Annotated in this window: 34 protein-coding genes (1 of these 34 running past the window's edge); 19 read left to right on the top strand and 15 right to left on the bottom strand. The window is 64.0% G+C overall.

Annotated elements, in window-relative coordinates:
- The 5 genes from CCC_RS08355 to CCC_RS08375 form a co-directional block, all read right to left on the bottom strand.
- Window positions 1–706: the 5' portion of a methyl-accepting chemotaxis protein gene (locus tag CCC_RS08355; RefSeq protein WP_041040733.1), read on the bottom strand. The gene continues 1,004 nt to the left of window position 1, outside the view; the window shows 706 of its 1,710 coding nt (coding positions 1–706); the start codon lies at window positions 704–706; the stop codon falls past the left edge of the window.
- A 66-nt stretch (window positions 707–772) separates the two neighbouring features.
- Window positions 773–1,078 carry an STAS domain-containing protein gene (locus CCC_RS08360; protein WP_009870639.1) on the bottom strand — a complete coding sequence of 102 codons (306 nt, stop codon included), beginning with the start codon at window positions 1,076–1,078 and terminating at the stop codon, window positions 773–775.
- 179 nt (window positions 1,079–1,257) lie between these two features.
- The gene (locus tag CCC_RS08365) at window positions 1,258–2,031 is read right to left on the bottom strand and encodes an ATP-binding protein (RefSeq protein WP_041040735.1); all 774 of its coding nucleotides are present in this window, start codon (window positions 2,029–2,031) and stop codon (window positions 1,258–1,260) included.
- Between the two features lie 2 nt (window positions 2,032–2,033).
- Complete coding sequence (locus CCC_RS08370; protein ID WP_236686341.1) at window positions 2,034–3,341, bottom strand: PP2C family protein-serine/threonine phosphatase; 1,308 nt, start codon at window positions 3,339–3,341, stop codon at window positions 2,034–2,036.
- Between the two features lie 139 nt (window positions 3,342–3,480).
- Complete coding sequence (locus CCC_RS08375) at window positions 3,481–3,897, bottom strand: hypothetical protein (RefSeq protein ID WP_041040737.1); 417 nt, start codon at window positions 3,895–3,897, stop codon at window positions 3,481–3,483.
- 180 nt (window positions 3,898–4,077) lie between these two features.
- Here CCC_RS08375 and CCC_RS08380 point away from each other — a divergent pair, with 180 nt between their 5' ends.
- The 3 genes from CCC_RS08380 to CCC_RS08390 all read left to right on the top strand — a co-directional run bounded on the left by CCC_RS08380 (window position 4,078) and on the right by CCC_RS08390 (window position 8,395).
- Window positions 4,078–5,778 carry a sensor histidine kinase gene (locus CCC_RS08380; protein ID WP_009870635.1) on the top strand — a complete coding sequence of 567 codons (1,701 nt, stop codon included), beginning with the start codon at window positions 4,078–4,080 and terminating at the stop codon, window positions 5,776–5,778.
- Between the two features lie 87 nt (window positions 5,779–5,865).
- Window positions 5,866–8,061 carry a SulP family inorganic anion transporter gene (locus CCC_RS08385; RefSeq protein WP_041040819.1) on the top strand — a complete coding sequence of 732 codons (2,196 nt, stop codon included), beginning with the start codon at window positions 5,866–5,868 and terminating at the stop codon, window positions 8,059–8,061.
- 55 nt (window positions 8,062–8,116) lie between these two features.
- Window positions 8,117–8,395, top strand: a complete 279-nt coding sequence (locus tag CCC_RS08390) for a hypothetical protein (RefSeq protein ID WP_009870633.1) — start codon at window positions 8,117–8,119, stop codon at window positions 8,393–8,395.
- Between the two features lie 107 nt (window positions 8,396–8,502).
- Here CCC_RS08390 and alaS read toward each other — a convergent pair whose 3' ends face one another.
- Window positions 8,503–11,127 (bottom strand): alanine--tRNA ligase, encoded by a 2,625-nt coding sequence (gene alaS, locus CCC_RS08395; RefSeq protein WP_041040739.1) that lies wholly within the window; start codon window positions 11,125–11,127, stop codon window positions 8,503–8,505.
- A 140-nt stretch (window positions 11,128–11,267) separates the two neighbouring features.
- Between alaS and CCC_RS08400 the strand changes: the two genes are divergently transcribed.
- Entirely contained in the window at window positions 11,268–11,825 is a 558-nt protein-coding gene (locus CCC_RS08400) for a thermonuclease family protein (protein WP_009870631.1), read from the top strand.
- On the opposite strand, the gene CCC_RS08405 is transcribed toward CCC_RS08400, so the two are convergent.
- From CCC_RS08405 to murI, 3 genes are all read right to left on the bottom strand, one after another.
- A complete protein-coding gene (locus CCC_RS08405) occupies window positions 11,822–12,328 on the bottom strand; it encodes a hypothetical protein (RefSeq protein WP_009870630.1) in 507 nt (168 codons plus the stop codon). The two genes, CCC_RS08400 and CCC_RS08405, sit on opposite strands and share 4 nt — an antisense overlap.
- Window positions 12,329–12,375: 47 nt before the next feature.
- Window positions 12,376–13,392, bottom strand: a complete 1,017-nt coding sequence (locus CCC_RS08410; RefSeq protein WP_009870629.1) for a glycosyltransferase family 4 protein — start codon at window positions 13,390–13,392, stop codon at window positions 12,376–12,378.
- Window positions 13,393–13,466: 74 nt separating this feature from the next.
- Window positions 13,467–14,258: a glutamate racemase gene (gene murI, locus CCC_RS08415; RefSeq protein WP_322097148.1), complete on the bottom strand. Its 792-nt coding sequence runs from the start codon at window positions 14,256–14,258 to the stop codon at window positions 13,467–13,469.
- A 291-nt stretch (window positions 14,259–14,549) separates the two neighbouring features.
- Between murI and CCC_RS08420 the strand changes: the two genes are divergently transcribed.
- The 13 genes from CCC_RS08420 to CCC_RS08485 all read left to right on the top strand — a co-directional run bounded on the left by CCC_RS08420 (window position 14,550) and on the right by CCC_RS08485 (window position 38,788).
- Window positions 14,550–15,347, top strand: coding sequence for a hypothetical protein (locus CCC_RS08420; protein WP_009870627.1), 798 nt, complete (start codon window positions 14,550–14,552; stop codon window positions 15,345–15,347).
- Between the two features lie 10 nt (window positions 15,348–15,357).
- On the top strand, window positions 15,358–17,451 hold the full coding sequence (locus CCC_RS08425) for an MFS transporter (protein ID WP_236686342.1): 2,094 nt from the start codon (window positions 15,358–15,360) through the stop codon (window positions 17,449–17,451).
- Window positions 17,448–18,470 carry an ABC transporter substrate-binding protein gene (locus CCC_RS08430; RefSeq protein ID WP_009870625.1) on the top strand — a complete coding sequence of 341 codons (1,023 nt, stop codon included), beginning with the start codon at window positions 17,448–17,450 and terminating at the stop codon, window positions 18,468–18,470. The genes CCC_RS08425 and CCC_RS08430 overlap by 4 nt, the downstream gene beginning before the upstream one ends.
- Window positions 18,467–19,366, top strand: coding sequence for a formyl transferase (locus tag CCC_RS08435; RefSeq protein WP_236686343.1), 900 nt, complete (start codon window positions 18,467–18,469; stop codon window positions 19,364–19,366). The genes CCC_RS08430 and CCC_RS08435 overlap by 4 nt, the downstream gene beginning before the upstream one ends.
- Window positions 19,345–22,032, top strand: a complete 2,688-nt coding sequence (locus CCC_RS08440) for a SpoIIE family protein phosphatase (RefSeq protein WP_009870623.1) — start codon at window positions 19,345–19,347, stop codon at window positions 22,030–22,032. The genes CCC_RS08435 and CCC_RS08440 overlap by 22 nt, the downstream gene beginning before the upstream one ends.
- 14 nt (window positions 22,033–22,046) lie before the next feature.
- Window positions 22,047–22,376 (top strand): STAS domain-containing protein, encoded by a 330-nt coding sequence (locus CCC_RS08445; RefSeq protein ID WP_009870622.1) that lies wholly within the window; start codon window positions 22,047–22,049, stop codon window positions 22,374–22,376.
- A 247-nt stretch (window positions 22,377–22,623) separates the two neighbouring features.
- Window positions 22,624–22,851, top strand: coding sequence for a hypothetical protein (locus CCC_RS08450; protein ID WP_009870621.1), 228 nt, complete (start codon window positions 22,624–22,626; stop codon window positions 22,849–22,851).
- Between the two features lie 252 nt (window positions 22,852–23,103).
- The gene (locus CCC_RS21705) at window positions 23,104–25,851 is read left to right on the top strand and encodes a PocR ligand-binding domain-containing protein (protein WP_009870620.1); all 2,748 of its coding nucleotides are present in this window, start codon (window positions 23,104–23,106) and stop codon (window positions 25,849–25,851) included.
- Window positions 25,848–30,689 (top strand): PAS domain S-box protein, encoded by a 4,842-nt coding sequence (locus CCC_RS21150; protein WP_052473017.1) that lies wholly within the window; start codon window positions 25,848–25,850, stop codon window positions 30,687–30,689. Before CCC_RS21705 ends, CCC_RS21150 begins: the two co-directional genes overlap by 4 nt.
- Complete coding sequence (locus CCC_RS08470) at window positions 30,686–32,182, top strand: CheR family methyltransferase (RefSeq protein ID WP_052473019.1); 1,497 nt, start codon at window positions 30,686–30,688, stop codon at window positions 32,180–32,182. The genes CCC_RS21150 and CCC_RS08470 overlap by 4 nt, the downstream gene beginning before the upstream one ends.
- Window positions 32,183–32,214: 32 nt before the next feature.
- Window positions 32,215–37,245, top strand: coding sequence for a response regulator (locus CCC_RS08475; RefSeq protein WP_052473021.1), 5,031 nt, complete (start codon window positions 32,215–32,217; stop codon window positions 37,243–37,245).
- Window positions 37,242–37,652 carry a response regulator gene (locus CCC_RS08480; protein ID WP_009870615.1) on the top strand — a complete coding sequence of 137 codons (411 nt, stop codon included), beginning with the start codon at window positions 37,242–37,244 and terminating at the stop codon, window positions 37,650–37,652. The genes CCC_RS08475 and CCC_RS08480 overlap by 4 nt, the downstream gene beginning before the upstream one ends.
- The gene (locus CCC_RS08485; protein ID WP_009870614.1) at window positions 37,649–38,788 is read left to right on the top strand and encodes a response regulator; all 1,140 of its coding nucleotides are present in this window, start codon (window positions 37,649–37,651) and stop codon (window positions 38,786–38,788) included. The genes CCC_RS08480 and CCC_RS08485 overlap by 4 nt, the downstream gene beginning before the upstream one ends.
- Window positions 38,789–38,800: 12 nt before the next feature.
- On the opposite strand, the gene CCC_RS08490 is transcribed toward CCC_RS08485, so the two are convergent.
- From CCC_RS08490 to kdpF, 5 genes are read right to left on the bottom strand one after another with little or no spacing between them, the layout of a single operon-like run.
- Window positions 38,801–41,503, bottom strand: a complete 2,703-nt coding sequence (locus tag CCC_RS08490) for a sensor histidine kinase (protein ID WP_041040741.1) — start codon at window positions 41,501–41,503, stop codon at window positions 38,801–38,803.
- A 10-nt stretch (window positions 41,504–41,513) separates the two neighbouring features.
- On the bottom strand, window positions 41,514–42,128 hold the full coding sequence (gene kdpC / locus CCC_RS08495; protein WP_009870612.1) for a potassium-transporting ATPase subunit KdpC: 615 nt from the start codon (window positions 42,126–42,128) through the stop codon (window positions 41,514–41,516).
- Window positions 42,129–42,142: 14 nt separating this feature from the next.
- The gene (kdpB, locus tag CCC_RS08500; RefSeq protein WP_009870611.1) at window positions 42,143–44,179 is read right to left on the bottom strand and encodes a potassium-transporting ATPase subunit KdpB; all 2,037 of its coding nucleotides are present in this window, start codon (window positions 44,177–44,179) and stop codon (window positions 42,143–42,145) included.
- 11 nt (window positions 44,180–44,190) lie between these two features.
- A complete protein-coding gene (kdpA, locus tag CCC_RS08505; RefSeq protein ID WP_041040743.1) occupies window positions 44,191–45,861 on the bottom strand; it encodes a potassium-transporting ATPase subunit KdpA in 1,671 nt (556 codons plus the stop codon).
- Window positions 45,862–45,873: 12 nt separating this feature from the next.
- Window positions 45,874–45,975 carry a K(+)-transporting ATPase subunit F gene (gene kdpF, locus CCC_RS21710; protein WP_082036551.1) on the bottom strand — a complete coding sequence of 34 codons (102 nt, stop codon included), beginning with the start codon at window positions 45,973–45,975 and terminating at the stop codon, window positions 45,874–45,876.
- Between the two features lie 344 nt (window positions 45,976–46,319).
- On the opposite strand from kdpF, the gene CCC_RS08510 reads away from it, so the two are divergent.
- Window positions 46,320–47,624, top strand: coding sequence for a magnesium and cobalt transport protein CorA (locus CCC_RS08510; RefSeq protein WP_009867681.1), 1,305 nt, complete (start codon window positions 46,320–46,322; stop codon window positions 47,622–47,624).
- A 10-nt stretch (window positions 47,625–47,634) separates the two neighbouring features.
- Here CCC_RS08510 and CCC_RS08515 read toward each other — a convergent pair whose 3' ends face one another.
- Entirely contained in the window at window positions 47,635–49,131 is a 1,497-nt protein-coding gene (locus CCC_RS08515; RefSeq protein WP_052473041.1) for an ATP-binding protein, read from the bottom strand.
- 710 nt (window positions 49,132–49,841) lie between these two features.
- Between CCC_RS08515 and CCC_RS08520 the strand changes: the two genes are divergently transcribed.
- A partial coding sequence (locus tag CCC_RS08520) for a DEAD/DEAH box helicase family protein (RefSeq protein ID WP_201773295.1) occupies window positions 49,842–50,817 on the top strand: 976 nt, incomplete at its 3' end.

Here is a 50,817-nt window from a genome sequence, read left to right on the forward strand (position 1 = left end):
GGCGGCCCATCAGGGTAGTCATGCGGCCGATGGGGCGCGTGATGACACGGGTCAGGATCGATTTGACGCCCAGCACCGAGAACAGGGTGGCACCGATGCCAAAGGCCAACAGTCCCAGCAAGATGTGGTTGAACTCGGCCTTTTCCGCGGCGGTGGACAGCGACGAGGACAGGACGGCGATGACTTCGCCATCGGTCAGTCCCATGCCGCCGTGACAGGAATGGCAGACCTCGTCCTTGGCGCCATCGGTGACGCCCAGAACGATGGGCATGGAATAGCGGTAGGAGTCACCGACCAGGCGGCCGACCGGCTTGGCCGTCGCCAGGGCTTCGCGGTCGATGTCGTCCTGGGCGGCCTTGGGCGCGCGGTCCGGTTCCACGTCCTTCATATAGGCGGCGACCTTGGGGCTCCACACGCTCCAAACCTTGCCCGTATAGTGGACGTTGCGGGAATCGAACCACTTATTAAAGACCTTGATGCCGATATTGTCGCCGTCCTCGGGACGGGTGGCCATGACATTGACGATCAGCGCGTGGAGCGAGGTCATCTCGTTGACGCTGAGCTCGTGGAGCTTGCGCTCCATGGCCTGTTCCTCGAACCGGGCGATGAAGACCACGATCAGCGTCGCCATGACGATGACGCCCAGCCCGACCACGATCATGAATCGCCGGCGCAAGCTTAAATTCTGCCAGACCCCTGCGGACATGCGAATTCCCCTGGGTGTTTCCACCCCTATGGCCTGTGGCAGCCGTTCTTCCCCCGAAGCGGCTGGTCAGCGCGTGATTTCGAAGGTCTTGTGGGCTTCCGTCAGTTCCAGCATGCGCAACACGTTGTCGCGCGGATGGGCCAGATTGATGGACGAGCCATTTTCAGCCAAATCTTCACGGGCGATGTAGAGCAGGCCCAAACCCACCGAGTCAATATGACTGAGGCCAGACATCTCAAAGGTGACCTTACGCCCCTTCAGTCCGCCAAGCTGGGAGAGCAGGGATTGGAAGTCCTCGTTGGCGGCGAAATTCAGCTGCCCATCAAGGGACACATGGACGCTGGTACCTTCGTCCTTTACGCGAAACTGCATGCTACCATCCTCCTCGTCTCGACGCCCGATTCCGCCCGCCGCCGTCCACTTCTCCCACGGCCCCGAAAGCCCCCAGGATCATCGAGTTCAGGCTGACAGCCTTACCTCCGGGACGAGGGCAATTGCAAGAGGCGAGTGTCGCGATCTGGCGAAAAAAGTCTTTTTGTAACACCATCGCTTTATCTGGCGAATGTCATTGCCAGGGTCCGTCCACCGTCTTCTCCGTGCAATGAGTGGGTTGCCTTGCGAATCAGGGGAAGGCCCCGGCCGTTCTTGGCCATGGCATGGGTGACCGCTGACAGCTTGTCCGCCAGATCGAATCCGCCTCCCTGGTCGCTGACCGCGACGCAAACGCTGTCGGCCCGCCGGGCCTGAACGTTGATTTCGATGCGGCGGCCCGCCAGGGACGGATCGGCCATGCGCCCCTGCATGATCTTCTGGAACTCCACGAAGCCTTCGGCTGTGGTGCGCAGGTGATTGGGGATGCCGAGATTGCCGTGGATGACGGCGTTGGACAGGGCTTCGGCCAGGGAAATCTCGATCAGTTCGATCGTGTCTTGGGCCAAATCGTGGAAATTGGCGCGGATAGCCTCGGCCACCAGTTCCAGCGTTTCGAGGCGATAGACGGTGGCGGTCTGCAGCGACAGGGTCATGCCGCCGCCGCGCACCGTCTCGAAACACCGCAGTCCGATGCCCAGCACGCCCTCTGCGCCCAGTTCCAGGAAGCCGCAATAGGGGGCAGAAAGACCGGCGCGGACATTTTCGGTGGTGCCGGGGCCCGCCAGGATCGAGGCCGGAGGTATCTCGGCGCCGCTACCGGCTTCGTGCAGCAAGATGCCAAGCGCCCGGCATTGGGCGGCCAGATCCTCGGAAACCGGGGCGGATACCACCAGACAGGGGCTGCGCTCGGCGGCAAGGCAGGTGGAGGTCGGAGGGATGGTGATCGTGGGCATGCTCACTCTTCCCCTTTCAAGCGCCGGATACAGACGGCCGTCAGGTCGTCTTCGAAGGGAGTCTGAACCTGACGGCAAACCTCGTCGAGCAGGTTGTCCACCCGTAATTCGCCATTGGTGCGCAGCAATCCCTGGATGGCGTTGCCCAGTCCGGTCTCACCATACAAGGCATCCCCCTCGTGCGGAGAATCGGTGATGGCGTCGGAATACATGAACAAGGCGGCGCCCGGCGGGAACGGTTCGCAATGCTCGCGGTATTCGGGTGATTTCGACAGGCCCAGCGGAATGCCGCTGGCGGCCAGAAAGCGGTATTCCTGCCCCTGCATGATCACCGGGGCGGGGGCGCCAGCCGAGGCCCATTCGATCTCCCCGGCGTCCACGTCGATGGTGCACAGGAACATGGTGGCGAATTGGCCTCGGCCCAGCAGGCCTTTCAGCGCGGTGCCCAGGGTGGCCAGCATTTCTCCCGGCTGTCGCCTGGGGTCCCAATGGTCGGAGATCAGGGCGTGCAGGCGAAAGACGTTGAGCGCCGCGCCGATTCCATGCCCGGTGAAGTCGAAGCAGTAAAAGCTCATGCGCGGGCCGCCGCAATCCAGGCAACCCCAGAGGTCACCGCCGATTCCCGATGACGGTTCGAAGAAGGATTCCACCTCGATGCCCAGTTTTGCCAGACGGCCGTCCAGACGTTCGGGCCGGGGCAGCAGGTCGAATTGCATGGCGCGGGCGGCGTTGACCTCTTCCACCAGATGGCGCTGCTGCTCGGCGATCCGCTCAAGCAGGGCCTGGCGTTCGAGTTGTCCCGCCATGCGGGTGATGGCATAGCGGATGGCGCGGCCCACGGTGCGTTCGGGGTCGTCGCTCTTGATCAGATAATCCTGGGCCCCGGCCTCGAGGGCATAGGAGGCAAAGCGCGGATCATCCATGCCGGTCATGATGACGATGGGCGTGCGTGACGCAGCCTCCTGCATGCGCGACACGGTGGCGATTCCGGTGGAATCGGGCAGGCTGAGGTCCAAAAGGACCACGTCCACCGGCTCGCCGCTCTCGATATGGGCGATGGCGGCGGCCAGGGTGCCCACGTGCCGGACCACAAAGACGGGGGCGCTCGACATGCGAAGCGCATATTCAACCAGACGGGCGTCTCCCGGCTCGTCTTCGACCAGCAGGACGTGAAGGGTATCCCTGATCACCCGTGCGCCCACGAGCCCCGCCAGCCCGGCCGCATCACCGGCTTCGGGGTCGGTTCTCCAACCGCTGGTGCGGCTGGGCAGGCGGATGAGCCGTCCGCCCCTCTCGGCCAAATTCATCATCCCGCTCCCGCTTCGGCCTGAAAGCCGTTCCCACGCTAATGGATAGGTGTGTCGTCAATTCACTTGCCATGTCAACAAGGAGTGAATGGCAAGGCAGGAAACCGTAACATATCGGCGTGATTCTGTTTCGGGAATTTGGTCAGTTCGCTCCGCTGTCTCTGCTGGAAACCGGGGCGCCGTCGGTCAGATGCAGGTCGCGTTCGCTGACCAGACAGGCCTTCGCTCCCATGCCGCGTCCTCCCAGGGGTTCGACGACAGACTGGACCATGCAGTTCTGGGTGCAGACTTCGGCGCAGATCACAGGCAGATTGCTCCAGGTCTCGCCAGCCCCCAGCTTGACATAACCTTCCATGGCGGCGACGTCCTTCTCCGAATAGCGCTCGCCCAGGGCTTTGCGGTACTCGGCGATCATCTTGTCGGTGCTGATGTCGGAGCATCCGCAATTGGCGATCAGTCCCATGAAGCGGCCCATGCGGGAGAAATGGGCTGGCTGATCGGGAGGAGCGACGCAGGCGGCCACGAGACAGACTAAAACCATGGCGGCGATTCGTTTCATGGGCACTCTCCCGGCGGCCGGAGATGGTCTGGAAACATATTGTGTCACCTATCTGATCTCCAGTGCCATGCCTTGGCAAGTTGGCTATCATGCTTTTTATCGTGGGAGGCTGAGGGTGAAGAGGGGGGGGCGAGGAATTTTTCGGAGACAGACAATGACCGGCTCTTTTCCTCGCCAGCCATGAGTGAGCGTGCGCGGATTCTTGGTCTGATCGCCGTGATCCAGGCCGTGGGGCTGGCGGTTGTACTGCTCCTGCCGGGCAGCCCGATCTCTTTGGGGCTGGCCCTTCTGGGCGCGGTGGCAAGCGTGGTCCTGGCCGCGCGCTGCGGCCGGGCGGAAGGGGCGGCCCTTGACACGCTGCGGGCCGAGATGACCGCACTGCGCAAGGAACGCGACCGCCTCAGCCTGCTGGCCGACGTGGTGAAGGAAAGCTCGGAGCGGTACCGCGAATATTCCGAGGCTGCCGCGGACTGGTTCTGGGAAAGCGATGCGGATCAGCGCTTCACCTTCTTTTCGTCGTCTTTCGAGACGGTGATGAACATCACCTCCGATGATCTCCTGGGCAAGCGGTCCTGGGACATCGTCAGCGAGCGCATGGAGATCGATTCCGACCAGTGGCAGGCCCATATCGCCGACCTGACCGCTCAGCGTCCGTTCCGCGACTTCAAGTATTGGCTGGAGGATGGCGCGGGACGGGCGCGGTGGATCAAGGTCAACGGCCTGCCCCGTTTCGACGAGGATGGGGTGTTCATCGGCTATCGCGGCACTGGCAGCGACATCACCGCCGCCGTGGAGAACGCGCACCGCATGCACATGCTCAACCGCGCGGTGGAGCAAAGCCCGGTGTCCATCGTCATCACCGATCTCAATGCGGATATTCAATACGTCAACAGCGCGTTCCTGCGGGTCACCGGCTATTCCATGGACGAGGTGATCGGCCACAATCCCCGCTTTCTCAAATCCGACCTGACCCCGCCTGCCGTTTTCGAGGCCATGTGGGCCGCGCTGACGGTGGGCGATAAGTGGGAGGGCGAACTGGTCAACAGGCGCAAGACCGGCGAGCTTTACTGGGAGATGGCCTCCATCCAGCCCATTTCGAACATCGAGGGCAACGTCACCAATTATCTGGCCATCAAGAGCGACATCACCGAGCAGAAGAGCGCCGCCGCCAAGCTGGCGGAATTGGTGGAGGAACTGCGCCGCTCCAACGAGGAACTGGAGCAGTTCGCCTATGTGGCTTCCCACGATCTGCGTCAGCCATTGCGCATGATCAGCGCCTATCTCGGCCTGCTGGAGAGGAAGCTTTCCGCCAGTTTCGACCAGGATGCCCGCGACTTCTTCGGCTTTGCCGTGGACGGCGCGCGGCGTCTCGACCGCATGATCGTCGATCTGCTGGAATATTCCCGCATCGGCCGGATTACCACTCCCATGGCGCCCGTTCCCCTGGGCGAGGCGGTGAGCAACGCGCTGCGCTATCTGGAAGTGGCGATAGCCGAGAGCAAGGCCCAGGTCCTGGTGCCCGATATCCTGCCGACCATTTCCGGCGATGGGGGCGAACTGGTCCGTCTGTTCCAGAACCTGATCGGCAACGCCCTCAAATACATGCCCGAGGGGCGCAGGCCTCGGATCGAAGTGTTCTGCCGTGATGGGGACGGTGAATGGGTGGTGGGCGTCAAGGATAACGGCATCGGTATCGCCGCCGACGACCTGAAGCGGGTGTTCGGCATCTTCCAGCGTCTGGTCGCCCGCGAACAGTACGAGGGGACCGGCATCGGACTGGCGGTCTGCCGCAAGATCGCCGAACACCATGGCGGCCGCATCTGGGTCGAGTCCGAATGCGGCCTGGGCAGCACCTTCCTGATCGCCTTTCCCAAGGTCTGACTGCCCGTTCCCATATCGCTCCGATATCGCTTAACAGCCTGAAGGGATCGGACTACCATTCCCTTTCAGGTTGATAGGGGGATGGCGATGTCGATCCGCAGGGAAGAATTGCCCGCCGCGCTGGTGGCCGGGGCCGTCACGGGATTGGTTGTGGTGATCCTGTCCTTGTCCTTCGCCGTCCTTATCTTCTCGGGCGAGTTGTCCGGGCATGTGGGCACCGCCATCGGCATGGCGCTGTTCACCGCCGTGGTGGTGGGCGCGCTGGTGGCGCTGTTTAGCTCGTATCCCGGCACCATCGCCTTTCCCCAGGACAAGATCGCTCCCATCCTGGCTCTGATGGCCTCGCTGATCGTGGCCGACACGCCGCCCGGCACCGACCCCGAGCAGCTTTTCGCCACAGTGGCCACCGCCCTGATGCTGGCCACGGCCCTGACCGGCGCCCTGCTTTTCGCCCTGGGCTATTTCCGCTTAGGGGGATTTATCCGTTTCATTCCCTATCCGGTGATCGGCGGCTTTCTGGCAGGGACTGGCTGGCTGCTGGTCAAGGGCGCCATCAAGGTGATGACCGGCCATGCGCCCACCCTGGAGGGGCTTGCGCATCTGTTTGCCGCCGCCGAGGCCGTCAAATGGGTGCCGGGTCTGTTGTTCGCCCTGGTCCTGATCTTCGGCATGCGGCGCTGGAAGCATGTGGCGACCCTGCCGCTGCTGTTGACCGGCGGCATCCTTGGCTATCATCTGGTGGCCCGGCTGCTGGGTATGAGTTTGGAAGGGCTGGAGCAGGGGGGCTATCTGCTGGGCCATCTGCCCGCCGCCGGGGGCTGGCGTCCCGATGCGGTGATCCGCGCCCTGTCGGCCGACTGGCTGATGATCGCCGATCAGGCCGGATCGGTCTCAACCATCCTCCTGATCAGCGCCATCGGCGTTCTGCTCAATTCCAGCGGCATCGAGGTGGCGGCCAACGAGGACATGGACCTCAACCGCGAACTCAAGATCGCCGGTATCGCCAATATGGTGTCGGGGGCGGGCGGCGGCATCATCGGTTTCCACACGCTGGGCCTGTCCTCCATGGTGCTGAAGATGGGGGTGCGCTCGCGCCTCGTGGGGCTGATCTCGGCCCTGGTCTGCCTGTCCATGCTGGTCATCGGCACCGAGCCTTTGGCCCTGTTTCCCAAGGCGGTACTGGGCGGCCTGTTGATGTTCATCGGCCTGGGCTTTTTGGAGGAATGGCTGGTGGAGGGCCGCCACCACATGCCGCCCGCCGATTACGCCATCATCCTCATGATCGTCGGCGTGGTGGGGACCTTCGGCTATCTGCAGGGCGCGGCGGTGGGCATCGTCGCCTGCGTGGTGCTGTTCGTGGTCAATTACTCCCGCGTGGCGGTGGCCAAGCACGAACTGACCGCCGCCGAGGTGTCGTCCAATGTGGACCGGCCGCGCGAAGAGGTGGCTCTGCTCAAGGCCCATGGCGGGCGCATCCTGGTCTACAGCCTGCAAGGCTTCATGTTCTTCGGCACCGCCAACAAGCTGCTGACCCGAGTGATCGGGCGTTGCGGCGATTTGGGAGCCGAGACCGTGGAGGTGGTGGTTTTCGACTTCCGACGGGTGGCCGGTATCGATACCTCGGCGGCCATGAGCTTCGTGAAGCTGCGCCAGTTCGCCGAGAAGCGGGGCCTGTCGCTGGTTTTCGCCCAGCAGAATGATGACGTGGGCATGGTGCTGGAACGCGCGGGCTTTGTGGGGGCCGAGGGCGCCACCTGGCGCTCGGCTCCCGATCTGGACCATGCGCTGGAATGGTCCGAGAACCGCCTGCTGGCCAAGCTGGAAGTGGAAGCCCGCACCAAGCCGCGCTCGCTGATGGCCGATCTGGCCGAGGATCTGGGCGAACCCGTCCAGGTGGCCCGCATGATGTCCTTCGTGGAGACCTTGAACGTGCCCGCCGGAACCGTGGTGCTGGAACAGGGCAGCGCCGCCCATGATCTGTTCATCCTGGATTCAGGGCAGGTGACGGTGCGGCTGCTGAACGACAACGGCACCTCCATCCGCCTGCGCACCATGCATGCGGGTACGGTGGTGGGCGAAATGGGGCTTTATCTCAACGAGGAGCGTTCGGCCTCGGTGGTGGCCGATGCCGATTGCGTCATCCATCGCCTGACGGCGCGCAACCTGATCCGCATGGAAGAAGAGGCCCCTTCGGTGGCCGCCGCCTTCCATCGCCTGATGGCGCGCCAACTGGCCGAACGGCTGCGCAATACCGACCACATGATCCGGGCATTGACTGATTGACCACCGGCGCGGCTTGGCCCACCATCCGGCCAGTCAATTGGAAAGGGAAGAATCCATGGTTTCCGAGATTTTCGCCGACGGCGTCGGCCGGGTCGATTTCGTCAGCGGCGTGGTCCGCATCGAACTGGTGTCGCTGGAGCCCACCGAATCCGGTCAGGGCAAGATGGAAGTGCGCCAGCGCATCGCCATGCCGGTGGACGGTTTCCTGCATTCGCTCAACACCATGGGGGATCTGGTCAACAAGCTGGTGGAAGCCGGCGTCTTGAAGCGCAACGAGCAGACTCCCGGCGCCGTGGCGGCCCCGGCTGCCGCTCCCGCTCCCGTCAAGAAGTAGGTTTTCTGTATTCTGCCGCGTCACCCATGGTGATGATGGCCCTGGAAAAACCCCCCTCGTCCAATCTGGCCGAGGGGGTTTGCCTTAAAAGGACAGAAACGGCGGCCTTACCCGGCCAGGGCCTGTTCGATCTTGTCCACCGCCGCTTGAGCCGCGCTGGCGTCGGGGCCACCGGCCTGGGCCATGTCGGGACGGCCGCCGCCGCCCTTGCCGCCGAGCGCCTCCGAGCCGATGCGCACCAGATCCACGGCGCTGTACTTGGCCGTCAGGTCCTCGGTGACGCAGACCACGATGGAGGCCTTGCCGTCGGCGTCGGAGACCAGGACGATGACGCCCGAACCGATCTGCTTCTTGATCTCGTCGGCCATGCCCTTCAAGTCCTTAGGCGGAACGCCGTTCAGGACCTTACCGGCATAGGTGATGCCGTTGACCGTCTTGGTGGCGGCACCCTGGCCGCCGCCGGTGGCCAGTTGCTTTCTGACCTCGGCCAGTTCGCGTTCCAGCTTGCGCCGCTCATCCATCAGGCCCGCGATGCGGGCGGGAAGGTCGGTAGGAGCGGCCTTCAAGGTGTCGGCGGCACGCGCCAGCAGGTCTTCTTGCGCTTGCGCCCAGGCCAGGAAGGCCGGGCCGGTCACCGCCTCGATGCGGCGCACGCCCGACGCCACGGCGCTTTCCGCCACGATCTTGAAGCCGCCGATATCGCCGGTGCGCCGGGCATGGGTGCCGCCGCACAGTTCGGTGGACAGATCGCCCATGGAGACGACGCGCACTTCCTCGCCGTATTTCTCGCCGAACAGGGCCATGGCGCCCGCCTTGATGGCGTCGTCGGGAGTCATGACCGTGGTGGCCACCTCGGCATTGACGCGGATGCGGCGGTTGACCTCGGCCTCGACGGCACGGGATTCTTCGGGTGACAGGGCCTTGGTGTGGGCGAAGTCAAAGCGCAGACGGTCGGGGCCGACCTGGCTGCCCTTCTGGGTCACATGATCGCCCAGGATGCCGCGCAGCACGGCGTGCAGCAGATGGGTGGCCGAGTGGTGACCGCGGGTGGCATCGCGACGCGACGAATCGACGGCGAAATGGGCATCCTCGCCCACCGCCACCGGCCCGCCTTCGACAGTGCCGAAATGGACGACGAGGTCGCCCAGCTTCTTTTGGGTGTCGGTGACGGTGATGGTCGCCTTGCCGCCTGCCACCGTGATGATGCCGGTATCGCCCATCTGGCCGCCGGATTCGCCGTAGAACGGAGTCTGGTTGGCGATGACGGCGACCGAGTGGCCGGGATGGACGGCCTCGACCACCTTGCCGTTCTCCACCAGGGCGACGATCTTGCCCTCGGCCTGTTCGGCGTCATAGCCGAGGAATTCGGAAGCGCCCAGCTTTTCGCGCAGTTCGAACCACACGGTCTCGGTGGCGGTGTCGCCCGAACCGGCCCAGGCCTTGCGGGCCTCGGCGCGCTGGCGCTCCATGGCACTGGCGAAGCCGTCGGTGTCGACGCCGATGCCCTTGGCCTTCAGGGCGTCCTGGGTGAGGTCCAGCGGGAAGCCGTAGGTGTCATAGAGCTTGAACGCCACCTCGCCCGCCAGCTTACCAGCCGAACCGATGCGGGTGATCTCGTCGTCCAGCAGCTTCAGGCCCTTGTCCAGCGTCACCTTGAAGCGGGTCTCTTCCAGCTTCAGGGTCTCGGTGATCAGCGCATTGGCGCGCACCAGTTCGGGATAGGCCTCGCCCATCTGCCGCGTCAGGGCCGGGACCAGCTTCCAGAGCAGGGGCTCGCTACAGCCCATGAGATGGGCGTGGCGCATGGCGCGGCGCATGATGCGGCGCAGAACATAGCCGCGGCCTTCGTTCGACGGCAGCACGCCGTCGGCGATCAGGAAGGAGCTTGAGCGCAGATGGTCGGCCACCACGCGGTGACTGACCTTGTGCGGGCCGTCGGCATCGGTGTTGGAGCTTTCCGCCGAGGCTTCGATCAGGGCGCGCAGCAGGTCCACGTCGTAATTGTCGTGCTTGCCCTGCAGCAGGGCGGCCAGACGCTCGAGGCCCATGCCGGTGTCGATGCTGGGCTTGGGCAGGGGGACGCGGGTCTCTTTGTCCACCTGCTCGAACTGCATGAAGACGAGGTTCCAGATTTCGATGAAGCGGTCACCGTCCTGGTCGGGGCTGCCGGGCGGGCCGCCGGGGATGTGGTCGCCGTGGTCGTAGAAGATTTCCGAGCAGGGACCGCAAGGCCCCGTATCGCCCATGGCCCAGAAATTGTCCGAGGTGGGGATGCGGATGATGCGCGATTCGGGCAGGCCCGCGATCTTCTTCCAGGCATCGGCCGCCTGATCGTCGTCGTGATAGACGGTGACCAGCAGGCGGTTCTTGTCGATGCCGAAATCCTTGGTGATCAGGTTCCAGGCATGCTCGATGGCCTGGTCCTTGAAATAATCGCCGAACGAGAAATTGCCCAGCATCTCGAAGAAGGTGTGGTGGCGCGCGGTATAGCCCACATTGTCCAGATCGTTGTGCTTGCCCCCGGCGCGCACGCATTTCTGCGAGGTGGCGGCGCGCACATAGTCGCGCTTCTCGACGCCGGTGAAGACGTTCTTGAACTGCACCATGCCCGCATTGGTGAACATCAAGGTGGGGTCGTTGCGCGGCACCAGCGGGCTGGAATTCACGACGGTGTGGCCGTTCTTCTCGAAGAAGTCGAGGAAAGTGCGGCGAATCTCGTTGGCGGTCTGCATGGCATCCATCGTGGGCTAGAGGTGCGGCGTAACGGGCGGTTTTAACCCGCGGCGCGTTGGGCTGTCCAGCGGGGCTTGATGAGGCGCAGGGCTGTGGCTTCCTGGTCGACGTCGCGCAATAAGCGTTCTATTCTTCAGGGATGCATGCAATCGCACTTGGTCTGACCGCCCTGCTCCTGTCGGCTTCGGCTTTCGCCGCCGGGCCGCCCCCGGCTTCTGCCGCTCCGGCCCCCGCCGCTGCGCCGCTGCGCTGCGCCGAGGATGCCGAGGGCGGCGCCTGCGTCTGGGGCAGGGTGGAAGGCTTCGATGCCGGGGCGGTGCAGGTGCGCGGCCTGCATGTGGCTTTGGCGGGAATCACCGCGCCGGGGCGCAAGGATCTGTGCGGAGCCAAATCTTCCAAGGACGAATTCGACTGCGCCCGCCCGGCCAGGAAGCGCATGGGTGAACTGGTGGCCAAGGGCGTGGCCTGCGAGATTCTCGACGTGGCCTCGGGCCAGGTCTGGGGACGCTGCAAGGTGGCCGACGGCGATCTGGGCCGTCTCATGGTGAGCGCCGGACTAGCCCGCGCCGCCAAGGACGGCCCCTATGCCGAGGCGCAGAAACAGGCCGTCACCGCCAAGCGCGGCCTGTGGGCCGCCGACATGGTGCTGCCCCGCGACTGGGAGAATGCGCGGCGCAAGGCCGAGGACGAGGATTAATTCTTCTTCTTCGGCTTATTTTCGGCGCTGGCCTTTTTGGGCTCGGCGCAGGGGGTAATGTCCAGGGGCTTGCCGATGACCTCACCGGCCAGGGCGACAAGCTGTTGTGAATTGGATGCGATAGCCTTGTCGAACAGCGGCGCATTGATCTCGCAATAACCCTCGGTTTCGTGCACGCGCACGGATTCCTGGTTGGTGAGCACGGTATTGTAGCGGTCGAAGCCCGCCACTCCCTTGCCGGTGCGGGTGAAATAGCCGCGCATGACATTGGCGTTGACGCTCATGGTGCCGCCATGATGGTGGATATAGCTGCTCCACTTGCCCGGCAGCGAAGGGTCGTCGCCCCGGCAATTCAGGGCGGCGACCTGAAGCTGGTAATGGAATTGGCGCAGCTGAGCCGCCTTGACCTCCTCGGGCGTGCCGCAGCTTGACCCCAGGGCGGGCAGGGCGGCGAGAGACAAGCCAATGGCAATGGCGGCGGCGCGGATCGGCAAGGTGTCCATCCCGGTCAGGAAAAGGGGCGCCAGTGTGGTTCCCCTCCTGCCAAAGATCAACCGGCCTGTGCGCGCCGGGTGAACGGCCGCAGATGGCTGAGGAATTCCGCCGTCACACGCGACCATGAAAAGCGCTGGGCGTGGCGGCGGCAATCCGCAGGGGGAATGGTCAGCGCGCGAAGGGCGGCGGCGCGCAGATCCTCGTCCAGCACGCCGACGGGTGCGCCGCCGATCACGTCCAGGGGGCCGGTGACCGGGAAGGCGGCCACCGGCACGCCCGAGGCCAGAGCTTCCAGCATGACCAGGCCGAATGTGTCGGTGCGGCTGGGAAAGACGAAGACATCGGCGGCGCGGAAGGCCCGGCCCAATTCCTCGTCACCATTGACGATGCGGAAATGAGCCTTGGGAAAGCGCTTCATCAGGCCCGCCCGCGCCGGGCCATCGCCCACCACCACCTTGGAGCCAGGCAGATCCAGGCTCAGGAATGCGGGCAGGTTCTTCTCCACGGCCACCCGTCCCACATAGATGAATACGGGGCGCGGCAGATCCAGGAAGTCCTTGGGGCCTGGGCAAAAAACCTGGGTATCCACGCCGTGGGACCACGGAGTGGCGTTGGCGAAACCCTTCTGGCGCAATTCCCGGTGAACCGAGGGCGACGGGCACAGAACCGCCGCCGCCGGACCGTGGAAACGCCGCATCAGGGCATAGGGCCAGGAGACCGGCACGCCGGTGCGGGTGCTGATATATTCGGGGAATTTGGTGTGATAGGCGGTGGTGAAGGGCAGCCGATGCTCCAGGCACCAGGCCCGCGCCGCCCAGCCCAGAGGGCCTTCGGTGGCGATGTGGACGGCCTCGGGCGCGAAATCGTCGAGCATTCGCGCCACCCGGCGCCGCGGCAGCAGGGCCAGGGGAATCTCGGGATAGGATGGGCAGGCGATGGTGGTGAAGGCCGAAGGCTCGATCACCCGCACCACATGCCCCAGATCGCCGAGCGAGCCGACCAGGGTGGCAAGCACCCGGACCACCCCGTTGCGCTGCGGAGTCCAGGCGTCGGTAACCAGCGCGATGCGCATCGTCTTCTCTCCAGGTTATCAGGAGAAGGCCTAGGCCGCGCCGCGCTCGGGCTCAAGTGACAGGATGGTGAAGTTTACAGATCGGCCAGTTCCACCACCGGCGTCGGTCCCAGGGACGGGAACAGCCTTCCCGCCATCCGGGCAAAGCGTTCCGGCGCATCGGTGGAAATCAGCCGCAGGCCGCCGCCATTCCCCCGGGGCGCTTCACGCCCGGCCAGCAGACGGACCAGCATGGCCGAGGTCGCTTCGGCGCAGTCCACCAGGGTCACTCCCGGACCGGCAAGGCGCGCCAAGGCGGGGGCCAGCAGGGGGAAATGGGTGCAGCCCAGCACCAGGCAGTCGCCGCCCTGGCTGCCGTCGAACAGTGAGCCTAGGTAATGACGGGCGACGCTTTCCACGATGGGGCCATCGGTCAGCCCCTCTTCCGCCAGGGCGACGAACAGCGGACAGGGGACGCAACGCACCTGGGCACCGCCGCGGCGCCGGGCAATGGCCCGTTCATAGGCTTCGGACCGGCAGGTCCCTTCCGTGGCCGCCACCACGATGCGTCCCTGGGGCGACGCCCGCGCCGCGCCGTCGGCGCCTGCTTCGACCACGCCCAGGACCGGCAGTCCGGGAAAGCGTTGCTCAATGGCGTCGAGCGCCACCGCCGAGGCGGTATTGCAGGCCACCACCAGCGCCTTGATCCCCTTCTCAACCAGGAATTCAGCGGCCTGGACGGCATATCGCGTCACGGTGCGCGGCGACTTGGTGCCATAGGGCTGGCGGGCCACGTCGCCCAGGTAAAGCAATTGTTCGTCGGGCATGGAGCGCCGAATGGCCGCGGCGACAGTCAGTCCGCCAACCCCAGAGTCGAAGATTCCCACCGGATATGTCGCCGGTATAGCATCGAGTGAGGTAAGCACTGTAGGCTGTGATCTCGAAGTCATTGGAATCTTTTGGTCCGGGAACTACATGATTGAGCGAGGGGCACCGAAACTTCGGCTTTCATGGGAATTTCGGGCTGCGCGCTCTTGGACGGCATCGGTAAATATCCTATAAACGGAACTCGCTTCTAGCTGCTTCGGCGGCGAGGTTCAACCGTCCCCCGTGAGGGAAGGATACGAGTCTTGGAATTGATGGGGCAATCCAGCATAGCGGGGGGTGGGGAGCTTGGCATGGCGCCAGCCCGCCCGGTGCGCTGGTCGCTGGCCCGCAAAGTCTCGCTGGCCCTGGTCTCCATCTTGCTGTTCACCCTGGTGGTAACGGCCTTCTTCGCCTACTACAAGTTTGAAAGCGTTTATTCCACCCAGGTGCAGTCGCGCTATTCCTTCGTCGTCTTCACCATCAAGAAGCGGGTAGAGGACAGTCTCAATCTGGGCTTCGCCCTGCGCCAGCTCCGGCAGGTCCAGGAGATCATCGAGCGCGAGAAGTCCCGCGATTCCCAGATCCTGGCCGTGGAGGTCTATGATTACCGGGGCGAGGTTCTGTTCGATACCGACCGCGGCGCCATCGGCACCAGGGTTTCGGATTCCCTGGCCGAGGCCATCCGCAGCGGCATGCCGCAATCCTTCGGCGTGGTGGACGAGGACAACCTGATCGTCGGACTGCCCCTGGTCAACAATCTGGGCAAGGTGGAAGGCGGCGTGGTCCTGCGCTATCCCACCGCCTATGTGGAGAAGGGCGTTTCCGGTCTGCTGACCCAGTTGCTGAAAAGCATCGCCATCGCCCTGGTGGCGGCCTCGGTGGTGGCGGTGGCCGGGCTTTACATCCTGTTCGGAAGCGTGGGGCGCAAGCTGGACAGCATGGAGCGGACCATGGGCGAAGTACTCTCCGTGGGAGGGCATGCCATCCCCGAAGGCGGCGGCGATTCCTTCGAGGAGCGTTTCGCCGAATTCGTGGTCAAGACCCGCGAGACCATCGACCATGTCAAGGACGCCACCGACGAAGTCGGCCGTCTCGACCGATTGATGTGAGGGGGTGGCCGTGATTCTCGACCGCACCCGCCCGCTGTTTCTCCGCCTGCTGATGCTGGTCATTCTGGTTCTGGTTCCGCCGGTGGCCTGGATCTCCAACCAGGCCATGGGCGAATTCACCCGCGGACTGACGCCCGAGATGGACAAGAAGGCCGAAGCCATCGGCCGCGACCTGGAGGCGTCGGTGGAGCGGGCGGTGGGCTACGGTATCCCGCTCGACAGGCTGCAGGGGGTGGACCAGTTCTTCGCCCCCGTCCTGGCGGCCAATCCCGAGCTTCGCTATCTGGCCATCACCGATCGTCTGGGCAAGGTTCTGTTCGCGGAAGGCGCCGATCACACCGTCCTGGCTTCCGTCTATGACGGCCAGGACTTCGAAACGGACCTGGATCATCCGCGCAAATTCATCCTGGGCGGCTTCGTCGATCTGGCCCAGCCGCTCAGCGCCAAGGGCAGCCGCATCGGACATGTCCATGTGGGCATGGATCAGGATTACGTGCGCGGCCGGGTGGAGGAGATTCTCATCGATCTGGGCGTGGTCACCCTGGTGGCGCTGCTGGTGGCGGTGGAGATCCTGCTGTTCGTGGTGACCTTCAACATCACCGGCCCCATGCGGGTGGTGGGGATCGTCATGGACCGGGTCAGGCGCGGCGATTTCAGCGCCATGGCCGGTGTGACCTCCGATGACGAGGTCGGACGCTTCGTCCATGGATTCAACGCCGCCATCCGGCTGGCGGACCAACTGTTCCGGCGGCTTGAGGCCTATATCGACGAGGTCAAGGCCGCCCATTTCGATCAAGGCGTGGTCGAGAAGGTGAGGGATATCGAATCGCGCGTACGGTTCCTGTTCCGCTTCTCCCGCAACGGCCAGTCCGAGGTGGTCAACGAGCATCAGGCCACCGATATCCGCCTGCCCCTGTTCCTGTTCGTGTTCGCCGAAGAGATCTCGCGGTCCTTCATGCCGCTCTATATCCGCGACCTCTACGCCCCCATATCCGGCCTTACGCCGGAACTGGTGATCGGCCTGCCTATCGCGTTGTTCATGCTGGTGATCGCCCTGGCCTCGCCTTCCGCCTCGCTGCTGGCCAACCGGCTGGGGGCGCGCCGGGTATTCCTGATCGGACTGGTGCCCGCCACCATCGGCTTCGTCATGTCCGGCTTGGCCTTTTCCGTCTACGACCTGATCTTGTGGCGTATGGCGACGGCCTTGGGCTATGCCTTCATCACCATGGCCTGCCAGGGCTATATCGCCCAGGTGTCGCGGCAACAGACCCGCGCGCAAGGGTTGGGCGTCTATGTGGGAGCCGTGTTGACCGCCAGCGTCTGCGGCACGGGCATTGGCGGCGTGCTGGCCGAGCGGGTGGGGTATCGCATCACCTTCATCGTGGCGGCCGTCCTGACCGTGATCACCGCCATTTTGATCTGGCGTCTGCTGGACAGCGCCCAGCCGGGGGGCGAGGTGACCAGCCCGCGCAAGCGCGAATTCCTGCGTCTGCTGCGCAACTGGCGTTTTTCGGCCCTGGTGGTCTTCGCCGCCATTCCGGCCAAGCTGGCGCTGACCGGTTTCATGTTCTTCCTGGTGCCGCTGACCTTGTCCCAGAATCCATCCATCGATCTCGGCGACATGGCGCGCATGATGATGGTTTATCCCGTGTCGGTGGTGCTGCTGTCGCCCCTGGCGGCGCGGTTCGCCGACCGGGTGGGCTGGCGGGCCGGGCTGGTGGCGCTGGGAGGGGTGATCGGCGGAGCCGGGCTGGTCCTGCCCGCTTACTGGAGCGATCCGGTCGCCGCGGTCCAGGTGGCCATTCTTATGCTGGGCATCTCGCACGGTCTGTCGGCCTCGCCCCAGTTGGCCATGATTCCCGATCTGTGCTGGACGGAATGCCGGGCCATCGGCCAGACCAATGTTTTGGCCTTCCTGCGCCTGGCCGAGCGTATCGGCAGCTTTGTGGGCCCCCTTCTGGCGGCGGTTCTGATTCCCGTTTATGGCTATCAGGGAGCGATCATCGCGTTGGGCTGGGTGGTTCTTTCCATGGCTGCCGTTTTCGCCGTGCTGTCCTTCGCCTACCATGCGGGGCCCCATATCGAGGCGGAGTGGGACGAATGAGGCGCTTGGCGACCCTGTGCCTGATCCTCTGCGCCCTGGTCTGGCCGGGCGGCGCCTTCGCGGCCGAGACGGCCAAGCCGTTCCGCATCTACATGGCGTTGTGGCGCGGCTGGGAGGATGCGGCCCAGGGCTTCAAGGATTACTTCGCCAATCAAGGCATCCCGGTGGAGATGATCATCCGCGATGCCGGTCAGGATAAGGCCAAGCTGAAGGAATTCGTCGCCGAGGCCAAGGCGCTGAAGGTGGATCTGGTCTTCACCTGGGGCACCACGGTCAGCGAGGAGATGCTGGGCCGTTCCGACAATGTGGACCCGGCGAATCACATCACCGATATCCCTGCGGTCTTCGCAGTGGTGTCGCAGCCGGTGGGCGGCGTGGTGTCGAGTCTGGCCTCGTCGGAGCGCAACATCACCGGCACGCTTTATCTGGTTCCCATGGAGACCCAGGTCAATCTGATCCAGTCCTATCGCCCGCTGAAGCGGCTGGGAATGATCTTCAATCCGCTGGAGCGCAATTCCCAGGTGGCGGCCGAGCAGTTGGAAGGCATCGGCAAGGCATCGGGTTTCGAGGTGGTGGCTTTGCCGCTGGAGGTCGAGGGCGGCAAGCCAAGTGTCGCCAGCATTGCCGCCAAGGTGGCGGAGATCAAGGCGGCGCGGGTGGATTTCCTTTATATTCCGCCCGATACCTTCCTCAACATCAACCGCGATATCCTGACCCAGGCGGCGCTGGATCACGCCATCCCAACCTTCGCCGCCGCGGAAAATCCGGTGGTGACCTCCAAGGCCATGTTCGGCGGAGTCTATCGCTATTACACGGTCGGCCAACTGACCGCCTATAAGGCCGAACAGATCCTGGTCCGCAAGATCGCGCCCAAGGACATTCCCATCGACGCGCCCAAGAGATTGTCGGTGCTGATCAACATGCCTGTGGTGCGGCAGATCGGTCTCTATCCCCCCATGAAGCTGATGGGGCTGGCCGAGATCATCGAACGCACCGAGGCCAAGGAGAACAAGCCTTGATCACCGCTCAATCGCCTTTGCGCATCCTTGTCTGCACCAAGATGGATCTGGCGGGGGCCTTGATTCTCAACACGCTGCTGCCGCGCCTGGCCGACTGCAAGGTCATGGTGCTGATGAGCGAGAAGACGCGGCCCGTGGAAAACACCGTCCCCGAACTGGCCGAGATCAAGTTTTTCGAACGCGATCTGCCCATGGACATTTTGTTTCCGCTGCTGGACCGCGCCGATGCGTCGAAGGCGCGCCTTCAGACCTTTGCCGCCCTGTCGGCCCGCTATGGCATTACCATCGAGAGCATCACCGATCTCAACGGGCCCGACGGCGAGGCCCGCATCCGCGCCTTTGCCCCCGACCTGACCATATCGGCGCGCTTTTCGCTGATCTTCAAGCCCAACACCTATGATATTCCCCGGTGGGGCACCTATAACGTCCATCCCGGCGCTTTGCCCCGCTATGCCGGTCTCTTCGCGCCGTTCCGTTGCATGCTGGATGGTTCGGAGTCCATCGGCTGCACCCTGCATCGGGTGGACAAGGGCATCGATACCGGCCCCATCGTGGGGATCGGTCATCTTCCCATCGACCGCCGCCGCTCTTTGCTTTGGCATGTGGTCAACACCTACCGTCCGGGGCTGGACCTGTTCCTCGATATGCTGGACGGGTTGCGCCGGGGCCAAGAGCCCCACTACCAGGCGCAGGACTTCAGTCAGCGTCAGTATGTTTCCCTGCCCGGCGCCGAGCCCTTTGCCCAGTTCAAGGCCAAGGGGCTGAAGCTGCTCGAGGCGGCGGAATATCTTGAAATCCTGTCGGGCTTCCTGCCGCCGGACATGGCCATGCCCGGCGCGGTGGCCAATGCGGTGGCCAACGGGCGGGGGGATGCATGCTGCTCCGTACCCGCGTAACCCTCATCGTCACCTTCACCTATTCCCTGCTGGTGGCGGGGCTGTTCTTTGCCGGGGTGAAGAACGAGGATCTGGCCGACGAGCGCTATGTCCAGGCCACCTTGAACGGTCAGCAGATCTTCTGGGACAAGCTGGTGGAAAACACCGTTCAGCGCTTGGAGGCCGTCGCCCCCCTGCTGGCCGCCAACCAGGAGATGATCTCCGCCATCGCCCGCAAGAGCCCGAGCGAGGCGCGCGAGGCCATGGCCCCCACCATCGCGGGCCTGAGCCGGAGAGGCGTGGCGCGGGTGGAGATCGTGGGTCTCGACGGGGATCTGCTTTATTCCTCGCAAGGCTCTTTGCTGGAGACCCCGCTGGTCGATGCCGGAACCGTGCGGCTGATCGCTGAAACCGGCAAGGCGCGCACCGGCGTCACCCAAAACAGTGACAAGCAGTTCATCGCAGCCATCACCGTGCCCCTGGTGTCGCTGGACAAGATGGTGACCGGCGTCGCCACCATGGTCTCCGATCTGCGTCCGCCGCTGGAGGAGTTCAAGGCATCCACGGGTTCCGATGTCTTTTTGGTGGATCGGGCCGGTCACATGACCGACGGCACCAACGACCTGTTGTGGCGGGTGTTCGAGTCCAAGATTTCGGTGCGTAAAAGCCGCCTGGAAACCTGGCGTGACGGCTCGCGCTTTTATTCCGTGGTGGTGTTCCCGCTGTCGGACGGGGAAAGCCGGGTGATCGGAGCCCTGGTCAGCGTGCGCGATTCCACCGATACCCAGGCGCGCCAGCACGAGGTCCGCGTCATCGCCATCGGGGCGGTGGGGCTGTTTCTGGTGCTGGTGCTGGTGGTGTTCTCGGTCTATCTGCGCCGCTCGTTCGATCCGCTGGATCAAGCCATCGCCGTGCTGAACGCCCTGTCGCGGGGCGACACCTCGGTGATGCTCGATGTCCGCCACGACAATGACGAGATCGGCCGCATCGCCAGCACGGTGGGCGTGTTCCGCGAGAACGCCATCAAGATCGACATGCTGGAGGAACGGCGCGAACGCCAGCGCCGCCGCCAGGAATTGTTCATCCGCCTGCAGATGCTGCGCCTGTCCGAAATGCTGGAGCAGGACGCGCGCGAGGCGGTTCTGGACGATCTCAGGCAGATCGAGGAACTATCCAGCCGCTCGACGGCGGGAGACGAGGGTAGCGATGGCGCCAAGGGTGAACTGGACGTCCTGGCGGTGGCCTTCCAGACCATGTCGTCGCGCATCCGCGAACAGCACGAACGCCTGGAATCGCTGATCACCGAGCGCACCCGCGACGTGGAAATCCTGCGCGAGGCCTTGCGCACCCGCGACCAATTGGCGGCGCTGCGCCAGGAACTGGACTTCGCCCGCGAGCTTCAGTTGTCGTCTCTGCCCCAGGTCTTTCCGCCCTTCCCCGACAGAGGAGAGTTCCAGATCCACGCCTCCATGGTTCCCGCCAAGGAGGTGGGGGGCGATTTCTACGACTTCTTCTTCATCGACCATCACAATCTCGGCTTCGTCATCGGCGACGCCTCGGGCAAGGGCGTGCCCGCGGCCATGTTCATCGCCATCACGCGGTCCCTGGTCAAGGCGGTGGCGCCGCTTTCCAGCAGCCCCGGTGAATGCCTGGCCTTCGTCAACACCATGCTGGCCCGCGACAATCCCCAGACCCTGTTCGCCACCTGCTTCTACGGCGTGCTCGACACCCGCTCCGGCGAGGTGAGCTTTTGCAATGCTGGCCATCCGCCGCCCATGATTCTGCGCAGCGATGGCCGGGTCGAAGCCATCCGCGACGTTTCCGGGGTGGCGCTGGGCGTCATGGAGGATCTGGAATACGAGACGGGATGCTTCGTGCTGGAGCCCGGTGAGGTGGTTCACCTCTATACCGACGGCGTGACCGAGGCCCAGGATTCCGTGGATGCGCTGTATGACGAGCCCCGTCTGATCGCTGAACTGGGCCGCACCGAGGATCGGGCGCCCGAGGCGGTGATCGCGAGCGTCTTGCGCTCGGTGGAGGCATTCGTCGGCAATGCGCCACAATTCGACGACATCACCATGTTGACCTTACGGTTCGATCAGGCTTCCATAGTGTCCGATGCGCCCTTGGAGGACCGGCCGCGGCTGATGCTGACCGGTTTCCCGGCGACGGGAGGCAATGACATGGACGGCAAGGCGTCAGCCGAACCAGTGCAGGACGCGGTGCCTACGCCCGCGCCCCATGTCGTTCAGCCTGTCCTCATGGAGCCCGACCGGGTGGGCATGGTCATCGGTAATGACGTGGGAGAACTGGAACGGCTTGCCGAACTGGTGGACAGCTTCATCGAGAAGCACCGCCTGCCGGAGAAGCTGGCCTTCAATCTGAACGTCTGTCTGGATGAATTGATCACCAATATTATCTCGTATGGATATGATGACGAGGATCATCATGAAATTCTGGTGGAGTTCGTCTACGATGGCCGCGAATTTGTGACCTCCATCATTGACGACGCCAAGGAGTACAATCCCTTCATCGAAGCCCCCATTCCCGATCTCGACCTTGATGTGGACGACCGCCCCATCGGCGGGTTGGGGGTGTTCCTGGTGAAGGAGTTCATGGATGGAACCGAGTATGTGCACGAGGCTGGGCGTAACACCACCACCCTGCGCAAGACGATTTCGGCATAGGAGAGTTTTGGGTTATGGAAATCCGTGAAGAGCAGGCTGGCGACGCCACCGTTCTGGTCCCCCTAGCCCGGGTGGACAGTTCGACGGCCAAGGCCTTCGAGGCCCGGGTCCTCGCCGTGGTCAACGCAGGCGCGCCGAAGATTCTGATCGATTTCGGGGAACTGGACTATATTTCGAGCGCCGGTCTGCGCGTGGTCCTGGTGGGGGCCAAGATGACGCGCGGCGCGCGCAAATTCGCGCTGTGTTCCATGAAGCCCCACATCCGTGAAGTCTTCGACGTTTCGGGCTTCGCCAAGATCCTGGCCATCTACACCGACCGCGCCGCTGCTCTTGCCGCTCTGTGAGTCGGCCATAACGGATCTGCGTCCGGGTCGCTGGAATGTGTTCCTCGTCTGCGCTACCATGAATTCCGCGTCCCTAATCGGTTCGTCATAGATCGATCCGGTTGGGAATGGCTCCGTGGGGAATGTCCGAGGAATGACGATGGGTCATTCTTGGGATATTCCCCGCGCATCAATAAGTTGGTGGACCGTGTCGGCTTTGCGCGTCCTGCGGGGATGCCCGGCATGGACCATCTGGAGGGAACATTCAATGACCGATCCCTACAAGAATATCATCGAGATGCAGCAGGCCATGCTGGAGGGCTGGATGAACTCCGCCAATCAGATGATGCAATACTGGAAGCATCTGATGGAGTTGCAACAGCGCCTGGTGAACCACGCCACATACCGCGATCACGTGGAAATCGATGACGGACCGTCCTTCACCGGCAAATACGGCAAACGCCGTTTCGACATCGACCCGGAAAAGGATGTCTGATCCGGTCAGCAAAACGCCCTGAGGCGCATGCCTTGGGGCGCTTCCGTTTCATGGGGTGCGGATCATGACGATCCCAGGCCCCTCCGCGCTACTATTCCGTACATCTTCAGTCTCGCGCCCCTCATCCGTTTGGCATAAGCTGCCAGAGGTGGGTGCGGGGTCCTGCCCGCATCAGGGGGAGACGCGATGGGTTGGATTGTACGGTTCATTGCGGGCAAACCGCGCGCAATAATCTTCGTCTCCGCTATTTCCATGGCCGTTGTTGCCGTTGCTGCTGCCTATGTCTGGCGGGAAATCAAGGAAGGCGACCGTCACTCCCTGTTGCAGTCGGAGGCCCATCGTCACGGCATCGGGATCATGTCCCAGACGCTCAATGGCAATCTCATGGGGTCCGTTGCGGTTACCGGGCTTCTCGACGAGGAGGTCAAGCAGGAGGCCCTTGGACGGGGAACGCCCAACGGTCCCAGGTTGCAGGGGATGCTGGAGGGGATCGCCAAGGCCTATGACGCGCACGGCGCCTTTGTGGTCGGCCGTGACGGTGTCGTCCGCTCGTCCTGGGACAGTAGCGGCAAACCCTCCACCGGTCTGGACGTCACCTTCCGCCCCTATTACCGCATGGCCATGCAGCGAAAGGAAAATGTCTACGCCGCCGTCAGCCTGGCGCGGGGGGACCGGTCCCTTTACTTCACCGCTCCCATTCTGTCCGACAAGACCCGAGGCGGAACGGCCATCGGCGGCGTCGTGGCGCGGACCGACCTGTCGAAGATCGATGCCTTGCTGCGTGACAAGTCCGATATCAGCCTGTTGCTGTCGCCCCAGGGCGTGGTCTTTGCCGCCAGCCGCAGCGATTGGATCGGATACCTGTCCGAAACGCCGTCGCCGCAGCAACTGGCCTCCATCCGCGAACTCAAGCAATTCGGCAATATGTTCGAAAACAAGGAGCCTTCGGTTCTGCCCTTTTCCGTCCGCGAGGACCGGGTCTTGCAGGATGGGTGGCGCTATGCGGTGGCCAGCGCCCAGGTCCAGTGGAACGACCCTTTCGGCGATTGGACGCTGGTGCTGATGGAGGATCTCTCCCGGACGGTGCCCCGCGGCGATATTGCCGCAAGAGGCGGTGCCGCGGGCCTGATCGTGGGCGTTTTGATTCTGGCCTTGCTGAACATGCTGCGCAGCCGTCACGAGCAGGAGATCTCCGCCCGGCAGGTCGCCGCCTTCGCGGCAGCGCAGCAGGTAACCGCCGAGCGCAAAGCCCAACTGGCTGCGACGGCGCTGCGTTTTCAGCAAGCCAAGACCGTGTCCGAACTGGCCGATGCTTTTTTGCGCGAGGCCCATCGGCTGATCGGGGTCCTCCAGGGCGTGGTTTACATCAAGGCCGATGGCGGCGAGGAAATATTCCGCCTGGTGGCGCGCTATGCCGCCAGCGACGCCGTCAGGTCAGAGATCGCGCTGGGCGAGGGACTGCTGGGCCAATGCGCCGAGGAGCGCCGCACGCGGCTCATCTCAACGCCGTCCGATGGAATCTGGTCCATCGAATCGGGGCTGGGCAATGCCCATCCTTCCGCCGTGGTCATGGTCCCGGCCATGCTCAACGACGTCCTGCATGGCGTGGTCGAGGTGGCCCTGCTCCATCATCCCGACGAGGCCACGATCCGGCAATTGGAGGAGATGGTCAACATCCTGGCCCTCAATCTGGAACTGGTGCGCAGGCACGAAAGCACCGAGGCACAACTGGAGGCGGCCTCCCTGGCCGAACGGGTCAAGGACGAGCAACTGGCCTTCCAGCAGGTGCTGGTCGACGCCATTCCCTATCCGGTGTTCTACCTGGATGCCGAGACCCGCTTTCTGGGAGCGAACCGGGCCTATGAGGAGGCTTTCGGAGTCCGCAAGCCGCAACTGATCGGCCACAGGATGATCGAGCTGGATATCTGGCCCGAAGCCGACCGGGCCGCCTTCCAGTCGGAGAACGAGGCCGTCATCGCCGCCATGGGCCGCAGCCAGAGGGAGGTGCGCATTCCTCATTCCGATGGCACGACCCGTGACGCCTTGTATTTCCTGTCTGGCTTTTGCGATGCCGGTGAGGCGCCGGGGGGGCTGGTGGGAGCCTTCATCGATATCAGCGCCATGAAGAATGCAGAGAGGGAATTGGCCCGGCTCGCCGATGCCGACCGGTTCGCGCATCTGGCCAGGGGGCGCGAGAACCGCATTCTCGAACTGAAGCGCGAGGTCAACGCCCTGGCCAAGGATGCCGGACGGCCCGAACCCTACGGGACGGAAATGGTCGAGCCGGTGGGTGATCATGAATGGGCGCCGCACCCCGATTACGAGGGAGGAAACGGCGCCGCCGCCCGGCCCTTGAAACTGGACGAGATGATCGATCTGGGCGAATTCCAGTCTCTGTTTTCCAGTTTCTGCGAGGTGGCCGGGGTTCCGGCGGCGATTATCGATCTGCAGGGCAATGTGCTGTCGGCATCGCGCTGGCAGCCGGCATGTACCGATTTCCACCGGGTCAATTCCGACTCATGCGCCCGCTGTATCGAAAGCGACACCGAACTGGCTCTCAAGCTGCAAGATGGTGAGGACTTCACCATGTACCGGTGCAAGAACGGCATGACCGATTGCGCCTCGCCCATCATTGTCGAAGGGCGGCATTTGGCCAATGTCTTCATCGGACAATTCCATGTTGGCGCTCCCGACCAGGCCTTCTTCCGCAACCAGGCCAGGCAGTTTGGATACGACGAGGCCGAATATATGAAGGCGGTGCTGTCGGCCCCGGTCATGGACGAAGCGCGGCTGCCCGTCATTCTGGGCTTCCTGTCGGGCTTCGCGCGTATGATCTCGACCATGTCGCTGGCCCGCCTGCGGGCCGATGCCGCGCAAGAGGCTGTGTCGCGTCAGGCGGCCTTGCTGCGCCAGGAACGCCTGGCCGCTATGAGCCTGGCCGAGGACGCGGCGCGGCGCCAGGGGGGCGATGGCGATTCGTCCGGGGAGGCGCCGCGATGAGGTCCATCATCACCGCCGTCCAGAAATGGCCTTTGCTGCAAAAGATACTGCTTGGCCTGTCTTGCATTATCCTGGTGGCCTTAAGCATCAATCTGTACTCGATTTACAGCATGGATGTGATGAGTCGCGGCTTTGACCGGCTTTACGAGAATGAACTCAAAAGCGTCTCCCATCTGAAGGAGGCCCGAGTTCAGTTCGCAGTCATGGGCCGGGCCTTGCGCCAGGGTTTGCTGGCCCAGGTCGCGGACGGGCAACGTGACGCCAATCGGCAGCTTGCCGAGGCGGAAACCAGTCTGCGACGCGAAATGGACGAGGCCCGAAAACTCATCGTGATCGAGGTCAACAAGGCCGCCCTGATGCGTTTCGACAAGGCCTTCGCCCAGTACCGGGATAATATCGAACGGATCTTGACGGCGCAAAAGAGCGGTCAGTCTGCCGATGCCCTGGCATTTCTGTCATCGGCGGAGTTCCAGAAGGTCGGGCGCGAAGCCAACGAAGCCCTGGCGCAGATCGTCGTCGCCAAGGAAAAGAGCGCCGAACAGTTGGCCGTCGCCTCCAAACAGCAGGCCCGGCAGGCGGTGACGTTCTCGCTGATCGTCCTGGGCTGTGGCCTCGCCCTGGCTTTGGCGCTGGGCGGCGCCATCGCCTTGTCCATCCGCGCGCCATCGGAACATCTGCGCATGGCGGTCGATCAACTGGCCTCGGGCAGTCTGGAGGTGGTCGTTCCCCATACCGACTATCCCAATGAGATCGGCGGTCTGGCCCGCTCCATCGAGGTCTTGCAGGCGCAATCGCGCCAACTGGCCGCCCAGCGCTGGATCAAGAGCAATCAGGCGGCCATCCAGTCCGAATTGCAGGCGGCCACCTCCCTTGCCGGACTGGCGCGGGGCTTTTTGTCCAGTCTGGCACCCCTGCTCAATGTGGGGCATGGAGTGTTCTACCTCTATGTGGAGGAGGAAAAGCATCTGCGGATGCTGGGCAGTTACGCCTATCTGGAGCGCAAGCGCTTCAATCAGATTTTCGCCCTGGGCCAGGGGTTGGTGGGGCAATGCGCCATCGAGCGCACGCCCATCATCATCACCGATCCGCCTGCGGACTATGTCCGCGTCGGTTCCGCCCTGGGCGATGCCCTGCCTCGCTCCATCGTCGTCCTGCCCGTCTTGCACAATGACCGGCTGATGGCCGTGGTCGAACTGGCCACGCTGGAACGCTTCGGTCCCGATCAGGAGGCCCTGCTGGAGGGGGTCATGCCGATCCTGGCCATGACCCAGGAAATCCTCGAACGCAACGTCAAGACCCAGGACCTGCTGGAAGAGACCCGGCGCCAGGCCGAGAACATGGAGAAGCAGGCCGCCCGCCTGGAAGAACAATCCGTCGAACTGGAGGCCCAGCAGACCGAGATCAAGGCCACCGAAGCCTGGTATCGCGGCATCATCGAGTCCGCTCCCGACGGCATGCTGGTCACCGACAGCCGTGGAACCATCACGCTGGTCAATCCCCAGGTCGAGGCCATGTTCGGCTATGACGGCGGGGAGCTGACGGGCAAGCCCATCGAGATCCTGGTTCCAATGGGCGTGCGGGCGGGACACACGGCTCAGCGGGACGGCTATATCCAGAATATCGACGGACGGCGGGTTGCCATGCAGGGCCGCGCCCTGAGAGGGGTGCGCAAGGACGGATCGGAATTTCCGGTGGAAGTGGGCCTGTCGCGTCTGCCTGCCATCGGCGGGCGAGGCCTGTGCATCTGCGCCTCGATCCGCGACGTCACCGACCGCAAGGCGGCGGAGGACCGCATGGCGGCGCTTGAAGAGCGCAGCCGCCTCATCCTGGGCGCGGTGCAGGACGGTATCGTCGGCATGAACACCGACGGAGTGATCGATTTCGCCAATCCGGCGGCTCCCGCCATTCTCGGCTTCGCGCCCGAGGAGTTCGTCGGGCAGCGGATGCATGGTCTGGTCCACCACCATTATCCCGATGGCCGCGACTTCCCGCGCGAGGAATGCCCCATGTACCGCACCTCCGTCGATGGCGAGGCGCGCACCATCGATACCGAGGTGCTGTGGCGCAAGGATGGAACGGCCGTTCCCGTGGAATATTCCACCACGCCGGTCTTCAAGAACGGCGAACTGGTGGGCAGTGTGGTGGTCTATCGTGACATCACCCAGCGCCGCCGTCTGCAAGAGGACATGAAGCGCGCCAATTTCCTGTCGGATATCGCCCTGGAACTGACGGAAAGCGGATATTGGTACGTGGATTACAGCGATCCCGACTATTACTACCAGTCGGAGCGCGCCGCGGCGATTCTGGGCGAACCGGCAAAGCCCGATGGGCGTTACCACCTCAACGACGAATGGTTCGCCCGCCTTTTGGAAGCCGATGAGCAGGCCGCGCAGCGGACGGCGGAGCGCTATCAGGGCGCCATCGACGGCACCTACGACCACTATGATTCCATCTATGCCTATAAGCGCCCCGTGGACGGCAAGATCGTCTGGGTGCATGCCGCGGGCAAGCTGGTGAGGGACGAGGCCAACGGCGCCATCCGCTTTATGTACGGCGCCTACCAGGACATCACGGCGGTCAAGGCGGCGGAAGACGCCATCCGGGCCGCCAAGGAAATCGCCGAGGAAGCCACCAAGGCCAAGAGCGACTTCCTGGCCAATATGAGCCACGAAATCCGCACGCCCATGAACGCCATCATCGGCATGAGCCATCTGGCGCTTCAGACCAAGCTGGACAAGAAGCAGCGCAATTACATCGAGAAGGTGCACCGCTCGGGCGAGAACCTGCTGGGCATCATCAACGACATCCTCGACTTCTCCAAGATCGAGGCCGGCAAGATGACCATGGAATCCATCGACTTCCGTCTCGAGGACGTGATGGACAATCTGGCCAATCTGGTGGGATTGAAGGCCGAGGACCGGGGGTTGGAACTGCTGTTCAACGTGGCCCCCGATATCCCTTCCGCGCTGATCGGCGATCCGCTGCGCCTGGGGCAGATCCTGATCAATCTCGGCAACAATGCGGTCAAGTTCACCGAGAAGGGCGAGATCATCGTCGGAGCCGAACTGGTCGAACGATCAGAGGATCAGGCCGAGCTTCACTTCTGGGTGCGCGATTCCGGCATCGGCATGACGCCCGAGCAATGCGGCAAGATGTTCAAAAGCTTCAGTCAGGCCGACACCTCCACCACCCGCAAATATGGCGGGACGGGATTGGGGCTGGCCATCTCCAAGACGCTGGTCGAACTGATGGACGGGCGCATCTGGGTCGAGAGCGAAGCGGGCAAGGGTTCCACCTTTCACTTCCATGTGCGGGTCGGTGTCCAAAGCCATCCTCCGCTCCGGCGCGTCTTCAGCCCCGATGAGTTGCTGGGGCTGCGGGTTCTGGTGGTCGATGACAATGCGGCGGCGCGCGAGATTCTTTCGGCCATGGCCAAGGGCTTCGGCCTGGAAGTGGATTCCGCCTGGGACGGAACCCAGGCGCTGGAGATGGTCGCCGCCGCCGAGCGCAAGGACCTGCCCTATGACCTGATCCTGATGGATTGGAAGATGCCCATCATGGACGGGGTGGAAACCGTCCAGAAACTCCAACACGGCGATCACGCCAGGATTCCGGCTGTCATCATGGTGACGGCCTATGGCCGCGAAGAGGCCGCGACCAATGCCGAGGAACGCGGCGTGGTCATGAAGACGGTCCTGACCAAGCCGGTCACCGCGGCCAGTCTGCTCGAAGCCATCGGCGAGACACTGGGCAAGGGCGTGGTCGCCGAGCACCAGGGGCAGGACAAGGCGGAAAGCTATAAGGAGACCATGAAGGCCCTGGAAGGGTGCCGCGTCCTTCTGGTGGAAGACAACGAGATGAACCAGGAACTGGCCACCGAACTGCTGTCCCAGGCCGGGATGGAGGTGGTTGTCGCCGTGCATGGCCAGGATGCCCTGGACATCCTGGCCCGCGATAACCGGTTCGACGGCATCTTGATGGATTGCCAGATGCCGGTGATGGACGGCTATACCGCCACCCGCGCCATCCGCGCCAATCCGGCCCTGTCCGCCATTCCCGTCATCGCCATGACGGCCAACGCCATGGCGGGAGACCGCGAGAAGGTGATGGAGGCGGGCATGCTCGACCACATCGCCAAGCCGCTCAACCTGGAGACCATGTTCTCCACCATGGCCAAATGGATCAAAGTGGCCAAGGCGCCAGCCAAGACTGCTCCCGCGCCTCGGGAAAAGCCCAAGACCGCCGAGGTTTCAGGGGGCTTGCCCGACCTTCCCGGCATCGACATCAAGGCGGGCATGGCGACCATGGCCAACAAGGAGTCGCTCTATCTCCGCATGTTGGCCAAGTTCAGGGACAGCCAGGGGCACTTTGCCGATCTCTTTGCCGCCGCCAGGCAAGATCCCGATCCGCAAGCCGCCACCCGCGCCGCCCATACGCTGAAGGGCACCGCCGGGAATATCGGCGCCAAGGGCGTGCAGAGCGCGGCTGCGGCCCTGGAACAGGCCTGCAAGGAGGGGCGGCCCGAAGGCGAGATCAGGCAGGCCTTGGTTTCGGCTCTGGCCGAACTCGATCCCGTCATCGCGGCACTCGGCCGAATGGACGCCCCCGAGACGACAAAGGCCCCGGCCATTCCCGAGGCCGAGGTGACGGCGGCGCTGGCCCGCCTTGCGGCCTTGCTGGAAGACAGCGATGCCGAGGCTGGCGATCTGCTCGACGAATTGCTGCCCAAACTGGAGGGAACGGCCCTGGCCGGGGCGCTCAAACCCGTCGCCGACGCCATCGAGGATTGCGATCTGGATCTGGCCCTGGCCAAGCTTCGCGGGTTGGACGTCAAATGACCCTGGCGCGGCCATCACTCTTACCGGTGAACGAGCCCCTGCATGTGGCGGGAATCGGCGCTTCGGCCGGTGGGCTGGAAGCCATGCTGCAAATGTTCGCGCGTCTGCGCCCCACCGGGCGCATCGCCTATGTTGTCGCCCAGCATATGGCCGATAACGGGCATACGGAGCTGGTGGTCCGGCTGATTCAACGGGAATCGGCTTTGCCGGTAGAGCTTGGCGTCTCCGGGGCGCGTCTCAAGCCCGATACGGTCCTGGTCATTCCCGCAGGCAAAGATGGCCGGGTTTTCGGCGAAACGCTGAGACTGTCCGAACCAGCCCCGGAACATCTGTCCACCCCCTCGGTGAACGCCCTGTTCGCCTCCATCGCCGAGACCTGCCGGTCCTTTGGTCTGGGCATTATTCTGTCCGGGGCGGGGTCGGACGGCGCTGCCGGATGCCGGATGATTCGGGAGGCGGGGGGACTGACCTTGGCCCAGGACCCGGCCGAGGCCAAGTTCGACGGCATGCCTGACGCGGCCATCCGCGCCAGGCAGATCGACGAGATCATGCCGGTGGCGATGATGGGGCCGTCCCTGGCCGCGAGGTTCCCGGCGATCGCGGCTTCCGTCACGCCCGCCGTCGCGCCCCCCGCGGCCCCGCTTCCGTCCCCGGCTGACCCCGGCCCCGTGGATGAGGAGCTTCGCGATCTTCAGACGCTGGTCCGCAAGGTGTTTGAGGCCACCGGGATCGATTTCTCCTGCTACAAGGAGGAAACCCTTTTGCGCCGCCTGGAAAAGCGCAGGTCGGTCCTGGGCATCGGGACGATGGAGGCCTATCGGGCGCTGGTCCAGCGTGATCCCGGCGAGTTGCAGGTGTTGCAACATCTGTTTCTGGTCTCGGTCTCGTCCTTCTTCCGTGACCGCGAGTCGTTTCGCGTGCTGGAACGCGCCCTGGCCGCCGCCATTGCCGAAAAGCCAGAGGGCGAACCCATCCGGGTCTGGGTGCCGGGCTGCGCCTCGGGCGAGGAGCCCTATAGTCTGGCCATCATCTTGAACCGGCTGATTGAGGAGCGCGGGGGCAAGCATCCCATAGCCATCACCGCCACCGATCTCAATCCCGACGCATTGGCCATGGCCCGCGAGGGTCTCTACCGCAAGACGGCGTTCAAGGAGGCCGAGGATGGCCTGCGGGAGCGCTATTTCCTGCAAAGAGGACAGCATTACGAGATCCGGCCGGAGATCAAATCCTGCGTGACTTTCGAACGGCGCGACGTCCTGTCCGGGGCTCCGCCCGCCGACCTGGATCTGGTGAGTTGCCGCAACCTCTTGATCTATATGAAAAGCCAGTTGCAGGACGATCTGATCAAGGTCTTTCACCAATCCTTGCGTCCCCACGGGCTCTTGTTCATCGGCCAGTCGGAATCTCTGGGGCTGGCCGGAAACGCCCTGTTCGCCCCCATCGACCATTATCACCGGCTGTTCCGCAGGCGGTGTTCGGGGGCGGGGAGATAACGTATTGTCGAGAAAGCTAAAGGCATAAGCGAATGCGTGTATCGACGGTCGTCACCCTCGGAATGGGACTGGTGGTTCTGGCCAATGTCGTGCTCATTGGGCGGGTCATTTCGCCGCAATTGGACATGCAGGCCCGCGTCCAGTCGGGGATCGCCGGGCAACAGCTGATGGGCCTGGGGTTGGAGGCCGCGTCGCGCATTTCCGCCGAGCGCGGTCCCAGCAATGGCGCCCTGGGCAGCGAGCTTCCCTTGCCCCCCGAACGGACCGAGGCGCTGAAGGCCGCCCGTACCGCCACCGACGCGGCCTTGCGGCAGGTGGTGGAAAGCCTGGACAAAAGCCCTTCACTGCGTCACGGAGCCGCCGTCAGAAATTCTCTCTTCGCGGCTGGCAGCCAGTTGGAGACGGCACGGCGTCAGATTGACGCCCTGATCGCCCGTCCGCGCCCCGAGCGTGCGGATCAAGAGGTCGCGGCCGCGGTGGGCGGCATGGTCAAAGTGCTTCCCCTGATGGCGCCCGGACTGAACGTCATCGAAACCAATCTGGCGCAGGCCGATCCCGCCCTGATCAACTATGTGACCATCTCGCGGCTATCCACCGAAATGCGCGATTTCGCCGGGCAGATCGGTTCCATCTTCACCGCGCCTTATGTCGCCCGACGCCCTTTGACGGTCGATGAACTCGCCCAGGTCGAACGCTCGCTGGGAACCATTGCCGCCCTGGACACGCAGCTTCGGCTGGCCATCGACAAGACTGGCTCGCCCCCGGACCTCTTGGCGGCGCTGGCAACCATCGATGCCGAATTTTTCGGTGGCGGACTTCCTCTGATTCGCCGCATTCGCGATGTGGGGCGAAGCAGCGGCGAGTATGGGATGAATGCGGCCGAGTTTGCCAAAATCTACGTGCCGCAGATGAACTCCATCCTTGGTCTTCGCGCTGCGGCCCTGGCGGCCATAGCCGACCGGATGATCCATTTGGAGCATGAGACCGACGCGACATTGCGTTTCAACCTGCTGCTGACCGTCATTGTGGTGATGTCGGTTCTGGCGTGTTTCCTGCTGATCCGCCTGCGGATGTCGCGTCCCTTGTCCCAGGTTCACCGGGCGCTGGGCCAGTTGGCGCGGGGCGAGGACCATATGGACCTTCCCGTTGCCCGGCGCCACGACGAGATCGGCGAAGTGGTCGAGGCTCTGACCCAACTGGCCGCGGTGGTCCGGGATCGGGCCCATGAAAGCTATGTATCGGGTCTCGTGGCCCGGATTACCGCCGATTTGCAGGCGGCCGAGGATTTCGAATCCCTGGCCCGGGGGTTGTTTTCCAATATGGCCCCGGTCATCGATCTGGGCTTCGCGGTTTATTTCCGGTGCGACGGCGAAACAGGCGAACTTGTGGAATGCGGAGGTTATGCCCGGCACGGCGACGCGCCCGCGCGGTCGCCCAGTGACGGGCTGGTGGCCGAATGCGCCGCCGAGCGGCGGGAAATCCTGATCAGCAACCCGCCCGAGGGTTATCTGAAGATCCGCACAGGGTTGTTATCGGCTGCGCCTGGGGCCATCCTGCTTTTGCCGGTGGTCGGTGGAGACGAATGTCTCGGCGTTATCGAGATGGCGACCATGAAACCCATCGAGGGGCGTGACAGGGATGTTCTCGATGCCGTTCTGCCCGTACTGGCCATGCGCATGGAAATTCTGGCGCGCAGCGAGCGGACCCGGCAATTGCTCCTGGCCACCCAGCGCCAGGCCGGAGAACTGACCGCTCAGCAGGAACGGATTCAGGCCCTGTTATCCGAACAGGATGCCATTTTCGACAATGCCCCCATGGGCATCATGTATACCGCTTCGGGCCGTATCCAGCGCGCCAATCCGGCCATGGCCGAACTGCTGGGCTATACGGTGGAGTCCATGAAGGGGCTTGAGGCTTCGCGGCTTTTCGCCACCGCCGACAGCTACCGGGAGTTCGGCGGACTGGTCGCTCCCAAGCTGGGGGCGGGCGAGGGCATTCATCAGGAATGGGATCTGATCCGGGGCGACGGACAGCTCTTCAGCGCCATGATTTCCGCCAAGGGCGTGCGGCTGGAAGGGCTCGAGCGGGCCTCAATCTGGATCGTCGAGGACATCACCGAGCGCAAGCGTCTGGAGCGCGAGATGCGCGAGAGCGGCGAGCGCCTGCGCCGTATCTTGGAAAACAGCCCGGCGGGTGTGTCCATCAATACCGAAGACGGACACTCCCTCTTCTCCAATCAGAGAATGGCGGAAATGCTGGCGACGACCCCGGAGGAACTGAGCCACCGCAGCGCCACGGAATTCTGGTTCGACCCGACGGACCGCCAGGAGTTCATCGCGACCTTGCGCCGCGACGGCTATGTGCGCGACTACCAGTCGCGGTTCGTGCGCGCCGACGGAACTCCCATCACGGTCCTTCTCGCCTCGGCGCTAACCGAATTCGCCGATGGCCGCTATCTGGTAAGCTGGGCCTACGACATCACCGAACGCCAGAAGGCCGAGGACGCGGTGCGTTTCGCCGGAGCGGAACAGCAAGCCATCTTCGAGGCCGCCACGGTGGGCATCGCCTTCCTCAAGAACCGGGTCATCGTGCGGGGCAATCCGCAACTGGACAGGCTGTTCGGTTACGAGCCGGGCGAGCTTGTGGGCCAGTCCACCCGCATCTGGTTCCCCGACGACGAATCCTTCGCCGATGTGGGCGACGCCTACGAGGCCCTGTCGCGCGGCGAAGTCCATCAGCGCGAACAATGCTATGTCCGCAAGGACGGAACCCGCTTCTGGTGCCGGATCAGCGGCAGCGCTATCGATCCCTCCGATCTGTCGCGTGGCGCGGTCTGGATGCTTGAAGACGTGACCGATGCCCGCGCGGCCGCCGAGGCCTTGGCGAAGGCCAGGGATGTGGCCGAGGACGCCGCCAAGACCAAGAGCGACTTCCTGGCCAATATGAGCCACGAAATCCGAACCCCCATGAACGCCATCATCGGCATGAGCCATCTGGCCCTGAAGACCGAGCTTAATCCCCGCCAGCGCGACTATGTGAAGAAGATCCAACAATCGGGGCAGCATCTGCTGGGGATCATCAACGACATCTTGGACTTTTCCAAGATCGAGGCGGGTAAGCTGGAGGTGGAGGTCACCGAGGTCCATCTGGATAAGGTGCTGGAGAATGTGGGCAACCTCATTTCCGACAAGGCCTCGGCCAAGGGGCTGGAGCTTCTGTTCGACCTGGGGGCCGGTGTTCCCCTCGATCTGATGGGCGATTCCCTGCGCCTGGGTCAGGTGCTGATCAATTACGCCAACAACGCGGTCAAGTTCACCGAGGAAGGCGAGATCGTCGTGGCGGTGCGCCTGCTGGAGGATCTGGGCGCGGAGGTCATGCTGCGCTTCGAGGTCAGGGATACCGGTATCGGCCTGACCGAGGAGCAGAAGGCACGCCTGTTCCAAAGCTTCCAGCAGGCCGACACCTCTACCACCCGTAAATTCGGCGGCACCGGGCTGGGCCTGGCCATCTCCAAGAAGCTGGCCGAGCTGATGGGCGGCGAGGTCGGCGTCGACAGCGTCCCCGGAGAAGGCTCCACCTTCTGGTTCACCGCCCGTATGGGCAAGGGCAAGCCGCGTGCCCCTTTGCTGCCCGAACCCGAACTGGTGGGACGGCGCATGCTGGTGGTGGACGACAACGAGAATGCCCGCGCCGTTCTGGTCGATATGCTGAGTTCCATGTCCTTCGAGGTTGATAGTGTCGAGGGCGGTGCGGCGGCCATCGACGCCATCCGCGAGGCCATGCTGGACCAGCCTTACGAGGTGGTGTTCCTGGACTGGCAGATGCCCGGCATGGACGGGCTGGAGGTGGCCGAGCGCATCCACGACATCCGGCTGCCCTTCCCGCCCCATCTGATCATGGTGACCGCCTATGGCCGCGAGGAGATCATCAAGGGCGCCCAGGCCGCCGATATCGGCGAGGTACTGGTCAAACCGGTCAATCCGGCCGCCCTCTTCGACAGCATCATGCGGGTCTTCGCTTCCGACGACAGGCGCTCGGAAGAAGACGAGGGGACCGAGGGCGGCACGGTGGATGTTTCCGGCCTGAAGGGCGTGCGGGTTCTGCTGGTCGAAGACAACGAGCTCAACCAGGAAGTGGCCAGCGAAATTCTCGGCGATGCCGGGCTGGTGGTGGACATCGCCGCCAACGGCCAGATCGCGGTGGATAAGGCCAAAACCGGGCACTACGACCTGATCCTGATGGACATGCAGATGCCGGTCATGGACGGCGTTACCGCCACCCGCGAGATTCGCGCCATGGGCTTTCAGGACCTGCCCATCATCGCCATGACCGCCAATGCCATGCAGGCCGACCGGGAAAAGTGCCTGGAAGCCGGGATGAACGATCATATCGCCAAACCCATCGACCCCGATTCCATGTTCGCCACCATGATGAAATGGCTGGGACGCCAGCCCGTGGCCGTGGCCGCGCCAGCGGCCAGCCCGGATGAGGCCGTGGCCGTCATCGCCCGTCTGCGCGCCCTTCTGGCCGACAGCGATCCGGAAGCCGAGGAACTGGTCGAGGCCCATGGGGATCTGCTGCGCGGCCTTTTGGGCAAGAAGGCCGACCGCTTCGCCGCCCTGGTGAGCGGTTACGACTTCGACAAGGCGTTGAAGCTGCTGCCCGCCGAGGCCAAGGAAGACGGCCGCCGGAACCTTCCCGAGATCGATCCCGATATCTTCGATTTCGAGGTTATGGGCTCCATCTACAAATGGGATCTGGAGCGGTTGAGGCCCATTCTGGCCGGGTTCCTCGACGATGCGGCGGCCAAGGTGGCGAAGATCGAGGCGGCCCAGCCCGAAGATACGGCCTTGCGCGAGATCGCCCATGGGCTGAAAGGCGCGGCCAATACCGCCGGGGCGATCCGTCTGGGGCGTCTTGCCGCCGATATGGAATCCTCGGCCAAGGCCGATAATACGGCCGCATTGGCCATGCTCGCTCCCCTAATGGCTCCCACCCTGGACGAGCTTAAGGGGGCGCTTGCTCCCTTCTTGTCCTCCGTAACCGAAAAGGCTTCTTCATGAGCGAATCCGAATTGCGCCGGATCAAGGTGCTGCTGGTCGATGACGAGCCCTTCATTCGGCTGACCATCCGCCAGATACTCATACAGATCGGCATTCCGCCGTCCAACGTCTACGAAGCGGAAAACGTCAAGGCGGCGGTCGGTGAAACCCTGCGTGTCCGCCCCTCCGTGGTGCTGTGCGATATCCATATGCCGGGCGATGACGGTTTCGCCTATGTGGCGACGCTGCGAACGGCGCCCCTGCCCGATGTGGCGGCCATTCCGGTGGTCATGCTGACCTCGGATTCGGGCGAGGAAGCGGTGATGACCGCCAAGGGCCACAAGGTCGCGGGATATCTGGTCAAGCCGGTCTCCATCGGCGCCGTCAAAAAAGCTATCGAACGTGCCCTGAAGGTGATCTTGCCATGACCACGGATATCCGCCCGACCGTTCTGGTGGTCGATGATACGCCTGACAATCTCAAGCTGATGAGCGGGTTGCTCAAGGACTTCTATCGGGTCAAGATCGCCAATTCCGGCGTCAAGGCCCTGGCCATCGCCCAGTCCGAGACGCCGCCCGACCTGATCTTGCTCGACATCATGATGCCCGAGATGGACGGTTATGAGGTCTGCCGCAGGCTGAAATCCGACCCGGCCACGCGCGAGATTCCCGTTATCTTCCTGACCGCCAAGGCCGAGACCCAGGACGAGGAGATGGGGCTGAGGGTCGGCGCGGTGGATTACATCACCAAGCCCATCAGCCCGCCCATCGTGATGGCCCGCGTCGAAACTCATCTCAAGCTCAAGGCCAGCGCCGATTTCCTGCGCGATAAGGCCGATTATCTGGAGGCCGAGGTGGGGCGCCGCACCCAGGAGGTTAACGCCATTCAGGATGTGACCATACTGGCCATGGCGTCGCTGGCCGAGACGCGCGATTCCGACACCGGCAACCACATCCGCCGTACTCAGCACTACGTGAAGATGCTGGCCATGGCGCTGCGGGACCATCCGCGCTTTGCCGCCCAGTTGGATGGGCCGACCATCGAAATGCTGTTCAAGTCGGCTCCGTTGCACGATATCGGCAAGGTGGGCATTCCCGACCGCATTCTGCTCAAGCCGGGGCGGTTCGAGCCTGCTGAATTCGAGATCATGAAGACCCATACCACCTTGGGCCGCGACGCCATCGTCCATGCCGAACGTTCGCTCGGCACCCCGGTGGCCTTTCTCTCCATGGCCAAGGAAATCGCCTATGCCCATCAGGAGAAGTGGGACGGCAGCGGTTATCCCTTGGGGCTCGGCGGCGACGACATCCCCCTGTCCGCCCGACTGATGGCGGTGGCCGATGTCTATGACGCCCTCATCAGCCGCCGGGTCTACAAGGAGGGCATGCCCCATGAGCGGGCGGTGGGCATCATCCGTGAAGGCCAGGGTAGCCATTTCGACCCGGATATCGTCGATGCGTTCCTTAATTTGGCCGACGAGTTCAAGGCCATTGCCGCCCGCTTCGCCGATTCCGATCACGATATGGAGCAAAAGCGCGAATATCTGGAACAGGCCGGGGGGTGATATCTCTCTTAGTCATGCGCCTTCAGGTTCGGGAGCCACTTGCGCGACAGCGGGCAGCGGCAGGCGGATGACGATGGCGGTGCCCGCGCCGTGCAGGCCGGATTCCGCCCGGATCGATCCGCCATGGGCCTCGACGATGCCCCGGCAGATTGCCAGGCCCAGGCCGGTTCCGGCGGCTTGGCTGTCCGTCTGGCTGACCCGGTAGAACATATCGAACACTTTCTCGCGATCGGCTTCGGGGATGCCCGGCCCCTGGTCGGCCACCTCCACCGAGATATGGTCATGGGCCTTCTTGGCCCAGACCTTGATAGCGGTGCCGGGGCCGGAATATTTGCAGGCATTGTCCAGCAGGTTGAAAAAAACCTGCCCCAGCAGCACGGCATCGACGCAGAGCAGCGGAATTTCCGGGTCAATCTCCACCTTGACCGTGTGGGAGCGGGTCAGGCGCGCCGCCCGCTCCACCGCGCCGCCGACGATATCGCCAAGATCGGCCCAGTCGATGCGGGGCTTGAGCGTGCCGCTGCCCAGCCGGGTCATGTCCAGCAGGTTCTGGACAAAGCGGTTGAGGCGTTCGGCCTCGTCCTGGATGGTCTGGGCCAGTTCGTGGCGGTTGTCGGGGCTTAACGCCTCGTCATAGGTGATCAGGCTGCTGGCCGCTCCCATGATGGAAACCAGCGGTGTGCGCAGGTCGTGAGACAATGACGACAGCAGGGCCGAGCGCAGGCGTTCGCGCTCGGTCGCCACCCGCGCCGTCTCGATATCGGAGACCAAGGTGGTGCGTTCGATGGCCACCGCCGCCTGATCGGCCAGGGTTTCCAGCAGGCGCATCTGCTCCGGGCTGGGCAGGTCGGCATCCTCGCTCATCTGCACGCCCAGCACGCCCACCGGCCCGCGAGCCGTCTTCAGCGGCAGGAACAGCCATAGGGCGGCGGGCAGGGTGGCCGAGCCGCGCCCGGCGGGCTTTTCGTGCGCCCAGGCCCAATCGGCGGCGGCCGAGGATTTGTCGTCGATCTGATCCTCGGGCGGATAGCCGGCGGCGACGGCCAGACGGCCTTCCACGGGCAGCAAGACCAGGGACTTGCCCCGGATGGTGTCGGCCACATGGTGGACCACCGCCCACAGCACATCGTCCTGGGTGGCCGCCGCCGTCACCTTGCGGCCGAAATCATAGAGATTTCCCGTCCGCCGGGCGCTTTCCCGGCTGGCGTGGACCTGGGTGCGCAGACGGCTCGCCATGCCTGAGACGATGAAGGCGGCGATCAGGAAAAACACCAGGGTCAGCAGATTCTGCACGTCCGATACCGCGAAGGTGAAACGCGGCTCGGTGAAGAAGAAGTTGAAGGCGAAGAAGCTGGCGAGCGAGGCCAGGATGGCGGGGTGAAGGCCGAAGCGCATGGCCACCACCATCACCGCCAACAGATAGGCCACGGAAATACTGGCGACCGGCAGCCAGGGATCGATGGCGAAGCCCAATCCCGTGGCAATGGCGGCCGCCAGCAGGGCGACGGCAAGGCCCAGCCAGTCCCGCTCGTCGGTCGGGATCTGGACGACGGAGCGCCGCGTCTTGGATTTCGCTTCGCCGTCGCTTCCCACCACCAGGATGTTCAGCGCGCCGCCCCTCTCCACCAGACGGTCGGTCACCGTGGCGGTGAAATGGTCGAGCAGGCCCAGGCGTCGGGGGCGGCCCACCACGATCTGGGTGGCGTTGCGCTCGGTGGCGAAAGCGAGAATGGTGGTGACCACGTCCTCGCCCTGCAGCGTCACCGTCTCGCCGCCCAACTGAACGGCAAGGCGCATGGCCTCGGCCACCCGGTCCTTGTCGGCCTCTGACGCCGACAGGGTGCGGGTGGTCTCCACGGTGACCGCCACCCAGGCGGCGCCGCGCCGGTCGGCGGTGCGCTTGGCGACGCGGACCAGACGGCCGGAATCCATGCGCTCGTCGATGCAGACCAGAATGCGCTCACGCGTCGGCCAGGGGCCAGCGATGGCGTGGGAGCGCATATAGTCGACCATCTGGGCGTCCACCCGCTCGGCGGCATGGCGAAGCGCCATCTCGCGCAGGGCCGTCAGATTGCCGGGCGAGAAGAAGTTGTGGACGGCGCGCCGGGCCTGTTCCGGCACATAGACCTTACCCTCGTTCAGGCGCTTGATCAGATCTTCGGGGGGCAGATCGATCAGCTCGATCTCATCGGCCCCGGCCAAGACGCTGTCGGGCAGGGTTTCCCGGACCTTGACCCCGGAAATCTGCTCGACCACGTCGTTCAGGCTTTCCAGATGCTGGATGTTCAAGGTGGCGTAGACGTTGATGCCCGTGCTTAAGACCTCCTCCACGTCCTGCCAGCGCTTTAAGTGGCGCGAGCCCGGCACGTTGGTATGGGCCAACTCGTCCACCAGGGCGATGGCGGGGCGGCGCTGCAAAAGCGCGTCCAGATCCATCTCGCGGAAGGCGTGGCCCCGGTATTCCACATGGCGGGGCGCCAGCACCTCCAGGCCCTTGACCAGGCCTTCGGTCTCCTTGCGGCCATGGGTCTCGACCACGCCCGCCGCCACGTCGATGCCGTCCTTGAGGCGCTCGTGGGCGGCGCACAGCATGGCATAGGTCTTTCCCACGCCGGGCGCTGCGCCGAGGAAGATCTTCAGGCGTCCGCGCCCCTCCCGCCGGGCTTGGGCGAGAAGGGCGTCGGGATTGGGGCGTTGTTCGTTATCGATGGCCATGCCGACTACTTCACTTCATGGGCCAACGCTCGTCCAGGGCCATGTTGAGCCGCAGCAGATTGATGCGGGGCTCGCCCAGCACGCCCCAGTCGCGTCCCTCGGTGAGGCTGGCCACCAGCTTGCGCAATTCGTCGGCGGAAGCGCCGCGCGCCGCCGCCACCCGCTTGATCTGCCAGGCCGCCGCCGCCGGGCTGATATGGGGATCAAGACCCGAGGCCGAACTGGTCAGCAGATCGGCGGGAACCGGGTCGGTCTGGCCGGGATGGGCGCTTTGCAGAGCGATCTTGCGCTCGGCGACGGCCTCATTCAGGGCCTTGGAACTGGGCGCAAGATTGCTGGCCCCGGAATTGGCGGCGTTGTAGGGCTGGGCGATTGTCTTGGTGGAATCGGCCGGGTCGGCGGTGGTGGTGGCCGAAGGCCGGCCCCAGAAATAGCCCGCCAAGGAGAAGGACTGGCCGATCAGTTCCGAGCCGATCACCCGGCCGTTCTTCTCGATCAGGCTGCCCTCGGCCTGCCAGGGGAAGGCGGCGCGGACCATGCCGGTGACGGCCGCCGGATAGGCCAGCCCGGTGATGGCGGTCAGCGCCAGAAGCAGGAATGCGGAGGAACGAAGATCTTTCCACATGGGAGAAACTCCAGTCAGGCGAGATGCAGGGCGGCCACGGCCATGTCGATCAGCTTGATGCCCGCGAAGGGGACCACCAGACCGCCCAGGCCATAGACCAGCAGATTGCGCTTCAACAGGGTTTCGGCGTCGGCGGGGCGATAACGCACCCCCTTCAAGGCCAGGGGAATCAGCGCGATGATGATCAGGGCGTTGAAGATGATGGCCGACAGGATGGCGCTTTGCGGACTGGTCAGACCCATGATGTTCAGCGCTTGAAGCTGAGGGTAGGAGGCCAGGAACAGCGCCGGAATGATGGCGAAATACTTGGCAACGTCATTGGCGATGGAAAAGGTGGTGAGCGCGCCCCGGCTCATGAGCAGCTGCTTGCCGATCATGACGATCTCGATGAGCTTGGTGGGATCGCTTTCCAGATCCACCATGTTGCCCGCCTCGCGCGCCGCCTGGGTGCCGGTGTTCATGGCCACGCCCACATCGGCCTGAGCCAGGGCGGGGGCGTCGTTGGAGCCGTCGCCGCACATGGCCACCAGCTTGCCGCCCTGCTGGTGCTCGCGGATCAGTTCCAGCTTCCGCTCCGGCGTTGCTTCGGCCAGGAAGTCGTCCACTCCGGCCTCGGCGGCGATGGCCGCGGCGGTCAGCGGATTGTCGCCGGTGATCATCACCGTGCGGATGCCCATGGCGCGAAGGGTCAGGAAACGCTCGCGGATGCCGGGCTTGATGATGTCTTTCAGGTGAATGACGCCCAGCGCCCGGCCATTGCGCGCGACGACCAGCGGCGTTCCACCGGCCTTGGCGACGCGCTCCACCAGGGGGACCAGCTCGCGTGGCGCGGCATCGGCCACATGTTTGAGGATGGCGTCCGAGGCGCCCTTGCGGATGCGGCAAGCGCCCGCATCCACTCCGCTCATGCGGGTTTGCGCCGTGAAGGGCACGAAGGTCATGGCCGTCATGTCGGGTTCGGCGAACTGAAAGCGCAGCCTGGCCAGGGCGACGATGGATTTGCCTTCCGGGGTCTCGTCGGCCAGGGAGGACAGGAAGGCGGCTTCGGCCAGGTCGTGCTCAGAGATGCCGGGCAGGGCCAGGAACTCGGAGGCCTGCCGGGCGCCCAGGGTGATGGTGCCGGTCTTGTCCAACAGCAGAACGTCGATATCGCCCGCAGCCTCGACGGCGCGGCCCGATTTGGCGATGACGTTGAACTTCACCAGCCGGTCCATGCCCGCGATGCCGATGGCCGACAGCAATCCGCCGATGGTGGTGGGGATCAAGGTGATGAACAGGGCGGCCAGGAACACCACCGGAATAGCGGTGCCCGACCAGGACGCCCAGGCCGGCAGGCTGGCCACCACCACCAGGAAGATCAGGGTCATGCCCACCAGCAAGATGGTCAGCGCGATCTCATTGGGGGTCTTCTGGCGCTTGGCGCCTTCCACCAAAGTGATCATGCGGTCCAGGAAGGACTCTCCCGGATTGGCGGTGATGCGCACGATGATGCGGTCCGAGACCACCCGGGTGCCCCCGGTGACCGCCGAACGGTCGCCGCCGGATTCGCGGATGACGGGGGCGGATTCGCCCGTGATGGCGCTTTCGTCCACGGTGGCGATGCCCGCCGCCACGTCGCCATCGCCGGGGATGACGTCGCCCGTTTCGCAGACCACCAGATCCCCGGCCTTGAGTGAGGCGGCCGGAACGGTGACCGGGTTCTCCCCTTCCAGGGAGGCGACTTTGCGCGCCATGGCCTCGGACTTGGTGCGGCGAAGCGAGGCGGCCTGGGCCTTGCCGCGTCCTTCGGCGATGGCTTCGGCGAAGTTGGCGAACAGCACGGTGAACCACAGCCAGGCGCTGATCTGAGCCATCACCGCCACCTGGGCGGCGCCGCTGGCGGCATCTCTGAGCGTCAGGATGGTGGAGGCGACGGAGACCAGGGCGGTGGCGAACATGATGGGATTGCGCACCAATTGGCGCGGGTCCAGCTTGGTCACCGCGTCCCGGCCAGCCTGGGCCAGGATGGGGCCGTCCAGAAGCGACAGCGCCTGAGGGCGATGAATGGTCATGACGGATTCCTCTAGAACAAGGTACCGGCGCTAAGCGCCAGATGCTCGACCACGGGGCCAAGCGCAAGAACGGGGAAGTAGGTCAGCCCGCCCACCACCAGCACCACGCCGATCAGCAAGGCGACGAACAGCCAGCCATGGGTGGGAAAGGTTCCGGCCGAGGCGGGGACCACCTTCTTGGCGGCCAAGGCTCCGGCCATGGCCAGAACCGGGACCATGATGGCAAAGCGCCCGATCATCATGGCGGCGGCCAGGGTGGCGTTGTAGAACAGGGTGTTGCCCGACAACCCGCCAAAGGCCGAACCGTTGTTGTTGCCCGCCGAGGCGAAGGCGTAGAGCACTTCGGACAGGCCATGGGGACCGGCCGCCGCGATGCCTGCCTGACCCACGGGCAGGGCAATGGCCAGACCGCCCAATCCCAGCACGGCCACGGGCGCGGCCAGGATGGCGATCACCGCCAGCTTGATCTCGCGGCCCTCGATCTTCTTGCCCAGATATTCCGGCGTGCGCCCCACCATCAGCCCGGCGATGAACACGGTGACCACGGCGAAGATCAGCATGCCGTAAAGGCCCGAACCGACGCCGCCCACCACCACCTCGCCCAGCAGCATGTTGACCATCGCCACCATGCCCGACAGGGGCAACAAGCTGTCATGCATGGCATTGACGGCGCCGCACGATGTGGCGGTGGTCACGGCGGCGAACAGGGTCGAGGCGGCAATGCCGAAACGCACCTCCTTGCCTTCCATGTTGACCAGCCCGTCCAGGGCCGGATTGCCCTGGGACTCGGCCCAGGTGGCGGCCAGGACACCGGCCAGGAACAGCAGGGCCATGGCGCCGAGCAGGGCCCAGCCCTGGCGGCGGTCGCCGATCATGCGGCCGAATGTATTGGTCAATCCCGTGCCGATGGCGAAGATCGCCACCAGATGGATCAGGTTCACCAGGGGGGTGGGGTTCTCATAGGGATGGGCGGCATTGGCGTTGAAAAAGCCGCCGCCATTGGTGCCCAGATGCTTGATCATCATCTGGCTGGCCACCGGTCCCTGGGCGATGACCTGGGAGGTGCCTTCCAAGGTGGTGGCCTCCACGGTCGCGTTGAAATTCTGCGGCACGCCTTGCCAGACCAGAACCAGGGCGCCGATCACGCAGATGGGCAGCAACAGGCCGAGGCTGGCCCGGGTCAGATCCACATAGAAATTACCCACCGTGCGCATGGAATGGCGCGCAAAGCCCCGGATCAGCACCAAGGCCACCGCGATTCCGGCGGCCGCCGACAGGAAGTTGTGGACGGCCAGCCCCGCCATCTGGGTAAGAAGGCTCATGGTGCTTTCGCCACCATAGTTCTGCCAGTTGGTGTTGGTGACGAAGCTGATGGCGGTGTTGAAGGCCAGATCGGGCGGGACGGCACTCTGCCCGGCGGGATTGAGCGGCAACAGGTCCTGCACTCTTTGCAGGGCGTAAAGCGAGAGCACCCCCAGCAGATGGAAGACCAGCAGCGAGACGGCATAAGCCGACCATGTCTGCTCGCGCTCAGGGGTAATGCCGCACATCCGGTAGAAGGCGCCTTCCAGGCGGCCGGACCTAGCCTGAAACAGCCAGGCCATGTAACGGCCCAGCAAGGGCGTTGCCGCCAGAACCAGGGCCACAAACAGCAAAAGCTGAAGAATGCCGTGAGCATCCATGATCGATAAATCCTAGAATTTGTCAGGGCGTGTCAAAACATAGGCCAGATAGCCCGCCAGGCCGAAAACCATGGTGACACCGATCAGGAAGCCGAGAAGGTCATTGCCGTGCATGGCTGACCTCCGCTACATGCGCTCGCAGGCCCGCACCATCAGGTGCAGGACGCCGAACATGGACAAAATGGCGGCGATGAACAGGAACTCGACCATGATGAATCTCCGACGCGAAGTGGGAATTGGCTGATCCCAGCATCGCGCCGGAGGCCATCAAGGTTCGATACGGAGTTCCATGGCGGCGTTTATGGAATGCTTATGGGAAGCCCTATGAGGGCAAGCCATGGATTGGCCTTGATGGCGGTTTGGTGATACCTTCCGGCCCGGACCGGCGTGGGACTTGAAAGCGCCGGATTGGTTCGGCATCGTCTTGCGCGCCAAGACCTCGTATCCGGCAGGAATCCATGCCACTCAAGGCTGTCACAGAGCTACTCGCCAAACACAAGATCGTCGAGGACATGCTGCGGGCACAGTCGTCACGGCGGCCCGAATTGGTCGAGACGGTGGTGCAGAACCAGCATGTGGCCGAGTTGCGGACATTGCTCTCGCGCATGTCGCCGGGCGAGATCGGCCGGGCGCTGGAAAGCGTTTCCCAAGATGACGCCCGTCTGCTGTGGGCCCAACTGGCGTCGGATCGCATGAACGACGTCTTATGGGAACTGCCCAATGATTTGGGCGAACTTCTGTCGGGCAATGTGGAACCTCAGTTCCTCACCAGCGAGGTGACCGCCTGCGAACTGGTGGATGGGCGCACGCGGATCGTCCAGGTGGTGTCGCGTTCCGAACTGGAAAGCCTGAACCCCATCTGGATCGACGTGCTGGGCGCTTCAAAGTCCGAGCGGGGCTGGATCGGGCGCCATTTCGGTCTGGACCTGCCCGATCCCGAAGACGTCACCGATCTGGAGGTCAGCACCCGCTTTTATGTGGAGGAAGTGGGCGAGGTTCACCTTCATTCCAACTTCCTGCTGGACCGCGAGGGCCGCTCCAGTTCCGTGCCGGTGGCCTTCATCGTTCACGACGATACCTTGTTCACCGTGCGCAGCGAGGAATTGCCGGTGTTCCGTCTTCAGCGCCTGCGCATGCGCAGCCAGCCGGGCGAGATATCAGACTGCAAGGACCTGCTGCTGGCCCTATACGCCGCCGATGTGGAATATTCCGCCGACGCCCTGGAAGACGCCTACGAGACGCTGCGCCGGGTGGGCAAGAAAGTGCTGAGCGAAAGCGTCAGCGATGCCGACGCCGCCCGTATCCTGGCCAGCATCGCCGAGGAAGAGGACCTTAACGGGCGCATCCGCGGCAATATGCTCGATACGCAGCGGGCCGTGTCGTTCCTGGTGCGGGCCAAGCTGCTCAATGGGCAGCAGATGGACGACGCCCGCGAGATCGTCCGCGACATCGAATCGCTGAACACCCACACGGCGTTCCTGTTCGAAAAGATCAACTTCCTGATGGATGCCACGGTGGGCTTCATCAACATCAACCAGAACCGCCGCGTGTCGCAGTTGACGGTGGCGGGTGTGGTCTTCATGCCGCTCAACGTCTTGGCCGGCGTTGGGGGAATGTCCGAGTTCTCCATGATGACTCAGGGCATTCCCTGGCCCATCTCCTACGGGTTCTTTACCGGGGGTATGATTCTGGTGGGATGGGGAACCTATACGATCCTGAAAATCTTCGAATCCAGGAACGCCAGGAAGCGGGCCAGGGGCTGACCCTGCGGGATCAGCCGCTCCAGGCCAGGACGTCGTTGGCGTGGCCCGGTGCCGTCCGCCATTGCAGGGCGGGCAGCACGATGACGCGCTCGCCGCTCAGCTCCTCGTAAATCTCGATGATTCCCAACTGCTGCATGCGGGCCAGGGCAGCCAGGGCGCGGCGCGGCGAATGGCTGCCGAAGGCCTGGGTGATCATCTGGTCCGTGGGGCAGGGCAGGGACTGGGCGGCGGCCGCCGCCAGATGCAGGTAGATGCCCTGGAACTGTTCTTCCAGGCCGTTGGCGATACCGACCGCCTGCTCCCATCCGGGAAGGGCGGCGATGGCAGGGGTGACCCCGGCCTGGGCCAGGATCAGACGGCGGCGGAAATGGGCGAGGTCCAGAACCCTGCCGGGCAATCGCAACGCCCGGCAGCGCGCCTGGAAATCATCGTAGAGGCTGGCGACCGAACGGCCGAGCGCGCTGCTTTCGCTGAACAACTGGTCGAGGACGTCGTCGATCCCCATGCCGCGATCGGTCTCGGGCTGTGGCGAGGCCTGGGTCGGGGCCGGAACGGGCGTGGGAGCCGGGGCAGGGAGCGGGGGCTCCTCCGTTCGGACGGCGGGAATGGGCTGGGGAATCGGGGCGGGGTGGCTGTGTTCGATGGTGGCCAGCAGCGCCTCGGTATCCAGGCCCTTTTCCGGTACATAAGGCGCGGGCGGCGGAGCGTTTGCCTTGAACAGCAGGCCTCGGGCCTCCTCGGGTGTCCTTTCGGGCAAAGGCATCAACTGGGCGCCGCCCGCATGGCTGCGGGTCTGGACATCGCCGATGCGGATGGTGACCGAGCGGCGCGACAAGGCGGGGCCCAGGCCCACGAAGCGTCCGCGCTCCAGGTCGCGGAACACCTCGGCCTGACGCCGGTCGATACCCAGCAGATCGGCGGCGCGCTGCATGTCGATGTCGAGGAAGGTGCGGCCCATGAGGAAGTTGCTGGCCTCGGCGGCGACGTTCTTGGCCAGTTTGGCCAGACGCTGGGTGGCGATGATCCCGGCCAGTCCGCGCTTTCTTCCCCGGCACATCAGATTGGTCATGGCCTCCAGCGAGGCCTTGCGCGCATCGTCGGCCACCTCGCCCGCCACGGCCGGGGCGAAGAGCTGGGCCTCGTCCACCACCACCAGGACCGGGGTCCAGTACTGGCGGTCGGTGTCGAACAATCCGTTGAGGAAGGCCCCGGCGTGGCGCATCTGACGCTCGGTGTCCAGATGCTCCAGATTGACCACCACGGAGACGCGCATCTGCCGGGCCCGGCTGGCGATCAGGCGCATGCCGTTCTCGCTCTGAGCCCCGGCATCGATGACGATATGGCCGAAGACCTGAGCCAGATTGGCGAAGTCGCCCTCGGGGTCGATCACCACCTGCTGGACGGCCTGGGCGCTTTGCTCGATCAGACGGCGCAGAAGATGCGACTTGCCGCTACCGGAATTGCCCTGCACCAGCAAGCGGGTGGCAAGCAACTCCTCCAGCGACATGAGAGCCGGGGTGCCGGAGGAGGTTGTCCCGAGTTCGATATCCACGTCTAAAACGACCCTGTGAAGGTTGGGGCGCGATGATAGACCATAACGGCCCAGTTTCCACAGGCTAGATGAACCCGCCCGCGAGAGGACATGCTCCTCCCTGCGATCGGAGTGGTATGGCAGATTTTGCTGGGAAAACGTTGGAGCGGGTGAAGACCGATGATCGAGGTCATTTCCCACCACAGGCACCCTCTAGGCCCATGATTCCAACGATTTCAAGAGTCTAGGTATATCCAGGTTCGATGTCCAGAGGCACTTCTGGTCTACCGTTTGGTCTACCGCTGACCGGCCCCTGGTACTCCAGCCCCATAGCCACCCTGGGGCAGTCCATGGGAACACCGGCGGCAGTCCCATCGGAGAAGCTGCCGGTCATCTGGGGGACTTGGTCGCGATGATCGAAGGTCTGGAGGCCCCGCCACGGGGGACATGAGCTGAGACCCCAGGGTGCGATATGGGGCTGAGATTTTTGTTCCAGAATAATCAGGGACCCAGGGGTACCCAGAGGTTACCGAGGGGGACTCTGTCGGTTTCCTTTCCGGGTCCCTGTCCGCTCCTGTCCCAGGTGACGGGGTGTGGATCTTGTGGTCTGATTAATAGGGGGATGGATTTCTCATTCTCTCCTATAGAGCCTTCACCCCCCTATTTAATCCCTGAGAGGAAACCCGATGGCTGCCCCAGAGCCGTTCTCAGAATCAGCACCAGTGTCATCCATCGCATTCGTGGACAGGATGGAGAAGCACTGGGTGGAGACCCTGGGGAATGCGTCCAGTGAGAAGCTGAGGGCCATCTGGCGGCAACTGGCGGAAGCCTTCGGTCAGGCCATCGTGGCCCATGGGACTGACGATCAGAGGACCTGGAGAGTCCTTCAGCCGCCCACGGGGACCGGGAAGACCCAAGGGCTGTGTCTGTATGCCGCCATGCTGGCTGAGGGGAATCGGAGGGTGGCCGATGGGGACAAGACGGGGATGCTGGTGGTCACTCGGCTGATCGATCAGTGCAATGAGGTGGTCGAGAGCATCAATGGTCATGCTGGGGCTATGGTGGCCGTCGCCAAACATTCGGAAACAACCGTGACAGCAGATGAGGTGGCGGCCTCAGAAATCCTGGTGGTGACCCATCAGGCTTACGTCAACGCCGCTATCGGGCTTGGCAAGGATAGAGCTGACAAGTGGTCTGCGCTGATCGAGTGGAACTATGGACGGCGGAAGCTGACCGTCATCGATGAGGCTTTGGCCAACATGGTCGAAGAGTACCAGATCACATCATCGGCCATCTCTCAGGCCCTGGGGCATATTCCTGAACCTGTGAAGAAGGCATTCCCTGACCCGATCCTGTGCCTCAGGGAGGCTGATGAGATCTTCCAGAAGATGTCAGAGTCGGTTGCGGCCAAACCCGATCTCCCAATGACCATGACGAGGATGGTCTGGAAGGGCACCATGGCGATGCCCTCGGAGTATTCGATGGAGGGTCTGAGGTCTGCCCTGTGGAACCATCCTTATGACCAGACGGTTCTGCAAGAGAACTCTTTGGCTACTCGGCATCGCTTCCGCGACAAGGTCGATGAAACGCTCCAAGGCCTTGAAGGTGTCATGGCCAATTGGGCGTATTACGCCAGCAAGGGTGACCACCACACTCTCAACT

It is taken from the genome of Paramagnetospirillum magnetotacticum MS-1 (genome assembly GCF_000829825.1).
GTDB classification, from domain to species: Bacteria; Pseudomonadota; Alphaproteobacteria; order Rhodospirillales; family Magnetospirillaceae; genus Phaeospirillum; species Phaeospirillum magnetotacticum.

Excerpts from the sequence above, each read along its gene's own strand:
- alaS (WP_041040739.1), bottom strand. The coding sequence starts at position 11,127 with ATGCAGACCGCCAACGAGATTCGCCGCACTTTCCTCGACTTCTTCGAG.
- CCC_RS08390 (WP_009870633.1), top strand. The coding sequence starts at position 8,117 with ATGGTTTCCGAGATTTTCGCCGACGGCGTCGGCCGGGTCGATTTCGTC.
- CCC_RS08365 (WP_041040735.1), bottom strand. The coding sequence starts at position 2,031 with ATGCCCACGATCACCATCCCTCCGACCTCCACCTGCCTTGCCGCCGAG.
- CCC_RS08400 (WP_009870631.1), top strand. The coding sequence starts at position 11,268 with ATGCATGCAATCGCACTTGGTCTGACCGCCCTGCTCCTGTCGGCTTCG.
- CCC_RS08450 (WP_009870621.1), top strand. The coding sequence starts at position 22,624 with ATGACCGATCCCTACAAGAATATCATCGAGATGCAGCAGGCCATGCTG.
- CCC_RS08475 (WP_052473021.1), top strand. The coding sequence starts at position 32,215 with ATGCGTGTATCGACGGTCGTCACCCTCGGAATGGGACTGGTGGTTCTG.
- CCC_RS21705 (WP_009870620.1), top strand. The coding sequence starts at position 23,104 with ATGGCCGTTGTTGCCGTTGCTGCTGCCTATGTCTGGCGGGAAATCAAG.
- kdpA (WP_041040743.1), bottom strand. The coding sequence starts at position 45,861 with ATGGATGCTCACGGCATTCTTCAGCTTTTGCTGTTTGTGGCCCTGGTT.
- CCC_RS08440 (WP_009870623.1), top strand. The coding sequence starts at position 19,345 with ATGCTGCTCCGTACCCGCGTAACCCTCATCGTCACCTTCACCTATTCC.
- CCC_RS08375 (WP_041040737.1), bottom strand. The coding sequence starts at position 3,897 with ATGAAACGAATCGCCGCCATGGTTTTAGTCTGTCTCGTGGCCGCCTGC.
- CCC_RS08380 (WP_009870635.1), top strand. The coding sequence starts at position 4,078 with ATGAGTGAGCGTGCGCGGATTCTTGGTCTGATCGCCGTGATCCAGGCC.
- kdpB (WP_009870611.1), bottom strand. The coding sequence starts at position 44,179 with ATGACCATTCATCGCCCTCAGGCGCTGTCGCTTCTGGACGGCCCCATC.
- CCC_RS08405 (WP_009870630.1), bottom strand. The coding sequence starts at position 12,328 with ATGGACACCTTGCCGATCCGCGCCGCCGCCATTGCCATTGGCTTGTCT.
- CCC_RS08360 (WP_009870639.1), bottom strand. The coding sequence starts at position 1,078 with ATGCAGTTTCGCGTAAAGGACGAAGGTACCAGCGTCCATGTGTCCCTT.
- CCC_RS08445 (WP_009870622.1), top strand. The coding sequence starts at position 22,047 with ATGGAAATCCGTGAAGAGCAGGCTGGCGACGCCACCGTTCTGGTCCCC.
- CCC_RS08485 (WP_009870614.1), top strand. The coding sequence starts at position 37,649 with ATGACCACGGATATCCGCCCGACCGTTCTGGTGGTCGATGATACGCCT.
- CCC_RS08420 (WP_009870627.1), top strand. The coding sequence starts at position 14,550 with ATGGCGCCAGCCCGCCCGGTGCGCTGGTCGCTGGCCCGCAAAGTCTCG.
- CCC_RS08510 (WP_009867681.1), top strand. The coding sequence starts at position 46,320 with ATGCCACTCAAGGCTGTCACAGAGCTACTCGCCAAACACAAGATCGTC.
- kdpF (WP_082036551.1), bottom strand. The coding sequence starts at position 45,975 with ATGCACGGCAATGACCTTCTCGGCTTCCTGATCGGTGTCACCATGGTT.
- CCC_RS08480 (WP_009870615.1), top strand. The coding sequence starts at position 37,242 with ATGAGCGAATCCGAATTGCGCCGGATCAAGGTGCTGCTGGTCGATGAC.
- CCC_RS08490 (WP_041040741.1), bottom strand. The coding sequence starts at position 41,503 with ATGGCCATCGATAACGAACAACGCCCCAATCCCGACGCCCTTCTCGCC.
- CCC_RS08470 (WP_052473019.1), top strand. The coding sequence starts at position 30,686 with ATGACCCTGGCGCGGCCATCACTCTTACCGGTGAACGAGCCCCTGCAT.
- CCC_RS08515 (WP_052473041.1), bottom strand. The coding sequence starts at position 49,131 with ATGTCGCTGGAGGAGTTGCTTGCCACCCGCTTGCTGGTGCAGGGCAAT.
- CCC_RS21150 (WP_052473017.1), top strand. The coding sequence starts at position 25,848 with ATGAGGTCCATCATCACCGCCGTCCAGAAATGGCCTTTGCTGCAAAAG.
- CCC_RS08385 (WP_041040819.1), top strand. The coding sequence starts at position 5,866 with ATGTCGATCCGCAGGGAAGAATTGCCCGCCGCGCTGGTGGCCGGGGCC.
- CCC_RS08430 (WP_009870625.1), top strand. The coding sequence starts at position 17,448 with ATGAGGCGCTTGGCGACCCTGTGCCTGATCCTCTGCGCCCTGGTCTGG.
- CCC_RS08370 (WP_236686341.1), bottom strand. The coding sequence starts at position 3,341 with ATGATGAATTTGGCCGAGAGGGGCGGACGGCTCATCCGCCTGCCCAGC.
- CCC_RS08410 (WP_009870629.1), bottom strand. The coding sequence starts at position 13,392 with ATGCGCATCGCGCTGGTTACCGACGCCTGGACTCCGCAGCGCAACGGG.
- kdpC (WP_009870612.1), bottom strand. The coding sequence starts at position 42,128 with ATGTGGAAAGATCTTCGTTCCTCCGCATTCCTGCTTCTGGCGCTGACC.